This window comes from Enterobacter cloacae complex sp. 2021EL-01169 (assembly GCF_020733125.1).
Taxonomy (GTDB): Bacteria; Pseudomonadota; Gammaproteobacteria; order Enterobacterales; family Enterobacteriaceae; genus Enterobacter; species Enterobacter roggenkampii.
Genome location: NZ_JAJFTC010000014.1, coordinates 1 through 57,507, shown reverse-complemented (window position 1 = coordinate 57,507; position 57,507 = coordinate 1). Strand labels below are relative to the sequence as shown.

Sequence of the window (57,507 nt, the reverse complement as noted above, 5' to 3'; positions counted from 1 at the left end):
CAGGCACAACGCTCCTGGATGGTTCACATACCTTTACTGTCTCGTCAGTCGATCAGGCAGGCAATCCGTCAAACGGTTCAGCGTCACTGAGCGTGACGGTGGATACCCAGGACCCAACCGCCCCGGGCAATCTTAGCCTTGCTCCAGAAGGTACACCGCTGACCGGCACCGCCGAAGCAGGCGCACTCATCACCGTTAAGGATAGTGGCGGTAACGTCATTGGTACCGGGGTGGCGACCGGCGGCAGTTTCTCCATTGCGGTCAGCCCGGCCCCGCAGGATGGCGCGACCCTGACCGTGACCGCGACCGATGCTTCCGGACGTACCAGCGTTGATGCAACTTATAACGTCACCGGTACGCTTCCGAATCTTCCTGACGTGCCCGTGATCGTGGCCATCAACGATGACGTCGACCCAATCATTGGCGACGTGAAAGGCAAAACGACCAACGACACCACCCCAACCCTCACCGGTACGGCTCAGGCGGGAAGCCAGATCGCTATCTACCTGGACGGTGGCGTGACGCCCGTCTCGACGGTCACGGCCGACGGCAGCGGCAACTGGAGCTATACGCCGGCCGCGCTTGGCGAGGGGCTGCACACCTTTGAGGTGACTGCGACCCTCAACGGCCAGACCAGCGGCCGCTCTCCGGCGGCCAGCGTCACCGTTGACCTTACCGCGCCGGGCACGCCGACCATCGGCGCCGTGATTGACGACGTCGGCCCGGGCACCGGCCCGCTGACCAGCGGCCAGACCACCAACGACAACCAGCCGACGCTCACCGGCACCGGCGCGGTGGGCGATACCATCTCGATCTACAACAACGGCGTGCTGCTGGACAGTGTGGTAATCGGCAATACCGGCACCTGGAGCTACACCACGCCTGTCCTGGCAGAGGGCAATCACGTCCTGACCATCCGCGAGACCGATCCGGCGGGGAACCAGAGCGGTCCTTCGGCGGGCTTCACCGTCGTGGTGGATTCCGTTTCCGCCACGCCGGTCATCACCAACGTCACGGATAATGTGGGCAATGCCGCCACCACGGTGGTCAGCGGCGAGCTCACCAACGACGCCACGCCAACCCTTACAGGGACAGCGGACGCAAACAGCGTGGTGACTATTTTCGACGGCGGCACCCAGATTGCCGTGGTCACGGCTGACAACACGGGTACCTGGACGTTTACTCCTGATACCGCCCTCGGCGAAGGCTCGCACAGCTTCACCGTCCGGGCGACCGACCCGCAGGGCAACCTCAGCGCGGTCTCCGCGCCCTGGAGCGTGGTGATTGACCTGACGGCACCGACGGTTCCAACGCTGGATAATGTGAACGACGACGTCCCTGGCGGCGTCCTGGGTAACCTCACCAGCGGCCAGGTAACCAACGACAGCACCCCAACCATCAGCGGCACCGGGCTGGCGGGCAGCACTATCCACATCATGAATAACGGCACGCAGATTGGTACAACGACCGTTGACGGAAGCGGGAACTGGTCCTTTACGCCGACCGCGCCGCTGGGCGACGGCAGCTACGCCCTGCGCGCGTATGCAACGGATACTGCAGGCAACGCCTCGGCGAACTCATCGGTCTTCGCTTTTACCATTGATACCGCAGCCCCCGGCGTGCCGGTGGTGACCAGCGTGGTTGATGATATCGGTCCGGTCACCGGGACGCTCACGTCGGGTAACAGCACCAACGACGCGCGTCCGACCTTCAGCGGCACGGGCGAAGTGGGTTCTACCGTGCACGTGCTCGTTGATGGCAACGAAATTGGCACGGCGGTGGTCAATGCCCAGGGCAACTGGAGCTTCACCCCGGGCAGCGATCTGGCCGAAGGTCCACACGCCATCACCTTTAACGCGACCGATGCGGCAGGCAACACCGGCGCCACAACGGACCCGTTTAACCTGACGGTCGATACGGGCGTGCCGTTAGCGCCGGTCATCTCGACCGCGGGTGACAACGTGGGCAGTATTCAAACCCCGCTCTCTTCCGGGCAGAGCACCGACGACACCACGCCGACGCTGAACGGCACCGCGACCGCCAACGCCACGGTTACCGTGTATGAAAACGGACAGCCGGTCGGCACCGTGCAGGCGGACGGCACCGGCGCATGGAGCTTTACGCCATCAGCGCCGCTCACAAGCGGCAGCCATACCTGGACCGCCACGGTCACCGATGCAGCGGGCAACGTCAGCCCGACCTCGCCGGGCTTTACCCTGATTGTTGATACCGCGGCACCGAACGCGCCGGTTATCAGCCAGGCGATAGACGACGTGGGCAGCATCACCGGCCCGCTCACGTCCGGACTGACGACCGACGACACCCAGCCGCAGCTTGTTGGGACCAGCGAACCGTTTGCCACCGTGAAAATCTATGAGGGCACCACCCTGGTCGGCACGGGCACCGCGGACGGCAGCGGCAGCTGGAGCATCGTGCTCACCCCTCCGCTGACCGCGGGCGCGCACAGCTTTACCGCGCAGGCCACGGATGCGGCAGGCAATACCAGCGTGTCGTCCACCAGCTTCAGCCTCACCGTCGACACCACGCCGCCTGCGCTGCCTGTGCTGACCAGCATTCTGGATGACGTGGGCAATGCGGCGACGCCGGTTGCCAACGGTGGGTTCACCAACGACGCGCAGCCGACGCTCAGCGGTACGGCAGAAGCGGGGTCGACGGTGAAAATCTTTGATAACGGGGTCCAGATCGGCAGCGTGACGGCGACCGGCGGCGCGTGGAGCTTTACACCATCTCCGGCGCTGAGCAACGGCGCGCACACGTTGACCTTCACCGCCACCGATGCGGTGGGCAACGCCAGCGCCCCCACCGCCGGATATGTCATTAACGTCGATACCCTTCCGCCAGCCGCGCCGGTCATCAGTTCGGTCATTGATGATGTCGGCAGCGTCACCGGGCCCGTGACCGGTACGAACCCGACTAACGACACCCGTCCAACGCTGAGCGGGACCGCCGAAGCGAATGCCACGGTTCGGATCTACGACGGCATCACGCTGGTGGGCACGGTCACCGCCGATGGCAGCGGCAACTGGACCCTGCCACAAACCACCACCACGTTGACGCAGGGCACGCATAACTTTACCGCTACGGCCACCGATGCGGCGGGCAACACCAGCGTGGCGTCAGCCGTGACGACGATTATCGTCGATACGACCGCGCCAACGGCGCCGACCGGCACCTTCAACGCCGACGGTAGCATCCTGACCGGGAGCGCGGAGGCGGGCAGCACCGTCACTATCCGCCTTGCGGACGGTTCAACGGTGACCGCCATTGCGGGCAGCAACGGCACCTACAGCTACACCTTCATTAACAAACAGATCGAAGGTCAGACGCTGCAGATCACCGCGACCGACGTCGCAGGCAACACCTCCCTGCCGGGCTCTGCCCTTGCGCCGGTGGTGCCGCTCTCCGCCAGCAATAACGTTGAGGAGTTGAACCTCAGCACCACGGCGACCGTCACCAACAGCCAGTACAGCGACTACGGCTTCCTGCTGGTCGGCGCCGTGGGCAACGTCCTGACGCTGATCGGTAATGACACCGCGCAGGTGAACTTCACGGTGGGCAACGGCGGCAGCGCGGACATCGTGGTAAACGCCAATGCCACGGGAGCGGTGCTCTCTCTGCTCAATACCCTTGAGCTGGTGGTGCAGCACTACGTCAACGGTGTCTGGACAACCGTGGTGGATACCGGCCAGCCGCAGTTTGCCGATCTCCTGACCCTCGGCGCCACCGGCGTCTCGCTGAACCTGACCGGGCTGGCCGACGGCAACTACCGCGTGCTCAGCTATAACACCAACCTGCTGGCGACAGGTTCCTACACCAGCCTCGACGTGGCGGTGAAAGAGACCGGTCCGGGTACGGTCACGGGCGATACCAGCCTCAACGGCAACGTGATCCTCGATACGGACCCGACCGCCGGCAGCGACAACGCGCCGGCCGGCACCACTATCTCCACGGTCACTAACGCGCAGGGCGTGACCACCAGCGTGAACGCCGACGGCACGGTGATCCAGGGCAAATACGGTACGTTGACCATCAACCGCGACGGCAGCTATACCTACAACCTGACTGATACCAGCGCCGCGGTCGTTGGCCGGACGGAGAGCTTCACCTACACCATCACCCATAACGGCGTCAGCGCGTCGGCAAACCTGGTGCTGTCTCTGGGTGCCGGTACGGTCATCAACGGCATTGTGGCAGTGGACGACACGGCCTCGCTGACCTTTGACACCACCGTGAGTGAGGTGAATAACGGCGCCTCGTCTCAGAACGGTTTTACCCTGGTGGGCATTAATCTCGGCAGCACGCTGGGGCTTAACCTGCTGGACGACCTGACCAACCCGATTATTTACAACGTGGAGGAAGGGACGACCCGCACCATGACCATCCAGGCCTCCGTGGGCGGCGTGGCGCTGGCATCGGTGTTCGATCTGTACGTCTATAAGTTCAACAATGCGACCCAGACCTTCGAGCAGGTTCGCGTCGAGTCGGGCTGGCTGCGCGCGCCGCTGCTGGGGGGCACGTCACCGCAGCTGACGCTGAACCTGCCTGCCGGGGAGTACCTGTTCCTGCTGAATACCGCGTCCGGGATCACCGCCCTGACGGCCTACACGCTGAGCGTCCTGCAGGACCATGTCTACAGCGTGGCGAGTATCAGCGAAACGACCACCGGCGACGTGCTGGCGAATGACCCGGTTCCAGCGGGCACGCTGGTTACCGAAGTGAACGGCGTGACGGTCAACAGCAGCGGCACCACCACCATTCAGGGGGAATACGGCACGCTGACCATCAATGCGTCCGGTCAGTACACCTATACCCTGAGGAGCGGCGTAGGCGCGGACCATATCAGCACGCCGGATACGTTCGTCTACACCGTTACCGCGCCTGACGGCTCGAAGGATACGGCATCGCTCAACATCACCCCAACCGCGCAGGCAATGAATGCGGTCAACGATGTCAGCGCCACGATGGACCTTACCTCGGTGCACCACACGTCGGTCTACTCGGATACCACCGTGGGCGTCGCCAGCTGGACCACGGCCCTGCTCTCGTCAACCCAGGGCAGCGGCAGCGGAACCTTCGTGGTCGACCCGAACACCGCGCTGCACAACGCGTCGCTGCACTTTAGCGTGGCCTCGCTGCTGGCGCTGGGCGGGCTGACGGTGAACTGGACGATTAGCGATGCCAACGGCGTGATCCGCAGCGGCTCCTTCAGCGGCGGCTCGCTGCTGGGCGGCAGTATCGACGTCCCGCTGACCGGGCTGGATCTCAACGCCGGGACCTATACGCTGAGCTTTACCGGTAGCGTACCGGGGCTCAGCGTCGGGACCATCACCATCACGCCAAGCGTAAACGGCACCACCTACTCGCTGAGTAATTTCGACGTCACCGGCAGCCACACCGTCAACGGCAATATCTTTGACGGCACCGACTCTGGCGGCGTGCTGGATCAGCTCCACTCGGTGGATACCCGTCTGAGCGTGACCGGCTACAACGGCGTGACCACCACGCTGGATCCGTATACCGGCAGCGCAACGGTGAACATTGTCGGCCACTACGGCACGCTGGCGATCGGCGCTGACGGCCATTACACCTACACCCTGAACAGCGGGGTATCGCTCTCAACCATGACGTCGAAGGAGACCTTCAACTACACCCTGACCGACTCTGCCGGAAGAACGGATACCGCCACGCTGACCATCAATATGGCGCCGCAGTTCATCAGCTCTGAGCATAACGACGCCATCACCGGTACGGCCTACGGCGATACGCTGATTTACCAGGTGCTGAACAGTACGGTGGGGAATGCCACGGCGGGTAACGTCAGCAGCGCCGGAGGCGATCACTGGACCGGGTTCTCGCTGGCGCAGGGAGACAAGATCGACATCGGCGATCTGCTGGTGGGCTGGGACGGTAATACCGCCTCGTTGGGGAATTATATCCATGTTACACAAAGCGGTAGCAACACTGTGATCTCCATCGACCGTGATGGTGCAGGGTCCACCTACACTAATACTGCACTCGTTACGCTTGATAACGTGCAGACCACGTACGACGAGCTTGTTAACCAGCAACACATCATTACCTGATAGCACCTGCAACAGATGACCCGGGCGCACAGCGCCCGGGCATTAATAATAAAGCTGTACTTTTTTATTAGGGACATGAAATGGGAATGAAGATGCCTTACTGGTGGCTCTCGTGCTGCCTGATATCTGTGCCCGCTTTCTGCGCAAATCCGGCGGCAACCATCAATACCGGACAGCTTCGCGAAACGCAGGAACTCCCCTCGCTCAATGGTCGCGTGGCCCCGGTGGCTGGCAACGCCGCGCCCGGTTCATTACAGCTTGGCGAGGCCGTCAACCGTGCCGTCACCTGGCATCCGGCCATCAGCGAAGCCGTGGGCAAACTCTACCAGCAGAGCGAAGAGGTGGACGTCGCAAAATCAAAATACTATCCGCAGATTAATGCCGGCGTGGACAACGGGTATTCCCACGACGGCGACCAGAACGGCTTTACGCCGTCGCTGGTGCTTTCCCTCTCACAAATGCTCTACGACTTCGGCAAGGTTGCCAGCCAGGTGCGCGCCGAAAGCGCCGGCGTGGCCCAGCAGCAGGCTAACGTGCTGGTGAGTATCGACACCATCGCCCACGATACCGCCATCGCCATGGTACAGGTGCAAACCTGGCAGCAGATGGTCGACACCGCCAAAGAGCAGCTTGACGCCCTCTCCTCCATTGGCACGCTGACCCGCCAGCGTAACGACGAGGGGGCTACGTCGCTCTCTGACGTGGTGCAGACCGATGCCCGTATCGAAGGTGCGCGCGCCCAGCTGATGCAATACCAGGCCAGCCTGGACAGCGCCCGCGCGACGCTGATGAGCTTTCTCGGCTGGAACAGCCTGAATGCGATCAGCAATGATTTTCCGCAAAAGCTGGCCCGCAGCTGCGATGTCGCCGAGCCGGACGACCGCCTGGTTCCCGCGGTACTCGCCGCCTGGGCGCAGGCTAACGTCGCCCAGGCTAACCTCGACTACGCCGACGCGCAGATGACGCCCACCGTCTCGCTGGAGCCGGAGGTGCGCCACTACCTGAACGATCGCTACGCGGGCAGCGACACGCGAGATCGCACCCAGTATTCCGCCTGGGTGAAAGTGCAGATGCCGCTCTACCAGGGCGGCGGCCTCACCGCCCGGCGTAACGCCGCCGGACACGCGGTGGAGGCGGCACAGTCCACCATTCAGCGCACGCGCCTTGACGTTCGCCAGAAACTGCTGGAAGCCCGCAGCCAGGTGATGAGCCTGCAAAGCACGCTGCAAATTCAGGGTCGCCAGGAGGCGCTCAGCGCCCGCACCCGCGAACTGTACCAGCAGCAGTATCTGGACCTCGGCTCGCGCCCCCTGCTCGACGTGCTCAACGCCGAACAGGAGGTTTATCAGGCGCGCTTCACCCAGCAGCAGACCGTTGGTCAGCTGCACCAGCTGCAGCTCAACTGCCTGTATAACACCGGGCAATTGCGTCATGCGTTCGACCTTGATAACCGCACCATCCAGACCGTGGAGATCCAGCCATGAAGCAGCGTGATATCCCGCAAGGTGAAAACATGACGGATGCGGCCCTGGCCCAGTGGGCGCAGGCCTTTGGCTTTATCGCCACCCGCTACCGCGTCGCCTGCTCGCCCGGCGCGCTGATCGCAGGCGCACCGTGGCTGAAAGGCAAACCGATGGTGCCCGCCCTCACCCAGCTGGCGCGTGAGGCGGGGCTGTCGTTTCAGCTGCTCACCGCTGACCAGCAGTCAATCAACAGCTGGCGTCTGCCGGTGGTGGTGGCGCTGAATGACGGCCGGGTCGGGGCGATCGAGCACTTCGACGGCGACGATACGCTGGAAGTCAGCTTCTTCGACGATCAGACCTACACCAACCGGCTGTCGATGACGGCCATGCTGCCCGCCATCCGCCACGTCATTGCCCTGCGTCCTCTCGCCGCGCTGAAGGACAGCCGCGTGGATGCTTATATCTCAAAATACCGTCCGGACTGGCTCTACCGGCTGGTGATGCGCGATCTCCGCCCCTACAGCTGGGTGATGCTCGCCGCGCTGTTTATCAACGTGCTGTCGCTTTCCGGGATCGTCTTTTCCATGCAGGTCTATGACCGGGTGATCCCCGCCCAGTCCTACCCGACGCTGTACGTCCTGACCATCGGGGTGCTGATCGCCACCCTGTTTGGCTTCGTGCTGCGCGTGGCGCGCGGGCACATTATGGATCTGCTCGGCAAGCGCTCGGATATGCGCGTTTCGGATCGCGTCTTCGGCCACGCGCTGCGGCTGCGCAACAGCGCGATTCCCCGCTCCACCGGGAGCTTTATCTCACAGCTGCGCGAGCTGGAGCAGATCCGCGAGATGGTCACCTCGTCCACCATCTCGACGATTGTCGACCTGCCTTTCTTTTTACTGTTCGTGGTGGTGCTGGCGATCATCGCCCCACAGCTGGCGTGGATCGCCCCGGTCGCGGCGGTGATCATGGTCCTGCCCGGCCTGCTGCTGCAGAAAAAGCTGGCGGAGCTGGCAAAGCAGTCGGCGCATGAATCAACCCTGCGCAATGCGGTGCTGGTGGAGAGCGTGCAGGGGCTGGAGGACATCAAGCTGATGCAGGCGGAAAACCGCTTTTTGCAGCAGTGGAACAGCTATATCCAGATCACCGCCGAATCCGGCCTGCGCACCCGCGAGCTGACGCAGAACCTGATCAGCTGGGGGATGACCATCCAGAGCCTGGTTTACGCCGCCGTGATTGTGGTCGGCGCGCCGATGGTGATCGACGGCACCCTGACTACCGGCTCGGTGGTCGCCGCCTCGATGCTGGCCTCCCGCATGATCGCCCCGATGGCGACGCTGTGCGGCGTGCTGGCCCGCTGGCAGCAGGTCAAAGCGGCAAAAGAGGGGCTGGACAGCATCATGCAGCTTCCCACCGAAAACCAGCGCGAGGAGACGCCGATCCGCCAGGACGTGCTGCGCGGCCACTACCTCTTCGAGCAGGCGCAGTTCCGCTATCAGCCGGACGATCCGCGCATGGCGCTGCGCATTAACCGCCTCGAGATCGGGCCGGGTGAGAAAGTGGCGATCCTCGGGCGCAACGGCGCGGGCAAATCGACCCTGCTGCAGGCGATGGCGGGCGGGATGGACCTGGCGGCGGGCGAGCTGCGGCTCGACGGCTTCAGCCTGCCGCATCTCGACGTGGCGGACGTGCGGCGCAACGTCGGCTTTATGACCCAGAACGCGCGGCTGTTTTACGGCACCCTGCGCGAGAACATCACCCTCGGCATGCCGCGCGCCACCGACGAAGAGATCTTCGAGGCGCTGGAGCTGACCGGCGCGGCGGGCTTCGTGCAGAAGCTGGCCAAGGGGCTGGACTACCCGATCATGGAAAACGGCGTGGGACTCTCCGGCGGGCAGCGCCAGTCGATTCTGCTGGCGCGCATGCTCCTGCGCGATCCGAATATCGTGCTGATGGATGAACCCACCGCCTCGCTGGACGAACACACCGAGCGGGAATTCATCCAGCGTCTGGGCGACTGGCTCGGGCACCGCACCCTGATCGTCGCCACCCATCGCGTACCGGTGCTGGAGCTGGTGGAGCGCGTCGTGGTGTTGAAAGAGGGCATGCTGGTGATGGACGCGCCAAAAGCCCAGGCGCTGAGCAACAGCCGCATGCAGCAGCAACAGCAGCAACAGGCAGCAACCGGACGGGAGTGGAAAAATGAAAATCAGTCAGCGTGACGTGGCGGCAATGGACGATCTGGATAACGCCCTCGACTCTGAAAGCGGCTACACCGGCGCGCGTCGGATCGTGATCTTCTCGCTGCTGATGTTTGTGGTGCTGGGCGTCTGGGCGTGGTTTGGCGTGCTGGATGAGGTGTCAACCGGATCGGGGAAAGTGATCCCCAGCTCGCGCGAGCAGGTTTTACAGTCGCTGGACGGGGGGATCCTCACCGAGCTGAACGTCCACGAGGGCGATCAGGTGCAGGCCGGACAGGTGCTGGCGCGGCTTGATCCGACCCGTTCCGAGTCAAACGTCGGCGAAAGCGCGGCGCGCTACCGCGCCTCGCTGGCCTCCAGCGCCCGCCTGTACGCCGAGGTAAACGATCTGCCGCTGAAATTCCCGCCGCCCCTGGCGAAATGGCCGGATCTGATTGCCGACGAAACCCGGCTGTACAACTCGCGCCGCGCGCAGCTGGAGGATACCCAGCGGGAGCTTCGCGCCGCGTTAGATCTGGCTAACAAAGAGCTGGCCATTACCCAGCGGCTGGTAAAGACAGGGGCCGCCAGCCATGTGGAGGTGCTGCGCCTGCAGCGGCAGAAAAGCGATCTGGAGCTGAAGCTCACCGACGTGCGTTCGCAGTATTACGTCCAGGCCCGCGAGGCGCTCTCGAAAGCCAACGCGGAGGTGGATATGGTCTCGGCGATCCTGAAAGGCCGTCAGGATTCCGTCACGCGCCTGACGGTGAAATCGCCGGTGCGCGGGATCGTCAAAAACATCAAGGTCACCACCATCGGCGGGGTAATCCCGCCCAACGGCGAGCTGATGGAGATTGTGCCAGTGGACGATCACCTGCTGATCGAAACCCGCCTCTCGCCGCGTGATATCGCTTTTATCCACCCGAACCAGGAGGCGCTGGTCAAAATCACCGCCTACGACTACGCCATTTACGGCGGGCTGCACGGCGTGGTCGAGACCATTTCCCCGGACACCATTCAGGACGAGGCCAAGCCGGAGGTGTTTTACTACCGGGTGTTTATCCGCACCAGCCAGGATTACCTGGTCAATAAGGCGGGCAGGCATTTCTCGATTGTGCCGGGGATGATTGCGACAGTGGATATTAAAACCGGGGAGAAAACGGTGCTGGATTACATGATTAAACCGTTCAACCGGGCGAAAGAGGCGCTGAGGGAGCGGTAGTCAATCGCCGGGTGGCGGCTGCGCCTTACCCGGCCTACATGGTTTTCTCCCTCTCCCTGTGGGAGAGGGTTGGGGTGAGGGCATCAGACCGTAACCCGGGCGACATAGACTCCAACATAGCGCGCAAATTTCCCGATAAAGACGCCGGCAAACATGCCGCCTGAGACGATCGCCAGCGCGCTCATGGCGGGCTGCTGCATCGTCTGGGGAGAGACCGCGCTCATCACGCCCAGCACATACTTCACCCCGAACGCCAGCATCATAAACGGCAGCGCGGTGTAGTCGGCCTGGCGGTAAAGGCTGCGCGGCGCCTCTGCGCGGGTAATCACAGCCTGCTTAATCAGGACATACCCCAGCGCGGCACCGGCAAGGATCCCCGCCGTCCACAATGCAACAGTCCCGGGAGTCAGCGTGCGATAGACTATCAGATCGTAAATATCCCAGATAAGAAAGATGCCCGGAATAATGGCAAGCCGCTCCAGCGTCACGGTGGCGGGCCGTCGGGCTTTAAGGCCGCGGGAGATAAGGAAGATAAACAGCACCCACACCCAGACGGGCGTGTGCGTCACAACACCGATCAGAAATTCAAACATGGAGTTCTCCATGGACGATTGCGGCCCGTGCCGCCCTGAACGCGTATTGCGCATAACGGCAAAACCACCGTTATGCGCAGGTCTTTTACAGCGATTTTTTCAGGCGTCGAACCGCTTCTATCAGCTGCTCATCCGTTGGGGTGACGAATGACATGCGCAGCGTTGTCTGGTCCGGCTCGTTGCAGTAGAAAAATTCGCCCGGCACAAAGACCACGCCGTTACTTAAGGTTTTTTCCAGCCAGCGGGTAGTGTTCATGCCGTTGTTCATTTTCGCCCACAGGAACATGCCGCCCTTCGGCTTGTGGAACGACATCACGTCGCCCAGCTCGGCTTCCAGCTCCGTGGCGAACGTCCGGTATTTCTGGCGATAGGCCTCGCGGATCGTTTTAATCTGATCGGCCAGACGGCCGGTCTTCAGGTACTCGTATGTCATCAGCTGCGACAGCGTGCTGGTGTGCAGATCGGTGGTTTGCTTAAGGTTCACCACCGCGCGCTTCAGCCACTCCGGTACCACCACCCAGCCCACGCGGGTACCCGGCGCGAGGATTTTAGAGAAGGTGGAGGTATACACCACGTTCTCTTCGTTGCCGATATCTTTGGCATGGGCAATTAACGGGCGGAAGACGTCATCGGTATAGTTAATTTCGCTGTACGGATCGTCTTCGATAATCACGAAGTCATAGCGCTTCGAGAGTGCCACCAGCTGTTTACGGCGCGCCTCAGACAGCGTAACGCCACCTGGGTTACCAAAGGTTGGAACGATATAGACCGCTTTGATGGTTTTCTTTGCCACCAACGCCTCAAGTTCATCAACCTTCATGCCGTCACCGTCGGTGCCGACGGATTCAAAGTTGGCCTGCGCCAGGCCAAAGACCTGCAGCGCAGCAAGATAGGTTGGACGCTCAACGACAACCGTATCGCCCGGATTCATTAACGCGCGCGCCAGCACGTCCAGAGATTGTTGAGAGCCGGAGGTAATGACGACATCATCGGCCTTACAGGTGATGCCGCGCCCCTCGCAGATGCGTTTAATTTCCTCGCGCAGCCCCGGCACGCCTTCCGTCAGGCCATACTGGAATGCTTCCCCAAAATGCTGCGATAAGACGGCATCAGAGGCAATTTTCAGCCCTTCGCGATCGAACAGGTCCGGGTTTGGGATACCCCCACCCAGCGAAATCACGCCCGCCATTTTGCTATGTTTTAATAATTCACGGATGGCAGAGGATTGCAGGCCCTGCGCGCTGCGGGCGAGTTTGTTTGCAGACATTCTTTGATTACCTTCTTTTTTTATATTGTGCCCAATCTTAGCAGAATATGGGCAATAAATTCCGTCAGCTTAGGCAGCGGCCGCAAATCCTGACGCCACAGTAAATGCACCGGCCTCGGCGCGGGCGTGAACGGTTCCATTACCCGCACCAGCCTGCCGCTTGCCAGCTCTTCCGCCACCAGCACCTCCGGCTGCAGCAACAGCCCCGCCCCCGCGCGCGCCGCCATGCGTAAGCCATAGCCGTCATTGCATCGTAAAACGGCATCGCGCTTCCAGCGCACCTCCCCTTCCACGCCCGGCAGCCGCCACTCGTTGCGCGCGGTCCACACCGTGTGCGAAAGACAGAGGTGATCCACCAGATCGTCTGGCGTTTGCGGCGTGCCGTGTTGCGCTAAATAGTCCGGCGCGGCACAGATCACCATGTTGTAGGGGCACAGGTATTTCGCCACCAGATCGTCGTTGTGAATGTCGCCAATGCGAATGGCCAGATCGACGCCCTCTTCCACCAGATCGACCATCCGGTTAGTCAGATCCAGCTCGATGCGTACCTCCGGGTAGCGCTGCAAAAAGGTTGCCGTCAGCGGGGCGATCGCGCAGCCGCCAAACGACGTAGGCGCCGTGACGCGCAGGGTTCCTGCGGGCGTGGCACGCAGCCGTTCAACCGCGCTTTCGGCAATCGACACCTGCTCCAGAACCCGTCGGGCTTCTTCAAAATAGACGCGTCCGGCATCCGTCAGGCTCTGGCGGCGCGTGTTACGCTCCAGCAGTCGGGTGCCCAGCTGTGCTTCCAGCAGCGCAACGTATTTGCCCACCATCACCGCCGACATCTCCAGCCGCGCCGCCGCGCCGGTGAAGCTGCCGCTTTCCACCACGGCAATAAACGTCTCCATGCTGCGAAGCTTATCCATATTACAAACCTCTGGTTAGCAATCTTCTAACTTTAGCCCAGTTTATCCGACTTTTAATTTATTAAAGAATGAAGGCTCACAACATAAGGAGTCGGCTATGAAAATCGTCATTATTGGTGCCAGCGGTACGGTCGGTCGTGCGGTAACGGATGAGCTGAGTCGTCGCCACGAGGTCATCCGCGTGGGCCGCACGCAGGGCGACGAGCAGGTGGATATCACCTCGCAGGCGAGCGTTCAGGCGCTGTTTGAGAAAATCGGCCCGGTGGATGCCATTGTGTCCGCCAGCGGCGGCCTCTACTTCGGCCCGCTCGCGACCATGAAGGACAGCGACTTTAACCAGGGGCTGCAGGATAAGCTGCTCGGGCAGGTGCGCCTGGCGCTGACCGGCCAGCACTACCTGAACGAAGGCGGCTCGATTACGCTGATAAGCGGGATCGTGGCGCACGAGCCGATTGCGAAGGGGGTAAATGCCACCACGGTGAACGCGGCGCTGGAAGGGTTTGTTCGCGCCGCAGCCTGCGAACTGCCGCGCGGGATCCGCATCAACCTGATCAGCCCAACGGTGCTCACCGAATCGGTCGACACGTACGATGGCTTCTTCCCGGGCTTCGAAAGCGTGCCTGCCGCCACGGTGGCGCAAGCCTATCGTCGCAGCGTGGAAGGCGTGCAGACCGGGCGGGTGTACAAGGTCGGCTACTGAGCCTTGCGGGCGGCGATCAGCACCAGCATCGGGCGCTCCGCCTCTTCGGCCAGCGCGGGCCAGGCGTCAATCTGCGCCTGCGTTGGCCCCCATTCGTTGACGTTGCTTATCGTTAATCCGGCCTTAATCAGTGCGTTAAGCGTGGTGCCCAGCGTACGATGGTATTTGATCACCCCGTCCGCCAGCCAGTCGCTGACGCGCTGGCCTTCGTCCTGATAATGATTCACGCCCCAGAACCGCTCGCCGTTATCGTCGGTCAGCCAGCCCTGACGCGAGGCGCAGGTGTAAATCGGGTGCTCCATCGAAAAGACCAGGCTGCCGCCGGGCTTGAGCGCGCGCTGAACCCTGGCGAATAACGTGTCCAGTTCCGGAAGGTAGTGCAGCGCCAGCGAGCTGTAGACGAGGTCGAGGCTGCTTTCGTCGAGCTTGAGAGCGTCCAGATCGCTGCGCTGATAGTGAATCTGTGGATCCGCCGTAAGCTCCGCTGCGCGGGCGAGCATCTTTTCGGAGATATCAACGCCCGTGACCTCAGAGGCGCCCAGTTCGCGCGCGGCGCGGCAGAACCAGCCGTAGCCGCAGCCGAGATCGACAACCGATTTGCCGGTTAAATCGGGCAGCATGGCCTTAAGCGCGGGCCACTCCGGCGCACCGTCCAGCCCCTGCACCGAGCGCGGAAGCCGGGCGTAGCCTTCGAAAAACGCCGGGTTGTCGTAGATGTTTTGTGCCATGGCAGATCCCTCTTTAATAATGTGACTGCCAGTATAAAACATTGCCGGGTGGCGCTGCGCTTACCCGGCCTACGATTTGAGGGTTTCAGTAGGCCGGGTAAGGCGAAGCCGCCACCCGGCTCGCTTTTAGCCCACCGTACCCCAGACCAGATTGCCCTTATGGAACGTCGCGGTGCGCGGGGAGTTGCGCGCCACGGCTTCGGCGGAACAGGAGGCGTCCACCAGCACAAAGCTGGCGTCGTCCTGCGCTTTCGGCCACACGCGTTCACCTTTGTCGTTCAGCGGCAGCACGTCGCCGGTCGCAATTCCCAGCGCGCGGGAGAGCGTCTGCTCGTTCGGGCGGATGTAGAGCTGGGCGTAGAGATTCGCTTTTTCCAGCATGTCCCCCAGACCGTACGGCGACCAGTGGTCGATTACGCTGTCGGTGCCGGTCATCACAAACACGCCCTTGTCCCGCAGCTGCTTCAGCGGCATATGCAGGGTGCCAATCGGCACGGTGGAGGCGATAGTCACCTGCTGCGCCGCCATGCGGGTAGCAATCTCATCCACCTGCTGCTCGTTGAGCGTGGCCAGCGCGAAGGCGTGGCTGATGGTCAGCTTGCCCTTCAGTTGCGGGGTTTTCTCCACCGTTTCGACCATGTAGTTCACCGCCGCCACGCCCGCCGGGCTGGTTTCGTGCAGGTGAATGTCCACCCCTTTGTCATAGTCCAGCGCAATCTGGAACATCAGATCGAGAGATTTCTCCATCGCCCCGTCGACGCTGGTCGGGTCCAGCCCGCCCACGTAGTGCGCCCCGGCCTGCATCGCCTCGCGCATCAGCTTTTCGGAATTCGACAGCAGCAGCCCGTGCTGCGGGAAAGCGACGATTTCGCAGTCAAAACCAGGTTTGCGGCGCGCCAGGACCGCCTGCAGGTTTTCGAGATTCTTCAGGCCGGAAACCGGCTCGATATTGCAATGGCTGCGGGCGAGGGTGGAGCCTTTTGACTGGATCAGGTCGATCAGCTTTTCCGCACGCTCCTGGGTGTAGGGCTGGAGCTCAGGCAGCAGCTTCTGTTCCAGGCGGATCATATCCTGAATGGTGGTGCCCGCCGGGCGGTTGAGGGAACGCCACGGGCCGCCGTAGAAGGTTTTATCCAGGTGGATGTGCATGTCGCGCATTGCCGGGAGCATCAGCGTGTTGCCCGCGTCGTAGTGCGGCAGCGTGGCGTCGGCGTGGCGCTTGTTGTCGCGCAGGGCGACGATCTTCCCGTCTTGAATCTCCAGCGTTTTCAGCTCGGTGCGGGTGCTCGTCGCCACGTTGCCGTCAAAATTAAACCCGGCTTCGAGCAGTACGTTGTCCAGATAGTAATGTTTCGCGGTGATGGTCATCGGTTTACCCGTCTCGCAGGTTGGTTTTGCGGAGTCGGCAGCATACGCGACGGAACCGGTCGCGCCAAACAGCGCGCAGGCGGTCACCATTTTGCCGCTCTGGCTGATGAATTCACGGCGGCTTTTATTTTCACTCATCTTATCTTCCTTCATTCACAATATGGGTACCGGTTTCTCCGCGCAGCGCGGCGGGCAGGCAGTCCGGCGAGGTGATAATCACGCGCTTGCCGCCGTGGTGTAAAAATGCCAGCGAGGCGACGATTTTGGGCAGCATGCTGCCCGCCGGGAAATGGCCCTCGTCTTTGTAGCGCGTCATCTGCGCCACGCTCACCGTGTCCAGCGCCTGCTGGTTTGGCTTGCCGAAGTTGACGCACACCTTCTCCACGCCGGTGGTGATCACCAGCACGTCGGCGCGGATCTCGCGCGCCAGCAGCGCGGTGGAGAGATCTTTATCAATCACCGCGTCGACGCTCTGGTAATCGCCCTGCTCAGTGCGCACCACCGGAATACCGCCGCCGCCCGCGCCAATCACCACAAACCCTTTTTGCGTCAATGTCTTGATCGCATCGGCCTCGACAATGCGCAGCGGCTGCGGGGAGGCCACCACGCGACGATAGCCCCGGCCCGAATCCTCAACAAAGTGCCAGTCCGGATGCGCACGCTGCAGCTCGTCGCGCTGCGCCTCGCTGAAGAACGCGCCGATCGGCTTCGTGGGGTGCGTAAAGCCGGGATCGTTTTTATCCACCTCCACCTGCGTGACGACCGTGACCGCTTTTTGCTCCCCGCGCGCGGCAAGGCGGTTGTTCAGCGCCTGCTGAATGAGGTAGCCGATGCCGCCCTGGGTGTCCGCCACGCAGTTTGCCAGCGGGGTCAGCGGGAGCCCTTCCCGCTCGTGGGCGATTTCGGCGCGGCGCAGATCCAGCCCCACCTGCGGACCGTTGCCGTGGGTGAGCACGATGTCATAGTCGGAGGCCAGCATTTCGAGCACCGACTCTGCCACCGCTTTAACCGCCTGCGCCTGATGTTCAATCGACTGGCTGGCGTTGTCTTTGATAATGCTGTTGCCGCCGATGGCAACGACCATAAGCTCTTTCATACGTGCTCCTTCGCAACAGTACCCGACGCAGCGCTCGTCACTTCCCGGCTGTCGAGAAAATGCTTCACCACAAACATGCCGCCCATCATCAGATACGCGGTGACGAACATCAGCGAACTGCCTTCGGCAAAGCCCACGACCGGCGCGTGGATCACCCCGAACAGCGCCAGCAGTGCCCCGCCCGCGGCGGCCACGGCGCCGCGCAGCGGTTTATTGATGATGGCGAAAATGGCGATACAGCCCCAGAGCATACTGGCGAGCGGTGCCCCGTTCCCCAGATGGACGAGTCCTTCGTAGTAGATCCCTTTGCTGTGCAGCACGTCGGTACCGATTTTGGCGGCATTCGTGCCCGCCGCCCCCATCACGCTGTTCATCATGGTCAGCGCCCAGTTGGCGATCCACGGGAACAGGCAGATGAAGATCACCGGCACTTCCACTTTCGGCGTTTCCCTCACCACCTGGTTGGCGGTGACCACGCCGATAAACACCAGAATCGGCACGATGGCGGTCATCGGGATGATGGCGAGCATAAAGGCTCCCAGCCCGAACAGCGGCACGATGAACATGGTCACGCCGGAAGCCAGCGTGTAGCCGATGCTCGCGCCCATCGCTTTCCAGCCGGGATGGCCGACGTAGACCGTCACCGGGAACGGGTTGCCCATCAGGCAGCCGAGCATCGACGCCAGACCGTTCGCCAGCATCACCTTGCGCGTCGGGTATTCATCCCCCGCCGCGTGAGCGCTTTCGATGTTCTCCAGGTCAAAGATGTAGTTCGCCAGCCCCAGCGGCACGGCAGAGGCCAGATACGGCAGCGCATGCGGCAAGCCCTGCAGGAAACCTTCCACGTGCACCTGCGGCGGGTTAAAGCCGAACGATGACATGGAGGCTTTGATCGCTTCCGGGCTCTGCAGGCCGGAGATCCACGCCAGGGCCGTACCGGCAATCAGCAACAGCAGACCGGTCGGGATTTTGGCGAAAATCGGCTTTTTACCGAACCAGTTGATGAAGATCAGCAGCAGCACGATAAACGACACGGTAGGTGCTTCGAACGCCTGCAGCATCGGGTTCATCGCCAGCAGCAGCAGGCCCAGGCCGGAGAGGCACGACAGCAGCACGGTGCGCGGGATCATCTTGCGGATGGTTTCCCCTAAAAACGAGCCGCCCGCCAGGATCATCGCCTCCACGAAGCACCACACCAGGCCAATCTGAATCGCGAACTCCGCATCGCCCGTTTGCTGATAGACCGGCATCAGCACCAGGAAGGTCACGGTAAAAATGGACGGCGCGCTGGGGCCGGACGGCAGCGCGGTGACGTCCGTACGCCCGGTCTGGCGCGCCATCTGCATGCCGAACCACGCATAGCAAATACTCGCGGCCAATACCGCCAGCCCGAAGGCTGGCGCAATGCGTCCATAAACAATCTCCTTCGGGATGCCGACGACAAAAATGAGCAACCCCATCATGGTCAGCAGATTGGTCAGGTTGTTGGTCATCAACCCGAAATACGCCGCCCAGTCACCTCTTTTCCACTCCAGTTTCATGTTTTTCATGGATGCATGCCTTATAAAAAGTAGCGATCGCGGAAGGTCAACAGCGCCTTTTCAAAACAGCTAAACGGCGGGTGAACGATGCCCGCCCCTATCATGCCGATGCCCGCGTCTTTGTGGGCAATGGCGGTATTGATGACCGGCAGAATGCCGCTGCCCGCGACCTTCGTGATGTCGATGGCGGTCGGGATCCCCATAAAGGAGAGCAGCGGAATGGTGACGTTCGGGTTTTCGCCAAGGGTGATTTCGCGCATCTGACGGGAGAAGTCGATGGCTTCCTCCACCGTCCCGCCCACCAGGGCGACAATCGCCGGGGCCGTCGCCATCGCAAAGCCGCCGATGCCGTAGGTTTCGGTGATCGCGCTGTCGCCGATGTCCAGCCCGGAGTCTTCCGGCTTATAGCCCGCGAACATCGGGCCAATCACCTGCTGCGCCGGGCCGGTGAACCACTGCCCCGGCAGGCCGGAGACGCGCAGGCCGAACTCGTAGCCGTTGCGCGCCATGGTGGTAACGACGGTGCTGTATTCAATGCCGTGGGCAGCGTCCAGCGCGGCTTTACACATCGCCATCCACGTCGGGCCGGAGAAGTAGTCGCTGCTGGCGACAAACTCGAACACCTCGCGCTGCTGCGCTACCGGATAGCCCGCCTGGATCAGCCCCGGGGTCAGCGCCTGGATCAGCAGCGTGGTGCCCGCATTGTTGCGGTTGTGGCACTCGTCGCCCATGTGCAGCGCCTGGGCCAGCATCAGGCGCAGGTCGATTTCGCCGATAATGTTCATGGCGTCGCGCAGCATCGGGCCGAGCACGTCGCGCATCCAGTTCAGGCGGTCGATGACGCTCTGGTCGTTGGCCCCCATGCGCAGGATCTTCGCCATCTGCTCGCTGAGGTTGGTGAAGGCGCGGTTGCCGTAAGTTTTGTTCTCAACGATGTGCATAAACATCGACGCAGAGGTGACGCCCGCCATCGAGCCCACGCAGTCGTGCTCGTGGCACGGCGAGAAGGCGATCTCCCCGGAGGCGGCAAGCCGTGCCGCGTCGTCCAGATCTTTCGCCAGACCTTCAAACACCAGCGCACCGGTGACCGCGCCCTTCATCGCGCCGCACATGTTTTCCCAGGAGACTGGCGGACCGGCGTGCAGAATGGTGGTGCGGGTCATCCCCGGCACAACGTTAATCGCCTGGTCATACCCCACCAGCACCGGATGGGACTGAATAATGCGCTCAAGGGCGATTTGGTTAGCGGCGGCAATCTTCTCCGCCAGCGGTTTTTTCGCCAGCTGGTCGAGCGCTTCCACCACCTGCATATTGCCCTGCCCCGGCGGCGTCCAGTCGAGCGGGGTCACGGGTACGTGCTGCTTTTTAAGATCGTCGCTGAACATCGCAATGCCGACGTTAATGACGTTCAGCGGCTGGTTGAATAAGGTGGTCATTATGCGTTCTCCCCTTTGCAGACAAATTCGCGTGCCAGTAATCCGGTGTTGGTACTGCTGCTGGCCCAGATGACGCCTGCGTCGGTCAGCATCTGGCACTGCTGCGCCAGCGACTGCGGATCCTGGTCGGTGCCGAGCACGTAGCCGAGGATCTCAAGCGGACGGTTATCGGCCTTCGCGATGGCCTGCGCCTCTTTGATCGCCTCGATCATCACCCCTACCGGATCCTCATGCGCGCCGAAGCCCAGCACGAAGTCCATCACGATGACGCCCACTTCCGGATCGCGCGCCTCCTGCAGCAGGCGGCTGATGCGGTTGGTCGGGTCGATCATCGGGTGCGGCTTGCCGTTGGTGAACTCATCGTCGCCAAAGTCGAGGAAGGTATGGGCTTTACTGACGCTTATGTCGCTCAGGCGCTTAGCCGGATCCGGCTGGATGTTGCTGTAGACGTCGTCGAATTTCGCAAGCGCCGCAAACATCGCCTCGTCGCACAGGGTGCCGCCGCAGAACAGGCCGCGAATGTACTTCTGCTGCGGGGTCAGGCGGGCGCGCACCTCTTCGATCAATGGCCAGTTGAGCGGGTGCAGATCGAGGGACTCTTTTTTGATGCCGGTAAGCAAAACGGCCTTCAGCGCCGCCTCTTTGGTGCCGCGCGCAAACTGCAGTCCGTCCTCATCGGCGGGCGGTTCATTGCGCCCGAGGAAGCAAACAACCACCGGCTTGCGGCAGGCTCTGGCGCGGGCCAGCACCTTTTCTGCCACGGCAGGAGCCGCTGGTTTGGAGATCAGCGCAATCACCTCTGTGCCCTCGTCGGCTTCCAGCATGTCGATGGCGTCGAGCATCATCAGGCCGCCGATCTTCTCGCTAAGATCGCGCCCGCCGGTGCCAATCAGCTGCGACACGCCGCCGCCGAATTCATGGATGCGCACGCTTAACTCCTGGCTGCCGGTGCCGGACGCGCCGACGATGCCAATCGGCCCGCGACGCACCGCGTTGGCGAAGCACAATCCCGCGCCGTTGATAATGGCGGTGCCGCAGTCCGGCCCCATCATCAGCAGTCCTTTCTGGTGCGCCAGCTGCTTCAGCGCCAGCTCGTCGTCGAGCGACACGTTATCGGAGAAAAGCATCACGTTGAGATCGTTTTCCAGCGCCTGGCGCGCTTCGCGGGCAGCGAAGGTGCCGTTAACGGAAATCACCGCGAGGTTGCTCTCCGGGCGATGTTTTTTGGCGCTGGCAATCGTCGCGTAGCGTGCTTCATGGGTGCCGCTGCTCGCTTTATGGGTAAATAAAGCTTCTATTTCCGCCAGCGTTTCATCGTTCGCCGCGTCGCCTTTAATCACGATCATCAGGTCGCCATTTTTGGCTTCCGCTAATTCCGGCGTGAGCAGCCCGAGATTTTTCAGAACGCCTTTATTCATTTCCGTCGCCATTGCCACAAACGCCTGTTCGACGCCCGGCAATTTATTGGCTTTGGTGGAAACCGACATTAAGGAAACCGAATCGAAATACGTGTTCTTTTTTATGACGATTTTGGTTGGCATTGTTTTCTCCTGAATACGGATAAAAGGGGGCCGCCGTCGTGCAAAATGCACGTCGGTAAAAATGCTTTTTTAAATTAGCGGCCAGCCGGAACGGGCTGACCGGTCGTGTTACGCGCCCGCCGCCAGCAGCAGGTCGGCAATCTCAGTGAAGCCTTTCTCCCGCGCCAGTTCGAGCGGGGTTTTGCCGTATTTGTCGGTCATGTGCGGGTTCGCGCCGTGATCCAGCAGCAGCTTCACAATCTCTTGCTGTTTCGCACCGCCGTCGTTTAACACAATGGCTTCCAGCAGCGGCGTCCAGCCGACAAAGTTGGTGTGGTTAACGTTAATGTCGGTTTTTTCCAGCAGCTCGCGCACGATCTCCACGTGCCCTTTTTCACTGGCAGGGGTAATGCCCACGCCGCCGAAGCGGGTAAGGCGGTCGAGATCCGGATTCGCGGGTAATACCAGCCGCAGGAGGGTTAAATCGTTCGTCAGGCAGCTGATCAGGAAGGGGTTAAAACAGGTCTGGTCCTGTTTATCAATATCTGCCCCGGCGGCAATTAATAACGCCACGCAGGAATAGTGTTTTTTCAGGCTGGCAATCGTAACGGCGGTTCTTTTCTGGCGGTTAGTGGCGTTAATATCCACGCCTTTTTCCAGACAGGCTTTTAGCGCATCGCTATTTCCCTCTTCTGCCGCCAGCAGAAATTCCGTAACCAGTTCAGTTGCAGACATATTCAGACTCCCGATGTTTTATTGCTCTTGACCCGAGAATAGCAACAGCCTGGTCATAAAAGAATCCGCTTAAAAATGATTCATCGACAGTGAATTCATTGTTGAGATAAATTCAACAGTCGGGATAAAACGTGCGTCCGTGCAACCTTTTTCTTATGTTTAACCGCTTTTTAGCGCCTCAGGCTGCATTATCCTTATGGTTGAAAAAGCCTTGCATGACGGGGCTCTGCGTAAAGAGTCAGAACTGTGATCGGCTTCAAATGTGTTGTAAAGGCGTCGTTAAAATATGTTCAAAACTGATGACTGAGGAAGCTGTGATATGAATTCCATCTTTACCGAAGAGAACCTGCTGGCCTTCACCACCGCCGCACGCTTCGGCAGCTTCAGCAAGGCGGCTGCCGAGCTGGGCGTCACCACCTCCGCCATCAGTTACACCATCAAGCGCATGGAAACCGGGCTGGACGTGGTGCTGTTTGTGCGTAACACGCGCAGCATTGAGCTGACCGAGTCCGGGTTCTACTTTTACCGCAAAGCCACCGACCTGCTTAACGATTTCCACGCCATCAAGCGCGGGATTGATACCATTTCACAGGGCATCGAGGCGCGGGTGCGCATCTGTATCAACCAGCTGTTATATACGCCGCGCCATACCGCGCGGCTGCTCCAGGTGCTGAAAAAACAGTTTCCGACCTGCCAGATCACCGTCACCACCGAGGTCTACAACGGCGTGTGGGATTCGATCATCAATAACCAGGCCAATATCGCCATTGGCGCACCGGACACGCTGCTCGACGGCGGTGGGATTGACTACACCGAGATCGGCGCCATCCGCTGGGTGTTTGCCATTGCGCCGGCGCATCCGCTGGCGTTCGTTCCGGAACCGATAGCGGAGAGCCAGCTGCGCCTGTATCCCAACATCATGGTGGAAGATACCGCACACACCATTAATAAGAAGGTGGGCTGGCTGCTGCACGGTCAGGAGGCGATTCTGGTGCCGGACTTTAATACCAAATGCCAGTGTCAGATCCTGGGCGAAGGGATAGGTTTTTTACCGGAGTATATGGCGCGGGACGCGGTGGAAGACGGGCTGCTGGTGACGCGACGTATCAATAACCCGCGTCAGGACTCGCGCATGCTGCTCGCCACGCAGCATGCCGCGACAGGCCAGGTCACGCGCTGGATCAAACAGCAGTTTGGTCCAGCGGGTGTGCTGACCGATATCTATAGCGATTTACTGTGGCGCGCTTAGCTTTTGCTCTGTACCCAAAATGCGTGAATGAGGCCGGGGAAGTAGCCCAGCAGCGTCAGAAGAATGTTGATGATAAACGCCCAGCCAAGCCCTTTGCCCAACAGCACGCCCAGCGGCGGCAGCAGGATGGTAAAAACAATACGCCAAAAACCCATATTAACACTCCGTGCAAGCTAATCCATTGAAAATAATAGAGAGAACCCTTTCTAAGCATAGCCAGTTTACCTGTCTGCGCCAGTTCCCTGCTCCGCGTTTACCCTCTTTTACGCTTTTGACGCTGGCGTAATGCGCACAATTACTTTAGCATTACCTTAATTAAGAAAATGCTAAAGTACTATGACTGAACTCGAACAGCTTCAGGCCAGCGCAGAGCAGGCCGCAACTCTTTTAAAAGCGATGAGCAACCCGCGTCGGCTGCTGATCCTCTGCACGCTGTGCGGCGCCCCCGGCACCAGCGCGGGGGAGCTGGCCCGCGCGACGGGTCTGAGCCCTTCCGCCACGTCGCAGCATCTGGCGCGCATGCGTGAGGAAGGCCTGATCGCCAGCACCCGCGAGGCGCAGCGCATTCTCTATTTCATTAAAAACGACGCGGTGCATCAGCTTATCAGCACCCTGAAAACCCTTTATTGCCCGTAAGGAGCCGCCATGTCACTTCCCCTTCTTTCGCCGCGCGAGGCCTATGCCCGCATCGCCGATGGCGCAAAACTGATTGATATTCGTGATGCCGACGAGTACGCGCGCGAGCATATTCCCGCCGCGCAGTCCGTGCCGCTGGATACCTTACCCGGCGGACTTAAAACGCAGGCGGGTGAAACGGTGATTTTTCACTGCCAGTCTGGCGCCCGCACCTCAGGCAATGCCGATCGCCTTGCGCAGGCTGCCGCCCCCGCTCAGGCATTTGTGGTCGAAGGAGGCATTCAGGGCTGGAAGCAGGCGGGTCTGCAGACAGTCGAAGACAAAACCCAGCCGCTGCCGCTGATGCGTCAGGTGCAAATTGCTGCCGGGCTGCTCATTCTCTGCGGCGTAGTGCTGGGCTATAGCGTCTCAGACGGCTTTTTCCTGCTCAGCGGCTTCGTGGGGGCCGGGCTGCTGTTCGCCGGTGTGACCGGTTTTTGCGGCATGGCGCGGCTGCTGAAGGTGATGCCCTGGAACCGGCGTACCTCATAAGCAGTAATCGGTGAAATACGCTGTACCCGGTGTCATACGTGGGCTAAGGTGAAGATCGCTAAAACGATGAGGAGGTAATATGTTTTCTGTCGGTGATTATGTACAACCGCGTAAAGGCGGCCCGAAGCTGAAAGTGCTCGAAGTGAACGGTGAAAGCGTGGTGGCGGTACAGGCCAGCAATGAACAAGGCGAGAAATATACCCTGAAAGCCGCCGAGCTTGCGCCGTATACCGAAGACGGTGATTTCGGCGTCTGCTGAAAAGAGTGCCGGGCGGTATGTTCCGCCCGGTTCACGCATTAGATCAGAAAATCATCCAGTGATTTCCCCTCTGCCAGCGCGCTGGCAATAGGCTTTGGCGTACGGCCCTGGCCGGTCCACGTTTTCTCTTCACCGTTCTGGTCAATAAAGCGGTATTTCGCTTCACGCGGCTTACGCTTTTTCGTGGATTTACCCGTCTGCGCCAGTTCAGAGCCCAGCAGATCGGTCGGTGAAATACCATCGGCTTTCATCCGCTCCAGCAGAGCATTAATTTTCTCCTGCTGCTCGGCTCTCTGCTGCTCTAATTCCGCCAGCTCACTACGTTTCTCTTCAGCAACGACCCTGACTTTTTCCAGCATTTCCTCAAGAACGTCCAGGGATAATTCGCGTGCCATGGCGCGCAGAGTTCGGATATTATTAAGATTCTGTAACGTCAAAGACATATTATTTGAAAACCTTTTGTTTAGGGTAAATAGATAAATCACCGACAGAATAATTCATTTCCGCTGAAATATCTACCCGCGGGCTGCCCTGCCAATAGCGTAAATATGTTTAACTGTCGCCGTTAATATTATCTTATAACGTCTGAGCGATACGCAGGGATTCAATCATCACTGCAATATAAAGGGTCAACCTTAATCAAAATTTCAGCATTCTGCGCTCCCCACAAAAGCACTGACTCACCTTTCAACATCAAGATAGTTAAGCTCATGATTTAAAACCAAAAACCATCGCACGAGACAGATTATAACGAAGCGAACAAAAAACCATCAATTTTAGAGAATTTTGTGGACAAAACGCGATTAAATAAAAATTAATCACTAGTTGTTACTTCAAACGTAGAGATATACGCTATACACGTCAAACAAACCAACCTAAAGCACTAGCCGCTTCGGGAAAATCGTTTCTTTTGTGTTCTTCTCAAGGAGTTCAGACATGTTCTCACCGCAATCACGCCTTCGCCATGCTGTGGCGGATACTTTCGCGATGGTTGTTTACTGTTCCGTTGTGAACATGTTGATCGAAATATTCCTCTCCGGAATGTCCTTCGAGCAGTCACTTTCTTCTCGTCTGGTGGCGATTCCGGTCAATATTATTATTGCCTGGCCTTACGGTTTATACCGCGATGCCGTCATGCGCTTCGCGCGGCGTATCAGCCCCGCAGGCTGGGTGAAAAACCTGGCGGACGTTCTGGCTTATGTGACGTTCCAGTCGCCGGTTTACGTGGCCATTCTGCTGACGGTGGGCGCGGACTGGCACCAGATCGCGGCGGCGGTCAGTTCGAATATTGTGATTTCAATGCTGATGGGGGCGGTGTATGGCTATTTCCTCGACTACTGTCGCCGCCTGTTTAAGGTCAGCCAGTACAGCCAGGCTAAAGCGTGATGTGAAGCGACTGGCGAACGCCAGTCGCGAATTTACTGTACGTCGCCAAACAGTCCCTTCAAAAACCGTTCCAGCGCCATACGCGAGCTGAAACCGTGCGGAATACCATAATGCTCATGCGTCTCTCCGCCTAAATAGAGCGGAAATTGCTGATAATGATCGCAGGTTTTAATATCCGAGGCAGGCTCAGCAAATGACAGACTTCTGTCTTTCAGCGTCGGGTGAATAATGAGAGCGGTACGTCCCATTCTTGCTTCACGATTAACGTAAACATAATTCTCGCCACGGCGATATCCATACGCTTTTGGCGTCACCTCATCCATGGTGAATCCCTCTTTTTCAAGAACGCGTGCCACCTCGTCAGGTCGTAAATACATATCTTTTCCTCGTTATCTTTTCCTGCCCGGCAACCTTACAGTATTCAGCATTAGCAGGGCTTTCAGAATAGTCCATAAACTGGCGGATATCGCGTGATGCGCTTCAGATATTAAATTTCTGAACTAAACTGAACGGGAACACAAAATTGCGGAGGATCGTATGTTTAACAGACCGAACCGAAACGATATTAACGACGACGCTCAGGATATTCGTAATGATGTCAGCCAATTAGCAGACACGCTGGAAGAGGTGCTGAAATCCTGGGGGAGTGACGCGAAGGACGAAGCGGATGCCGCAAAACGTAAGGCTCAGTCTCTGCTCCGTGAAACCCGCGCACGACTAAATGGCCGCACGCGTACCACACAGGCTGCCTGCGATGCGGTCAGCTGCGCAACGACCTTCGTGCGCGAAAAACCGCTCTGCACGCTCGGCACGGTAGCGGCAGTCGGGATCTTCGTCGGCGCTCTGCTTAGCCTGCGTAAGTAAGCGCGAGCCACCAGCCCCGGTCGCCGCTGGCGCCGGGGCTTTTTAATGCCCGCAAGCCTGAAAAACCCGTACAACACCCCCTGCCCCGCTGTGCTCATCATCAGGGCATCATCAATCTAAATTTCCCATATCTTGTATGGTTGAAACTTAAGACAACTACATCTAGTATTCCTTTTAGCAAGATATACACAACCTGACGCGATGATTCGCGCCGCTCTCTCATTTTAAATGGAAATACGAATCATGAGCATTATTATTTACACTCGTAACGATTGTGTTCAGTGCCACGCGACCAAACGGGCGATGGAAAGCCGCGGCGTGGCGTTTGAGATGGTGAATATTGACCAGCAGCCCGAGGCCGCCGATACCCTTCGCGCGCAGGGTTTCCGTCAGCTTCCGGTGGTGGTGGCCGGGGAGACCAGCTGGTCTGGCTTCCGTCCGGACATGATCAACCGCATCGCCGCGCAGGCCGCACGGGCATGATTCGGCTGGTCTTCTTCTCCAGCAGCTCGGAAAACACGCTCCGTTTTATGGAGCGCGTCGGGCTGCCTGCGGTGCGCATTCCCCTTAACGAGCGGGAGCGCATCCGGGTAGAAGAACCGTACATTCTGGTGGTGCCCAGCTACGGCGGCGGCGGTACGGCGGGCGCAGTGCCTCGTCAGGTGATCCGCTTTCTGAACGATCCGCATAACCGCGGGCTAATCCGAGGCGTGATCGCGGCGGGCAATCGCAATTTCGGCGATGCCTTTGGCCGCGCCGGAGATGTCATCTCTCAAAAATGCGGCGTGCCGTATCTCTATCGCTTTGAGCTGATGGGGACGCAGCAGGACGTCGAAAACGTGCGTAAAGGAGTGAACGAATTTTGGCAACGACAACCGCAGAACGGGTAATACAGGCGACGCCGGATTACCACGCATTAAACGCGATGCTTAACCTCTATGACCGGGAGGGACGCATTCAGTTTGATAAAGACCGTGAGGCGGTGGACGCCTTTTTTGCCGCCCACGTGCGGCCCAACAGCGTGACCTTCGCGAGCCAGGATGAACGTCTCGACTACCTGGTTAACGAAGGTTACTACGACGCCCGCGTCCTCACCCGCTACGCACGCGCCTTCGTCGTGAAGCTGTTTGAACGCGCCCACGCCAGCGGCTTTCGTTTCCAGACGTTCCTTGGCGCGTGGAAGTTCTACACCAGCTACACCCTGAAGACCTTCGGCGGTAAGCGCTACTTAGAAAGCTTTGAAGATCGCGTGGTGATGGTCGCGCTGACCCTGGCGCAGGGCGATGAAGCGCTGGCGCAACAGCTCACCGACGAGATCCTCTCCGGCCGCTTCCAGCCTGCCACGCCGACCTTTCTCAACTGCGGCAAAGCCCAGCGCGGCGAGCTGGTCTCCTGCTTCCTGCTGCGCATTGAAGATAATATGGAGTCGATAGGCCGCGCGGTGAACTCGGCGCTGCAGCTCTCCAAACGCGGCGGCGGCGTGGCGTTTCTGCTCTCGAACCTGCGTGAAGCGGGCGCGCCGATTAAGCGCATCGAAAACCAGTCCTCCGGCGTGATCCCGGTAATGAAGATGCTGGAAGATGCCTTCTCCTACGCCAACCAGCTTGGCGCGCGTCAGGGCGCGGGCGCGGTTTATCTGCACGCGCACCACCCCGACATTCTGCGTTTCCTCGATACCAAGCGCGAAAACGCCGACGAAAAAATCCGCATCAAAACCCTGTCGCTGGGCGTGGTGATCCCGGATATCACCTTTAAACTGGCTAAAGAGAATGCCGACATGGCGCTCTTCTCGCCGTATGACGTTGAGCGAATTTACGGCAAAGCGTTTGGCGACGTAGCCATCAGCGAGCTGTACGACGAGCTGCTGGCCGACGATCGCATCCGCAAAAAAACCATCAACGCCCGCGATTTCTTCCAGACGCTTGCCGAAATTCAGTTTGAGTCAGGCTATCCGTACATCATGTACGAGGACACGGTGAACCGCGCAAACCCGATTGCCGGACGCATCAACATGAGCAACCTGTGCTCGGAGATTTTGCAGGTCAACAGCGCCTCCCGCTATGACGAGAATCTGGACTACGCGGAGATCGGCAAAGACATCTCCTGCAACCTCGGGTCGCTGAATATCGCCCACACCATGGATTCCCCCGACTTTGGCCGCACGATAGAAACCGCCATTCGCGGGCTGACGGCGGTGTCGGACATGAGCCACATCCGCAGCGTGCCGTCCATCGAGGCGGGTAACGCCGCGTCGCACGCCATTGGCCTCGGGCAGATGAACCTGCACGGCTACCTGGCGCGGGAAGGCATCGCCTACGGCAGCCCGGAAGGGCTGGACTTCACCAACCTCTATTTTTACACCGTCACCTGGCACGCGCTGCATACCTCGATGATGCTGGCGCGCGAGCGCAACCAGCGTTTCGCGGGTTTTGAGCAGTCGCGCTACGCCAGCGGAGAGTATTTCAGCCAGTATCTGGAAGGCGACTGGCAGCCGAAAACGGCGCGAGTAAGGGAGCTGTTTGCCCGCGCCGGGATCGTCCTGCCGACGCGCGAGATGTGGCAGCGGCTGCGTGATGACGTGATGCGCTACGGCATTTACAACCAGAACCTGCAGGCGGTGCCGCCAACCGGCTCTATCTCCTACATCAATCACGCCACGTCGAGCATTCACCCGATCGTGTCGAAGATTGAAATTCGCAAAGAAGGCAAAACCGGACGCGTTTACTACCCTGCGCCGTTTATGACCAATGAGAACCTGGCTTTGTACCAGGACGCATACGAGATTGGCCCGGAAAAAATCATCGATACCTACGCCGAGGCGACGAAACACGTGGATCAGGGGCTGTCGCTGACGCTGTTCTTCCCGGATACCGCCACCACGCGGGACATCAACAAAGCGCAAATCTACGCCTGGAAGAAAGGTATCAAGACGCTCTACTACATTCGCCTGCGCCAGCTTGCGCTGGAAGGCACCGAAATCGAAGGCTGCGTGTCCTGCGCGCTGTAAGGAGAAAGGATGAAACTGTCACGCGTGAGCGCCGTTAACTGGAACAAGATCCAGGACGAGAAAGATCTGGAAGTGTGGAACCGCCTGACCAGCAACTTCTGGCTGCCGGAAAAGGTCCCGCTCTCCAACGATATTTCGGCCTGGCAAACCCTGAGCCACACCGAGCAGCAGCTAACGATCCGCGTCTTTACCGGCCTGACGCTGCTGGACACCATTCAGAATACCGTTGGCGCACCGGCTCTGATGGGTGACGCGCTGACGCCGCACGAAGAGGCGGTGATGTCGAACATCAGCTTTATGGAGGCGGTGCACGCCCGCTCCTACAGCTCGATTTTCTCCACGCTGTGCCAGACCAAAGACGTGGACGCGGCCTACGCCTGGAGCGAAGCGAGCGAGTCGCTACAAAGAAAGGCGGAGCTGGTACTGACGTATTATCGGGCCGACGAGCCGCTGAAGAAAAAGATCGCCAGCGTGTTTCTGGAATCATTCCTCTTCTATTCTGGCTTCTGGCTGCCCATGTACTGGTCAAGCCGCGGCAAGCTCACCAACACCGCCGATTTGATTCGCCTCATCATCCGGGATGAAGCGGTGCACGGGTATTACATCGGCTATAAATATCAGAAAGGGCTGGAAAAGGTCAGCGACGCGGAGCGCGAGGAGCTTAAAGGGTTTGCGCTCGATTTGCTGATGGATCTGTACGACAACGAGCTGAGCTATACCGAGGAACTCTATGCCGGCACCGGCTGGGAGGAGGACGTGAAAGCTTTCCTCTGCTACAACGCCAACAAGGCGCTGATGAATCTCGGCTACGACGCGCTGTTCCCGCCGGAAATGGCGGAGGTTAACCCGGCGATTCTCTCCGCGCTGTCGCCCAACGCCGACGAAAACCACGATTTCTTCTCCGGGTCGGGTTCGTCGTACGTGATGGGCAAAGCGGTGGAAACCGAGGATGAGGACTGGGATTTTTAATGAACGTTAACGTTCGTTAATTTAATATAAACCCAACAATTTCCTCTCCAATATTTACAAAGCAACTACACTGTCATTTCCGTGCCCTATTCGCCTGAATCACCCGATTCAGGCGAAATTCCCCGATGCCGCAGCAAAAAATTGAGAAAAATTCAAATCCCGCTCAGCCCTTTACTCATGGGAAATTCAGCCGTTTCGCCTCCCTGAAAATTTACGTCATAAGCAAACCCAGGGTTGTCTCAGATTCTCAGTATGTTAGGGTTATGCCCGTTAACAATTTACCATGGTAATCATATCGACATAAACAAATAACAGGACACTCTCTATTGCATGGCAATTAAATTAGAAGTAAAAAATCTTTATAAAGTATTTGGCGAGCATCCTCAGCGCGCATTCAAATATATTGAGAAAGGCCTTTCGAAAGAGCAAATTCTGGAAAAAACCGGGCTATCGCTTGGCGTTAAAGACGCCAGTCTGGCCATTGAAGAAGGCGAGATTTTTGTCATCATGGGATTATCCGGTTCGGGTAAATCCACTATGGTTCGCCTTCTCAATCGCCTGATTGAACCCACCCGCGGACAGGTGCTGATTGACGGCGTGGATATCGCCAGAATATCAGACGCCGAGCTTCGCGAGGTGCGCAGAAAGAAGATTGCGATGGTATTCCAGTCATTCGCGCTGATGCCACATATGACGGTGCTGGATAATACCGCTTTCGGCATGGAATTAGCCGGCACACCCGCGCAGGAACGTCAGGAAAAAGCCCTTGACGCCCTGCGTCAGGTTGGGCTGGAAAATTATGCGCATGCGTACCCGGATGAACTTTCCGGCGGCATGCGTCAGCGCGTGGGATTAGCCCGCGCATTAGCCATTAATCCAGACATTTTATTAATGGACGAAGCCTTCTCTGCCCTCGATCCGTTAATTCGCACCGAGATGCAGGATGAGCTGGTAAAATTACAGGCGAAACATCAGCGGACCATTGTCTTTATTTCCCACGATTTGGATGAAGCCATGCGTATTGGCGACCGTATTGCCATTATGCAAAATGGTGAAGTGGTGCAGGTCGGCACGCCGGATGAAATTCTCAATAATCCGGCAAATGATTATGTGCGCACCTTCTTCCGCGGCGTGGATATTAGCCAGGTCTTTAGCGCCAAAGATATTGCCCGTCGAACGCCAAACGGCATTATCCGTAAAACGCCTGGCTTCGGCCCGCGCTCCGCGCTGAAGCTGCTGCAGGACGAAGACCGTGAATATGGTTATCTGGTTGAACGCGGCAATAAATTTGTCGGCGTTGTCTCCATCGATTCTCTGAAAACCGCGCTCAGCGAAAACCAGGGCATCGATGCGGCGTTAATTGACGCTCCGCTTGCCGTGGACGCCGAAACGCCGCTCAGCGAGTTGCTCTCTCACGTGGGGCAGGCGCCTTGCGCCGTACCGGTCGTGGGTGAGGAACAACAGTACGTCGGCATCATCTCCAAACGGATGCTGCTGCAGGCTTTAGATCGCGAGGGGGCAAATAATGGCTGATCAAACTAACCCGTGGGGCACCACTGAAGCGGCGGACAACGCTGCGCAATCCGCCGACGCGTGGGGTTCCACGCCAGCACCCGCCGACGGTGGCGGTGCGGCGGACTGGCTGAACAGCGCACCCGCGCCTGCGCCAGAGCACTTCAATATTATGGATCCGTTTCACAAGACGCTGATCCCGCTGGACAGCTGGGTCACGGAGGGGATCGACTGGGTGGTCACGCACTTCCGCCCGGTTTTCCAGGGGATCCGCATCCCGGTGGATTACATCCTGAACGGCTTCCAGCAGCTGATGCTGGGCATGCCGGCACCGGTGGCGATTATCCTGTTCTCCCTGATCGCCTGGCAGTTTGGCAGCGCCGGGATGGGTGTCGCCACGCTGATTTCGCTGATTGCCATCGGCGCGATTGGGGCCTGGTCGCAGGCGATGATCACCCTGGCGCTGGTGCTGACCGCCCTGCTCTTCTGCATCGTCATCGGCCTGCCGATGGGGATCTGGCTGGCGCGCAGCCCGCGGGCCGCGAAGATTATCCGCCCGCTGCTGGATGCAATGCAGACCACCCCGGCATTCGTCTATCTGGTGCCGATTGTGATGCTGTTCGGCATCGGCAACGTGCCGGGCGTGGTGGTCACCATTATCTTTGCCCTGCCGCCGATTATTCGTCTGACCATTCTCGGGATCAATCAGGTGCCTGCGGACCTGATCGAAGCGTCACGCTCGTTCGGCGCCAGCCCGCGCCAGATGCTGTTTAAGGTTCAGCTCCCGCTGGCGATGCCGACCATCATGGCGGGCGTGAACCAGACGCTGATGCTGGCCCTGTCGATGGTGGTGATTGCCTCGATGATCGCCGTTGGCGGTCTCGGTCAGATGGTGCTGCGCGGCATTGGCCGTCTCGACATGGGGCTGGCTACCGTCGGCGGCGTCGGGATTGTGATCCTCGCCATTATTCTTGACCGCCTGACCCAGGCCGTCGGTCGCGATTCACGCAGTCGCGGCAACCGTCGCTGGTATTCCACCGGCCCTGTTGGGTTACTCACCCGCCCCTTTAGAAAATAAGGAACAACGATGCGACATAACGTACTTTTTGCCACAGCGTTTGCCACCCTTGTCTCCACCAGCACGTTCGCGGCTGACCTGCCGGGCAAAGGCATTACCGTGCAGCCGGTGCAGAGCACTATTTCGGAAGAGAGCTTCCAGACCCTGCTGGTCAGCCGCGCGCTGGAAAAACTGGGCTATACGGTTAACACGCCGAGCGAAGTGGATTACAACGTGGGCTACACCTCGATTGCCTCCGGTGACGCCACCTTTACCGCCGTAAACTGGCAGCCGCTGCATGACGATATGTATGCCGCCGCCGGTGGCGATAAGAAATTCTACCGTGAAGGCACCTTTGTCACCGGCGCGGCGCAGGGGTACCTGATCGACAAGAAAACCGCCGACCAGTACCACATCACCAACATCGAACAGCTGAAGGATCCGAAGATCGCCAGACTGTTTGACACCAACGGTGACGGCAAGGCCGACATGATGGGCTGCTCGCCGGGCTGGGGCTGCGAAGCGGTGATTAACCACCAGAACAAGGCGTTCGATCTGGCAAAAACGGTCGACGTGAGCCACGGCAACTATTCAGCGATGATGGCCGACACCATTGCCCGCTTCAAAGAGGGTAAACCGGTGATCTACTACACCTGGACGCCGTACTGGGTGAGCGACGTGCTGAAGCCGGGTAAAGACGTGGTGTGGCTGCAGGTGCCGTTCTCCTCCCTGCCGGGCGAGCAGAAAGATATCGACACCAAACTGCCGAACGGCATGAACTACGGCTTCCCGGTGAACACCATGCATATCGTGGCGAACAAAGCCTGGGCGGAGAAAAACCCGGCCGCGGCGAAGCTGTTCTCGGTGATGAAGCTGCCGCTGGCGGACATCAACGCCCAGAACGCGATGATGCACGCGGGCAAATCGTCTGAGGCGGATGTTAAAGGCCACGTCGACGGCTGGATCAAGGCTCACCAGCAGCAGTTTGACGGCTGGGTGAAAGAGGCGCTGGCGGCGCAGAAGTAAAACCTTTTCCCTCACCCTAACCCTCTCCCCGGACCGTACACTGGGAGAGGACCGGGGTGAGGGGATCAGACCGCACCCAACCTAAACCGCACAATCCAGCACGTAACAATCCCCCCACATTCACAATCATTGGCTATTATGGTTTCCGGAAAAATAATCACTTCACTAACGATTCCTGAAACTAATGACAAAAACCACTCAAGGGCTTAGCCCCGCACTCATCCTTTTAATGTCCGTGGCAACGGGTCTGGCCGTCGCCAGCAACTATTACGCGCAGCCTCTTCTCGACACCATCGCCCGCGCGTTCAATCTCTCCGCCAGCTCCGCAGGCTTTATCGTTACCGCCGCCCAGCTCGGCTATGCCGCCGGGCTGCTGTTCCTGGTGCCGCTTGGCGATATGTTTGAACGCCGGATGCTGATCGTCTCCATGACGCTTCTGGCCGCCGGCGGGATGCTGATCACCGCCAGCAGCCAGTCGCTGACGATGATGATTATCGGTACCGCGCTGACGGGGCTGTTCTCCGTGGTGGCGCAAATCCTGGTGCCGCTCGCCGCGACCCTCGCCTCACCGGAAAAACGTGGCAAGGTGGTGGGCACCATCATGAGCGGCCTGCTGCTGGGGATTTTGCTGGCGCGTACCGTCGCCGGGCTGCTGGCAAGCCTCGGCGGCTGGCGCACCGTATACTGGGTGGCGAGCGTATTGATGGTCGTCATGGCGCTGGCGCTGTGGCGCGGGCTGCCAAAAGTGAAGCAGGAAAATCACCTGAATTACCCGCAGCTGCTGGCCTCCGTTTTCAGCCTGTTCACCCAGGATAAACTTCTGCGCACCCGCGCCCTGCTGGGCTGCTTCACCTTCGCCAACTTCAGCATTCTCTGGACGTCGATGGCGTTTCTGCTTGCCGCGCCGCCGTTTAATTATTCCGAAGGGGTGATTGGCCTGTTCGGCCTGGCCGGTGCCGCAGGCGCACTGGGCGCGCGTCCCGCAGGCGGGCTGGCCGACAAGGGCAAATCCCACCTGACCACCTCCGCGGGGCTGGTGTTACTTCTGCTCTCCTGGGCAGCAATCTGGTATGGGCACGTCTCGGTGCTGGCGCTGATCGTCGGTATCCTGGTACTCGATCTCACCGTGCAGGGCGTTCACATTACCAATCAGACCGTCATCTATCGCGTGAAGCCGGAGGCGCGTAACCGCCTGACGGCCGGGTACATGACCAGCTACTTTATTGGCGGCGCGGCGGGCTCGCTCATTTCCGCCTCGGCGTGGCAGCATGCTGGCTGGTCAGGGGTATGTGCAATTGGCGCCATCGTCGCCACGATTAACCTGCTTGTATGGTGGCGCGGCTACCATCGCCAGGAGGCAATTCACTAAGTTTTACATTGCTTTGGGCCTCTTAGGGTGTAAAGGGGCCCCTCACTCTGTTAATGTAAACGTAATCATTTATCCCAGAAATTTTAATGTGGGTGACATATTTACAATCGGCATGAATAGTTCAGACCCCCGTCCTCACATCCTCTCTTCAGCGGGTTCATCCCCTACGCTTTCTGTGCTCACCGGGTCACGGACTTACCCGGCGCTTTCTGATGGTGACATTAATTTGGCGGATATAACCGCACAAATAATTCATTTACATTATTTGTCACTATCGTTACTATATCGGCTGTAATTAATGAGGTTATGCCCAAATGGATAGTTCGTTTACGCCCATTGAACAAATGCTTAAATTCCGCGCCAGTCGCCATGAGGACTTCCCGTATCAGGAAATTCTGCTGACTCGCCTGTGCATGCACATGCAGGGTAAGCTACTGGAAAACCGCAATAAAATGCTGAAAGCTCAAGGGATTAACGAGACATTGTTTATGGCGTTGATCACGCTGGAGTCTCAGGAAAACCACAGCATTCAGCCTTCTGAGCTGAGCTGCGCGCTGGGCTCCTCCCGCACCAACGCCACCCGAATTGCCGATGAGCTGGAAAAGCGCGGCTGGATTGAGCGCCGTGAAAGCGATAACGATCGCCGCTGCCTGCATCTGCAACTGACCGATAAAGGTCACGAATTCCTGCGCGAGGTGCTGCCACCTCAGCACAATTGCCTGCACAAACTCTGGTCCGCTCTCAGCACCGCCGAGCGCGACCAGCTTGAGCACATCACTCGCAAGCTGCTCACCCGTCTTGACCAGATGGATGAAGAAGGCGCCGTTCTTGAGGCGCTGCGCTAACGCGACGACACGCTCAACAATCCAGATTTATAAGAAAACCGACAGGCCAGCACGTCACACTGCTGGCCTTTCTGACAACAGGTCGGCTCAGCCGATGTGAAAATAAGAAGATCGTGGAGAACAACAATGAGCGCAAATGCGGAGAGCACTACCCCGCAGCAACCGGCCAACAAGAAAGGCAAACGTAAGAGCGCCCTTCTTCTGTTGACCTTGCTCTTTATCATTATTGCCGTGGCATATGGGATCTATTGGTTTTTAGTACTGCGTCATGCTGAAGAGACTGACGACGCGTACGTGGCAGGGAACCAGGTACAAATTATGGCGCAGGTGTCGGGCAGCGTGACGAAAGTCTGGGCTGACAATACCGACTTTGTGCAAAAAGGCGATGTGCTGGTGACGCTCGATCCAACCGACGCCCAGCAGGCGTTTGAAAAAGCACAGACCGCGCTGGCCTCCAGCGTCCGTCAGACCCGCCAGCTGATGATCAACAGCAAACAGCTGCAGGCCAACATCGACGTGCAGAAGACCGCACTCGCGCAGGCGCAGAGCGATCTGAACCGTCGCGTGCCGCTCGGCACCGCCAATCTGATTGGCCGTGAAGAGCTGCAGCACGCCCGCGACGCCGTCGCCAGCGCTCAGGCACAGCTGGACGTGGCCATTCAGCAGTACAACGCCAACCAGGCGATGGTGCTGGGCACCAGCCTGGAAAACCAGCCTGCCGTTCAGCAGGCGGCGACTGAAGTGCGCAACGCGTGGCTTGCCCTGCAGCGTACTAAAATCGTCAGCCCAATGACCGGCTATGTCTCCCGTCGTTCCGTCCAGCCAGGGGCGCAGATCAGCCCAACCACGCCGCTGATGGCGGTTGTGCCGGCGGACAACCTGTGGGTCGACGCCAACTTTAAAGAGACGCAGCTTGCGCATATGCGTATCGGCCAGACCGCAACGGTTGTCAGCGACATCTACGGCGATGACGTGAAGTACACCGGCAAAGTGGTGGGTCTGGATATGGGGACCGGCAGCGCCTTCTCCCTGCTGCCTGCGCAGAACGCCACCGGTAACTGGATCAAAGTCGTACAGCGTCTGCCCGTGCGTATCGAACTGGATGCCAAACAGCTGGCGGATCACCCGCTGCGTATCGGCCTCTCCACGCTGGTGACGGTTGACACCGCCAACCGCGACGGTCAGATCCTGGCAAGCCAGGTGCGTAGCAGCCCGGTTTATGAAAGTAACGCCCGTGAAATTAGCCTCGATCCGGTCAACAAGCTGATCGATGACATCGTGAAGGCAAACGCCGGTTAATCCGAAGGTGAGCGTTATGCAACAGCAAAAGCCGCAAAAACCGCTGGAAGGCGCGCAGCTGGTCATTATGACCATCGCGCTGTCGCTGGCGACATTCATGCAGGTGCTGGACTCCACCATCGCAAACGTGGCGATCCCGACCATCGCCGGTAACCTTGGCTCGTCGCTGAGCCAGGGGACCTGGGTCATTACCTCGTTTGGGGTGGCAAACGCCATCTCCATTCCGATCACCGGCTGGCTGGCAAAGCGCGTCGGTGAGGTGAAGCTGTTCCTCTGGTCCACGGTGGCGTTTGTTCTGGCCTCGTGGGCGTGCGGCATGTCCAGCAGCCTGACGATGCTGATTTTCTTCCGCGTCATTCAGGGGATTGTCGCGGGGCCGCTGATCCCGCTCTCCCAGAGTTTGCTGCTGAGCAACTACCCTCCCGCAAAACGTTCCGTCGCGCTGGCGCTCTGGTCGATGACCGTTATCGTCGCGCCTATCTGCGGACCGATTCTGGGCGGGTACATCAGCGATAACTACCACTGGGGTTGGATCTTCTTCATCAACGTACCGATTGGCGCCGTCGTGGTATTGATGACGCTGCAGTCGCTGCGGGGACGAGAGACGCGCACCGAACAGCGCCGTATCGACAGCATCGGGCTAGCGCTGCTGATCCTGGGTATCGGCAGTCTGCAGATCATGCTCGACCGCGGTAAAGAGCTCGACTGGTTCAACTCGCAGGAGATCATCATCCTGACCATTGTCGCGGTGGTGTCGATCAGCTTCCTGATCGTCTGGGAGCTGACGGACGACAACCCGATCGTCGATCTCTCGCTCTTTAAGTCGCGAAACTTCACCATCGGCTGCCTGTGTATCAGCCTCGCCTATATGCTCTACTTCGGCGCGATTGTTCTGCTGCCGCAGCTGTTGCAGGAGGTGTATGGCTATACCGCCACCTGGGCGGGTCTGGCGTCGGCACCTGTCGGGGTGATCCCGGTCCTGCTGTCGCCGATTATTGGCCGCTTCGCCCATAAGCTCGACATGCGTCGGCTGGTGACGTTCAGCTTCATCATGTACGCGGTGTGCTTCTACTGGCGTGCGTATACCTTTGAGCCGGGAATGGACTTTGGCGCCTCGGCGTGGCCGCAGTTCATTCAGGGCTTTGCGGTGGCGTGCTTCTTTATGCCGCTGACCACCATCACGCTCTCTGGCCTGCCGCCCGAGCGTCTGGCGGCCGCGTCGAGCCTGTCGAACTTCACCCGTACGCTGGCGGGCTCTATCGGGACGTCGATCACCACTACCCTGTGGACAAACCGCGAATCAATGCACCACGCGCAGCTGACCGAAGCGGTGAACCCGTTCAACCCTAACGCACAGCAGATGTACAGTCAGCTGCAGGGAATGGGGATGACGGAGCAGCAGGCGTCCGGCTGGATCGCCCAGCAGATCACCAACCAGGGGCTGATTATCTCGGCCAACGAGATTTTCTGGATATCGGCAGGGATCTTTATCGTCCTGCTGGGGCTGGTGTGGTTTGCCAGACCGCCGTTTGGTGCCGGTGGCGGCGGTGGCGGCGCGCACTAGTCTTATGCGCGGGTTGCCGGGTGGCGGCTACGCCTTACCCGGCCTACGATAAGTGACACATCCGTAGGCCCGGTAAGCGCAGCGCCACCGGGCAACCATTGCCACCGTGTCCAGAACGCGACAGCCATTGTCAGTGCCGATAAAGCAGCGCGCCTGAAATCGATTCACGATAGTGAAAAGACAACAGGAGCGCATCATGCTGAACACACCCGCCGACAAGTACCAACCCTTTCCCACCCTTTCCCTGCCCGACCGTCGCTGGCCGGAACAACGCATCACCCGCGCGCCGCGCTGGCTCTCGACCGACCTGCGCGACGGCAACCAGGCTCTGGCCGAACCGATGGACAGCACGCGCAAGCTGCAGTTCTGGGACCTGCTGTTAAGCTGCGGGTTTAAAGAGATTGAAGTTGCCTTTCCTTCCGCCTCGCAGACTGATTTCAATTTCGTTCGCCAGCTGATTGAAGAGAACCGCATCCCGGATGACGTGACGATTCAGGTGCTCACTCAGGCACGGGAAGATCTCATCCATCGCACTTTTGAATCCCTGCGCGGCGCGAAGCAGGCGACCGTGCATCTGTATAACGCCACCGCTCCGCTGTTCCGCCGCCTGGTATTCGGCATGGAGAAAGCACAAATCGTTGAGCTGGCGACGCGTGCCACGCGGCTTATTCGTCAGCTGTGTGAAGAAAATCCGGACACCCGCTGGCAGTACGAATACTCTCCGGAAACCTTCTGCTTTACCGAGCCGGAATTTGCGCTGGAGATTTGTGAAGCCGTGGCGGAGATCTGGCAGCCTTGCGACGAACGCCCGATGGTGATCAACTTACCCGCCACCGTCGAAGTGAGCACGCCGAACGTCTATGCCGACCAGATCGAGTACTTCTGTCGCCACTTCAGCCGCCGCCGCGATGTCTGCATCAGCGTGCATCCGCATAACGACCGCGGTACCGGCGTCGCCTGCGCGGAGCTGGCCGTAATGGCGGGGGCTGACCGCGTGGAGGGCTGTCTGTTCGGTAACGGCGAGCGCACGGGCAACGTCTGCCTGGTGACGCTGGCGATGAACCTCTACAGCCAGGGTATCAGCCCGACTCTGGACTTTAGCGATATGAACCGGGTGGTGGAAGTGGTGGAAACCTGCAATCAGCTGCCGGTGCACCCGCGCCATCCGTGGGCAGGACGGCTGGCCTATACCGCCTTCTCCGGCTCGCACCAGGACGCAATCAAAAAAGGCTTTGATGCCCGCAGGCCTGGCGATCGCTGGGAGATGCCTTACCTGCCCGTCGATCCCCAGGATATCGGCTGCACCTACGAAGCGGTGATCCGCGTGAACAGCCAGTCAGGGAAAAGCGGCAGCGCGTGGCTGATCGAACAGAATCATGGTCTGAAACTGCCCCGCGCCCTGCAGCAGGATTTCAGCCAGCACGTGCAGCAGGAAACCGACCGTCACGGAAAAGAGATGACGCAGAACGCGCTGTGGCAGCTGTTTCGCACCCGCTACGGTCTGGTGGCCACGCCGCATTATGCGCTGCAATCCTACCGCAGCGACAGCCAGCAGGACGGCCAGCTGCGTTTGACGGCCAGCGTCGCCACACAGGGAGGAACGCGCCAGCTGGAAGGTCACGGCAACGGTCTGCTCTCCGCCGCCGCTCACGGCCTGAGCCGATGGGTCAACGCCCCGTTCTTGATTAAGGATTATCACGAGCATACGTTAGGCGAACGTAGCGACAGCCGCTCGGTGGCCTACATCCGCTGCCTGTTCCAGGACGGCAGCAGCCGCTGGGGCGTGGGCATTGATAGCGACGTGGCGCGCGCGTCGCTTCAGGCGCTCTTTAACGCCGTCAGTCGTTCTTAAAGTAATCGCTGGGGGAGACGCCCATCACCCGACGGAACATTGCCGTAAAGGCGCTGTGGCTGCCGTACCCCAGATCCAGCGCCACGCGCAATAACGGCTGGCCCTGCGCCAGCCGCACTAAGGCTTCCAGCAGACGCGCCCTTCTCAACCACTCGCCGTAGCTTAAACCCGTCTGCTGTTGAAAATGACGGTTCAGCGTGCGCTCGCTCATGTTCATCATGCTCGCAGCCTGCGCGCTGCTCCAGCTTTCCCCCGGGTTTTGCCGGATTTGCAGGCACAGGCGACGTAACGCCTCGCTTTCCGGCTCCGGCAGGTGAAACGGCAGCACCGGCATAGTGCGGATTTCATCGAGAATCAGTTCATAGACGCGCTCATCCCGGCTTCCGGGTGAGTACGATTCAGGCAACGCAAGGGAGACGAGGATCAGCTCGCGCAGCAGCGGCGCGATCTGGACGATCTGGCAGGTGGCGGGAAGATCGGCCCGCGCCAGCGGATCGATAAACAGCGTTCGCGCCGCCACGTTGCCGGTAATGCGCAGGGAATGCTGCGTGCCCGCAGGCAGCCAGACGCCGCGACCGGGAGGCACAACCCAACAGCCCGATGCGGTATCCACCCGTACCACGCCGCTCAGAGTATGCAGCAGCTGCGCGCAGTCGTGCTTGTGCCAGGGTTCGCTGTCACCATGAACGTAATCATGGGCAAACGGAACGAGGGGTCGGTGGGTAAAAGAGAAGGTTAAGGTTGTGGTCAAAGGAGGCACCAGCACAATGTAGGCCCGGTCAGCGAAGCGCCACCGGGCATCCACAGGCACAATATTAGATGTGCAGTTCCTGCAGTTTTTCTTTCGGCAGGGCCAGCTCTTCGTTGCTGTTCACGCGAACGTCGCGTTCGATGATGTGGCGCGCGATCTCCTGCGCTTCTTCCAGAGAGTGCATCTGGTAGGTGCCGCACTGGTAAACGTTCAGCTCAGGGATCTGGTTCTGCTCTTTCACCTTCAGCACGTCTTCCATGGCCGCTTTCCAGGCATCTGCAACACGTTTCTCTTCAGGCTGACCAATCAGGCTCATGTAGAAACCGGTACGGCAGCCCATCGGAGAGATATCGATGATCTCAACGCCGTTGCCGTTCAGGTGGTCACGCATGAAGCCAGCGAACAGGTGTTCCAGCGTATGAATGCCTTTCTCCGGCATCACTTCTTTGTTTGGCACGCAGAAACGCAGATCGAAGACGGTGATCGTGTCGCCGTGCGGGGTGTGCATGGTCTTCGCCACGCGGACTGCAGGTGCTTCCATACGGGTATGGTCGACAGTAAAGCTATCTAATAACGGCATACGTCACCTCCGATAGTGATTTTTTTTAAAATAAACTGAACTCTTCTACAGAATGCGCGTCTGAGTATATGAAAGACGCGCATTTGTTATCATCATCCCTGAATTCAGAGATGTATATTTTGGCCACAGCGATGTGGCCTTTTTCTTTTCTGCTTAAGCCTGCTTCGCCAGAAACGCCTCAAACGACTCGGTATCCGCCGCTTCAACCTCTTTCTGACGCACTACGGACGCTTCGCGTTCCGCGACAAAATCTGATTCGCTCAGGATTTCTAACGGCTCCTGGATCAGCATTTCACGGTACTCCGCCGAGAGTGAGCGCCCCGTACCACCAATGCCCTGATCAATCATAGAACGCAGAATGCGCGCTGAGAACGTCAGTTCCGGGTTATCAAAGCACGCCACTAGCTGGTCGCAAATCTGTTGATACGCGTCGCCGCCGTCAATGCTATCCATCGTCCGGGCAACACGCTTCAGGTCACGGAACAGATCTTTGCCGACTTTCGTCAGCGGGAACTGTGCCGTTTCGCAGCCGATACCCAGCGTCAGGCCCGGTTTACGCCCTTCCAGAATCACGCGGTTCCAGTTTGTACGGGTGCAGAGCAATTCGTCTGAACTCATTTCCGGCGCATTCGCCAGCACGCACCAGACCATAAACAGATCCAGGAAGCGAATCTGCTGTTCATCAACGCCAATCGGTGAGAACGGGTTGATATCCAGCGAGCGCACTTCAATGTATTCGATCCCGCCGCGCTGCAGCGCATCCGACGGGGTTTCGCCGCTGCGCGTCACGCGCTTAGGACGAATTGGCGCATACAGCTCGTTTTCAATCTGCAGGACATTGCTGTTGATCTGCAGGCGCTTACCGTCTTTTTCGAGGCCGATTTTTTCGTACTCTTCCGACGGGGTTTTGATCGCCCGCTTCAATCCTGCCACATATTCGTGCAATTCGTTAAACGTAATACCGAGATTGCTTTGCGATTTATTGGTATAGCCGAGATCGCTCAGACGCAGAGAGGTGGCGTACGGAAGATAGTACATTCCGCAGTCGGTCTTCTCGAACGGCAGCGTCGTCGGTTTCCCCTGCAGGAACGAAGAACAGATCGCCGGGGAGGCACCAAACAGATACGGGATCACCCAGCCGAAACGGTAGTAGTTGCGGATCAGGCGGAAGTAGCCTTCAGAGATCGCGTCTTTATCCGTTTCACCGCATTTCGCCTGCCAGAACGCCATTGGCAGCGAGAAGTTGTAGTGCACGCCAGAGATGGTCTGCATCAACGCGCCGTAGCGATTCTTCAGCCCCTCACGGTAGAGCGTTTTCAGCCGACCAATGTTTGACGTGCCGTACTGCGCCAGCTCAATCTCCTGGCCCTGCTCGATATAGCACGGCATGCTGAGGGGCCACATACGCTCATCGCCGAGATTGCGCGCGGTGTAGCGATGGATATCGCGCATAATCGTCAGCATATGATCAATATCACCCTCTACTGGGGTGATGAACTCCAGCAGCGCTTCAGCAAAATCGGTTGTGATCCATTTATGTGTCAGCGCCGAGCCTAACGCCTTCGGGTGACCCGTCGTCGCTAAACTGCCGTCCGCGTTAACGCGCAGCGTTTCACGCTCAAGACCACGCTGAATACCCTTCAATGCCTGAGGGTGGTTTTCCAGCCAGGCCAGCGCCTGAGATACGTCCGGGATCAAATTGACCTCCCGCCTGTCAAAGTAATGTTACTCAGCATAATTGTAATGGTTGACGATTGAAGGTCGCGTATTCATTCCACCAATTAGTGCCACCACGTCATACCCTGTAGTGTTGCCCACGCCACGAGAACATAGCGCAACGCCTTGCCAAGGCACAAAAAAAAGAGCACCGGTCCCCAGGAGATGCGCATCCATCCCGCCAGCAGACACAGTAAATCGCCTATTACAGGCATCCAGCTTAATAACAGCGTGGCAGCGCCATAGCGTTTTAGCCAGCCGACTGCCTTTTCCTGCCAGCGCGATTTTTCACGCAGCGGAAAGAAACGCCCAAGAATAACGTTAGTCAGCCCTCCAAGGCTATTACCCATTGTTGCTATTACTACAAGCAGCCAGGGCTGACTCACGCCGGACAACAGCATCGCCACCAGCACCACTTCCGAATTGCCCGGTAACAGCGTTGCGCTGAGAAAACTGCTGGCGAATAATGAGGCAAGTGACAGCGCGTCACTCACAGTAAGCGTACATCCACCGCATCCATTCCGGCATCACGCGCGGCCTGGATCCCAAAATCGGCATCTTCAAACACGACGCACTTTGCCGCCGGGACGCCCATTAATTCTGCGCAAAGCAGGAAGGTGTCCGGTGCGGGCTTGTGACGTTTAACATGATCGGCGGCGACCACGGCAGAAAAATAGTGGCGCAGGCCAAGATGATTGAGCAAGGCTTCTGCAATCGCGCTTTCGCTGCCCGTCCCCACCGACATCGGGCGACGCCCGTGCCACTCTTTTACCACATCAATCAGTGGTAACGGACGTACCGTATCTAAAAGCATGGCTTTTACCGCATCGGTTTTTTCGCGCGCGAGCAGGTGCGGGTCGAGATCGGCCTGATTCAGTTCAATCACGGCCTGCGCAATACGCCAGGTGGGGGAGCCGTTGAGGGCGATCATCGCCTGAAGGTCGAAACGCATGCCGTAGCGGCCCAGGACGTCGGTCCAGGCTTGACGATGCGTGGGTTCGGTGTCCAGGAGGGTACCATCCATATCGAAGATCAAACCGTCATACTGTGCGTACATCGTGCTCTCGCTAACCGATTAACAAAGCATTACTTTATCGTAAATGGTGGTTTTTGTCGCTGACAGAGAGAGTGATTGCTGACGGAACGTCGAAGGAATAAACAAAGAAGGAGAAGATGGTGCATCCGGGAGGATTCGAACCTCCGACCGCTCGGTTCGTAGCCGAGTACTCTATCCAGCTGAGCTACGGATGCATCGGGAAATGCTTTTAGAAACAGTAATGGTGCATCCGGGAGGATTCGAACCTCCGACCGCTCGGTTCGTAGCCGAGTACTCTATCCAGCTGAGCTACGGATGCATCAGGGTACTGCTTTCAGAAATAGTAAATGGTGCATCCGGGAGGATTCGAACCTCCGACCGCTCGGTTCGTAGCCGAGTACTCTATCCAGCTGAGCTACGGATGCATCGGGATTTACTACTGTACTGCTCGATATTCATATCACTTCTAAAGCAATATGAAGTAATAGATGGTGCATCCGGGAGGATTCGAACCTCCGACCGCTCGGTTCGTAGCCGAGTACTCTATCCAGCTGAGCTACGGATGCAAAATGGCGGTGAGGCGGGGATTCGAACCCCGGATGCAGCTTTTGACCGCATACTCCCTTAGCAGGGGAGCGCCTTCAGCCTCTCGGCCACCTCACCACACAACGCCTCTTTCGAGTGCTTCGAGTAACTCGTTAAGAGCTTCTCGTCGCTGCGTGGCGCATATATTACTTTCTGGGACTTATAAGTCAAACAATTTTCCAAAAGCTTTTATCGTTTGCACAAATCACACGCAATTCGCATGTAAAAGCCGCAAAGAGGGTGTTTTATAAGCGGATTTTGCAGGCATCTTCGCAGAAAACTGATGCGGAAAGAACAGTGTTGGGACGAGATAAGGGTAGCGGAGTGGTCAAAAAGAGAGCGATTGAAATTAAACGGTAACTTTGCGCAGGAAAAATAGCGGGAGGGTTGCGTCTCGCCCGACAGCGAGACGCGACAATATCAGTAACTGGACTGCTGGGATTTTTCAGCCTGGATACGCTGGTAGATCTCTTCACGGTGGACAGATACTTCTTTAGGAGCGTTAACACCAATACGTACCTGGTTACCCTTTACCCCTAAAACTGTCACGGTGACCTCATCCCCAATCATGAGGGTCTCACCAACTCGACGAGTCAGAATCAGCATTCTTTGCTCCTTGAAAGATTAAAAGAGTCGGGTCTCTTGTATCCCGGCATTATCCATCATATAACGCCAAAAAGTAAGCGATGACAAACACGTAAAGTGTAAGCAGTCACGGCATCACATTCTGTTAAACGTAAGTTTAGCCGATATACACAAACTCAACCTGACTTTATCGTTATCGATAGCACAGTGAACAAGACGCCATAACGTTACCGCTATGGCGTCTGCTTGTGCTTTGTAGTTATTACAGTTTCGCGCTTACCCAGCTTTCAACGCTGGCTAATGCCGCAGGAAGTGCCGCCGCATCCGTACCACCGGCTTGCGCCATGTCCGGACGACCGCCACCCTTGCCGCCCACCTGCTGAGCGACCATACCAATCAGTTCCCCTGCTTTTACGCGGTCAGTCACATCCTTAGAGACGCCCGCAATCAGAGAAACCTTACCTTCTGCTACTGTCGCCAGCACGATAACGGTAGAACCGAGCTGGTTCTTGAGATCGTCGACCATAGTACGCAGCATCTTAGGCTCAACGCCCGCCAGATCGCTGACAAGCAGTTTGACGCCCTTAATGTCTACAGCCTTGCTGGAGAGGTTTGCACTCTCCTGCGCCGCAGCCTGCTCTTTCAGCTGCTGCAGCTCTTTTTCCAGCTGACGCGTGCGTTCCAGCGCAACGCGCACTTTCTCGCCCAGGTTCTGGCTATCGCCTTTCAGCAGTTGCGCGATGTCGTGCAGCTGATCGCTCTGCGCATGCAGGCTGGCTACCGCACCTTCACCGGTCACCGCTTCAATACGACGCACGCCTGCCGCCGTACCCGACTCGGAAACGATGCGGAACAGGCCGATGTCACCGGTGCGCGAGGCGTGTGTACCGCCGCACAGTTCGGTAGAGAAGTCGCCCATGCTCAACACGCGAACACGTTCGTCGTATTTCTCGCCAAACAGCGCCATCGCACCTTTTTTCTTCGCGTCCTCGAGATCCATGATGTGGGTCTCGATTGGCAGGTTACGACGGATCTGCGCGTTCACCAGATCTTCCACCGCGCGGATTTCAGACGGCTTCATCGCTTCAAAATGCGAGAAGTCGAAGCGCAGCACTTTATCGTTAACCAGAGAACCTTTCTGTGCAACGTGGGTACCGAGTACGTCGCGCAGGGCAGCGTGCATCAGGTGGGTTGCAGAGTGGTTCAGACGAATGCGCGCGCGGCGAGCTTCATCAACGTTAGCCCGGACGCCCTCGCCCACTTTCAGAGAACCGGAAACCAGTTTGCCCTGGTGGCCAATTGCCTGACCGTATTTCTGGGTGTCGGTCACGCTGAAGCTGAAACCATTGCCCTTCAGTTCGCCTTTATCGCCAACCTGGCCGCCGGATTCGGCGTAGAACGGCGTTTTGTCCAGAATGACTACGGCTTCCTGACCTGCGCTGATGCTGTCCACGGCTTTGCCGTCAACAAACAGGGCGGTCACTTTGCCGGTCAGTTCCAGCGCCTCATAGCCTTTGAATTCAGACGCACTATCAACGCGGATCATCGCGTTGTAGTCTGCACCGAAACCGCTGGACTCGCGCGCACGACGGCGCTGCTCTTCCATCGCGGCTTCGAAGCCCGCTTCGTCAACTTTAATGTTACGCTCGCGGCAAACGTCCGCCGTCAGGTCAACCGGGAAGCCGTAGGTGTCGTACAGGCGGAAAGCGGTTTCGCCGTCCAGGGTATCGCCCTTAAGCTTCGCCAGCTCTTCGTCCAGCAGCGCCAGACCGCGCTCCAGCGTACGGGCAAACTGCTCTTCTTCGGTTTTCAAAACCTGCTCAACCTGCGCCTGCTGGCGTTTCAGCTCGTCACCCGCTGACCCCATCACGCCAATCAGTGGCCCAACGAGTTTATAGAAGAAGGTGTCCTTCGCGCCCAGCATGTTGCCGTGACGAATAGCACGACGAATGATACGACGCAGCACGTAGCCACGGTTTTCATTCGACGGGATAACGCCGTCGGCAATCAGGAACGCGCAGGAACGAATGTGGTCTGCGATAACGCGCAGCGATTTGTTGTTCAGATCGGTCGCGCCGGTGACTTCGGCAACGGCTTTGATCAGGGTGCTGAACAAGTCAATCTCATAGTTGGAGTTAACGTGCTGCAGTACCGCGGCAATACGCTCCAGACCCATACCGGTATCAACGGAAGGCTTCGGCAGCGGCTCCATGGTACCGTCGGCCTGACGGTTGAACTGCATGAAGACGATATTCCAGATCTCAATGTAGCGATCGCCGTCTTCTTCCGGGCTGCCTGGAGGGCCACCCCAGATGTGGTCGCCGTGATCGTAGAAGATCTCGGTGCACGGACCGCAAGGACCGGTGTCACCCATCTGCCAGAAGTTGTCAGACGCGTATGGCGCGCCTTTGTTATCACCGATGCGAATGATACGCTCGCGCGGGATACCGACCTCTTTTTCCCAGATTTCGTAGGCTTCGTCATCGGTTTCATAGACGGTAACCCACAGACGCTCTTTCGGCAGGTTGAACCAGTTTTCACCGGTCAGCAGTTCCCACGCGTATTGAATGGCATCGTGTTTGAAGTAGTCGCCGAAGCTGAAGTTACCCAGCATTTCGAAGAAGGTGTGGTGACGCGCGGTGTAACCGACGTTTTCCAGGTCGTTGTGTTTACCGCCCGCACGCACGCAACGCTGTGAGGTTGTGGCGCGGGAATAATTACGCTTGTCGAGACCAAGGAACACATCCTTGAACTGGTTCATCCCGGCGTTGGTAAACAGCAGAGTCGGATCGTTGTTCGGTACCAGGGAGCTGCTGGCAACAACCTGGTGTCCCTTACTATGGAAAAAATCGAGAAACGCCTGACGGATCTCAGCGGTGCTCTTGCTCATAATTATCCTGAAATCAAGCTAACGAAATGTCGTAGCCAGCCTGTATCGGTAAACCGTTGGACAGACCAGCTACTGGAAAAAGTGGGAATAAGATAAGTTTTCTTTAGTGGGAAGTAAAATCCCGCATGCGTTCAATCGGCAAAATTACGCCAGATATCCTGAATATCTTCCATCAGGAAGCCGCGGTAGAGCAAAAAGCGCTGGATTTTGACTTTTTCTGAAAATTCACGCGGCAGCGGTTCGCCGTACTTACGAATTGCCTGCTCTTTTGCCAGCTCGCACCAGTCAATCTCGCACTCGCGCATCGCTTTTTCGATGGACTCCCGGGCCACCCCTTTCTGGTTCAGCTCCTGCCGGATGCGCGCAGGGCCGTACCCCTTGCGGCCGCGGCTGGCGAGAAAGCGGGAAGCAAAGCGATCGTCGTCCAGGTAATGATGCTCATAGCACCAGGCCACCACGCGGTCGTAGTCTTCCGCCGCGGCATCAATCTCTTCCGGCCCGTTTTTACTCATCACCGGAGCCGACAGCTTCCGCCGCAGCTCCTGCTCACTGTGGTCACGCACGGCCAGGATGCGCACCGCACGATCCAGCAAGCGCGCGTAGGCGGGTCGGCGTGATGTCGGTTCACTCATAAAAAACCTGTAGAATCAGAAATGCAAAAAGGGCCGCATCAGCAGCCCTTCATCTTTACACGAGAGACTTAAAAGTCTTCGTTGGTTTCTTCAGCATCCGCAGCATCGACTACGAAATCAGGTTTGGAGTCCTGGTTGTTCAGCAGAAGCTCGCGCACCTTCTTCTCAATCTCTTTCGCCGCAGCCGGGTTCTCTTTCAGCCAGGAGATAGCATTCGCTTTACCCTGACCAATCTTGTCACCGTTGTAGCTGTACCAGGCGCCCGCTTTTTCAATCAGCTTCTCTTTCACGCCCAGGTCAACCAGTTCACCGTAGAAGTTGATCCCTTCACCGTAGAGGATCTGGAACTCAGCCTGTTTGAACGGTGCAGCGATTTTGTTCTTCACAACCTTCACGCGGGTTTCGCTACCGACGACGTTTTCACCCTCTTTCACCGCACCGATACGGCGGATATCCAGACGGACAGACGCGTAGAATTTCAGGGCGTTACCACCGGTTGTGGTTTCCGGGTTACCGAACATCACACCAATTTTCATACGGATCTGGTTGATGAAGATCAGCAGCGTGTTGGACTGCTTCAGGTTACCGGCCAGCTTACGCATCGCCTGGCTCATCATACGTGCCGCGAGGCCCATGTGAGAGTCGCCGATTTCACCTTCGATTTCCGCTTTTGGCGTCAGTGCGGCAACGGAGTCAACAACGATAACGTCAACCGCACCGGAGCGCGCCAGCGCGTCACAAATTTCCAGCGCCTGCTCACCGGTGTCCGGCTGAGAACAGAGCAGGTTGTCGATGTCCACGCCCAGCTTACGCGCATAAACAGGATCCAGCGCGTGCTCGGCATCGATGAACGCACAGGTTTTACCTTCGCGCTGTGCCGCAGCAATCACCTGCAGCGTCAGGGTAGTTTTACCGGAGGATTCTGGCCCGTAGATCTCTACGATACGGCCCATTGGCAGGCCGCCCGCGCCCAGCGCGATATCCAGAGAAAGCGAACCGGTGGAGATCGTTTCCACATCCATGGTACGGTCTTCACCCAGGCGCATGATGGAGCCTTTACCGAATTGCTTTTCGATCTGGCCCAGTGCTGCCGCCAACGCTTTCTGTTTGTTTTCGTCGATAGCCATTATTACTCCTGTCATGCCGGGAGAAGCGACTGTGCTTCACCGTGGATTTCTGTTCTGTTGGTGCAATTATACTGTATGGTCATACAGTATCAAGTGTTTTGTAGAAATTGTTGCCAGAGCGTTTTTAACGCATATTCCGTTGCCTGACGGCGCACGCTTTCGCGATCGCCGCTGAAGCACTCCCGGCGGGTGATCCCTTCCCCTTTAGACGTGGCAAACCCAAACCAGACGGTGCCAACAGGCTTCACGTCGCTGCCGCCGTCCGGCCCCGCAATGCCGCTAATGGAAATCGCGTAATCTGCCCGCGCCGCCTTGAGCGCGCCAATGGCCATTTCAATGACCACCGGTTCGCTGACCGCGCCATGCTGTTCCAGCGTAGCTTCACGCACGCCAATCATTTGTGCCTTAGCTTCGTTACTGTAGGTCACAAAACCGCGTTCAAACCAGGCGGAACTGCCGGCAATATCGGTAATCACTTTCGCCACCCAGCCGCCGGTGCAGGATTCCGCGGTGGTCATTGTCGCCCCACGCTGCTTAAGCGCCAGGCCAACGATCTCGCTAAGCTGCATCAATTCATGGTCAGTCATTCTCGCTCCAGGCATCAGAAAAACGTGCTGCACAAGATAGCACTTTCTCGTCAGATGTGGGGATGCGCTTCAGGTTTTACGAGGGGGCTTCAGAAAAAAGCCGGTGCAAACGCACCGGCCGTGGAAGAGGTTATTTCATGCTGTCGGCGAGGGTATTCACGTTGTGGCGGAACGCCTTGACGTAGGTGTCTGCCACGCCGCCTTTTGCCGACAAGGCCTCCGGATAAAGTTCTCCCCCTGGCTGCGCGCCCGTCGCCGAGGCAATCTGCTTCACCAGACGCGGATCGAGCTGGTTTTCCATAAACCAGGTTTTTACGCCGTCGGCTTTAATCTGATTGATGATCTCAGCAACCTGCGCCGCGCTGGCCTCGCTCTCTGAAGAGAGTCCTTGAGGTGCCATGAAGGTTACGCCATAAGCGCGGCTGAAATAGCCGAAGGCGTCATGGCTGGTCAGCACCTTGCGCTTCGCCTGCGGGATCTGGCTAAAGCGCGTTTTGGCCCAGCTATCCAGCTGGTTGAGCTGCGTGATATAGGGTTTACCGGAGGCTTCCAGCGCGGCTTTGTCCTGCGGATCGGCTTTCACCAGCCCGTTCAGAATATTTTGTGCATATAACGCCCCGTACGCCGCGCTGTTCCACGCGTGCGGATCGGTCACGGTCTTTCCATCTTCCTCAAGCGTGTGCGTTTTCACGCCTGTTGAGGCGACGACCAGTTGCCCTTTGAACCCGGAGGCTTTCACCAGGCGGTCAAGCCAGCCCTCCAGCCCCAGACCGTTCACCACCACCACATCGGCCTTGCTCAGCGCCGCGCTGTCCTTCGGCGACGGTTCGAAGGTATGCGGATCGCCGTCCGGCCCCACCAGCGTCGTCACCTTCACATGATCGCCGCCCACCTCCTGGGTGATGTCCCCCAGTATCGAGAAGCTGGTGACCACATTCAGCGTTTTCGCCATCACGCCCTGCGACATCATCCCCAGCGCGAGCGCCACTGCCACTACTAGTCCTGTACGTTTCATCGTTTCCCCTTGCGTTAAAAATACGCCCGCAGACTGCCAGCGAGCCTGCTTCGCGTACCCAATAAAATGGAAATAAAGAACAGCGCGCTGGCGGTGAGCACAATGGATGGCCCGGCCGGGAGACTCATCGCCCAGGAGAGGCTCAACCCCAGCCATGCGCAGACAATACCGCTGATGCCCGCCATCAGGAGTAACGCCGGTAGCGTGCGTACCCAGCAGCGTGCCGCCACGGCCGGCAGCATCATCAGACCGACGGCCATCAGCGTGCCGAGCACCTGAAAACCGGCCACCAGGTTAAGAACCAGCAGCGCCAGAAACAGTCCGTGCAGCAGGCCGGGCAGCCAGCGGGCGTTCACCTGTAGCCAGGCGGTGTCAAACGCTTCGGTAACCAGGCCGCGATAAAACATCGCCAGCACGATGAGAGTGAACATGCACACGCCTGTGACAAACAGCGCGGCGTCGTTGTCCACGGCGAGGATGGAGCCAAACAGCAGATGCAGCAGATCGACATTCGACCCACGAAGCGATACCAGCGTGACCCCCAGCGCCAGTGAGCCAAGATAAAATCCGGCAAAGCTGGCATCTTCCTTAAGCGGCGTGCGTCGGCTGACCAGACCGGCCAGCAGCGCCACGGTAATGCCCGCGACAAAACCGCCGATACTCATTGCCAGCAGCGACAGGCCGCTGAGCAGGTATCCCACGGCGACGCCCGGCAAAATAGCGTGAGAAAGGGCATCGCCCATCAGGCTCATCCGGCGCAGCTGGAGGAATACGCCGAGCGCGGTGGTGCTGATAGAAAGCGCCAGGCAAACCACCAGCGCGCGGCGCATAAAGCCGTACTCGATGAACGGCTGGAAGAATGTGTGCCAGATCATGCCACCCTCACCCGCTCGGTTTTCCACTGAGGCACATCAGCATCCAGCCGCAACGTCTGCGGGAAGTGGCGCGACACGCGCTCGCTGTCGTGCAGTACCGCGAGCAGCGTTTGCCCCTGCATATACATCTCCAGCATCACATCCATCAGCACGTTACAGGTGGCTTCATCGATGCCGGTAAAGGGCTCGTCCAGCATCACCAGCGGCGCCTGCTGTACCAGGACGCGGGCAAACAGCATGCGCTGGAACTGGCCGCCGGAGAGCTCATCAATGGTGGATGATGCCATGGATTCCAGCCCGACCCGCTCAAGCGCGCTGGCAATGCGCAACCGCGTTTCGCGACGAAACCCGGAAAGCAGCGAAATGCCCGGCCAGCAGCCCATGCTGACGACATCGCGAACGGTCAGCGGAAACTGCGCCTCCAGCGCGTGACGCTGTGCCAGCCAGCCAATCACCGGACGCTTCCCCTGCCAGCGAAAACCGCCGCTTACGGGTGGGATAAAACCGGCGAGCGTTTTCAGCAGCGTGGATTTGCCGCAGCCGTTGGCCCCAACAATGGCGGTCATGCTGCCGCGTTCAATGACGCCCGAAAGCGCGCGCGTGACGGGCTGGTGGTCGTAACCCGCAACCAGTTCATTCATCACGATCATGGCAATGCCACCGCCCAGCGCACGGCCAGGCCGAGAAAGACGATAAGCACCAGCGCCAGCAAAAGCCGAACCGGCGCAGAAAGAGAGAAAAGGGACGTTGACATCTCGGCACCAATTTAAATGTTATAACGTAACAATAATGAAAGGTGATTAGGATGTAAATGGCAGGGTTGAAAAGGGAGTGTGGCGAAATGTTTCTGCAAAACGCCCTCTCCCGTGGGAGAGGGCAACAGGCCGCACCGTGCGCGCAGCCATGCCGGGTGGCGGCGTTGCCTTACCCGGCCTACCCGTCGGGGTAACTTACTGACTAAACGGTGACGCCGCCGGCACGCGGGCCTGCGATACCGCCAGCCCCAGCTGCCACACGGCCATCGCATAGTGGGTGCTGTGGTTATAGCGGGTGATGGTGTAGAAGTTCGGCAGCCCGTACCAGTACTGATAGCCCGTTCCGACATCGAGACGCAGCAGACTCGCCTGCTGTGCATTGCCCAGCGGCTGCGTTGGCGTTAGGCCTGCCGCGGACAGCTGCGAAATGCTGTAGTTGGTTTTGAAGCCGTTTTCCAGCCCCGGCGCCTGACCGTTCGCCTGCACCGCCACCTGGCCACCCGGCACCCAGCCGTGCGCTTTGAAGTAGTTCGCCACGCTGCCGATGGCATCCACCGGATCCCACAGGTTGATATGGCCATCTCCGTTAAAGTCGACGGCATACTGCTTATAGGAGGACGGCATAAACTGGCCGTAGCCCATCGCGCCGGCAAACGACCCTTTCAGATCGAGCGGATCGTCCTGTTCGTTACGCGCCATCAGCAGGAAGGTTTCCAGCTCGGAAGAGAAATACTCCGCGCGGCGCGGGTAGTTAAAGGAGAGCGTCGCCAGCGCATCCAGAATGCGGGTTTTGCCCATCACGCGGCCCCAGCGGGTTTCCACGCCGATAATTCCGACGATAATTTCAGGCGGCACGCCGTACACCTGCCACGCACGGTTAAGCGCATCTTCATACTGATTCCAGAACGCCACGCCGTTTTGCACGTTGTCCGGGGTAATGAACTGTTTGCGATAGCGCAGCCACGCCCCGTTTGGCCCGCTCGGCACCTGGGCCGTCGGCGCCTGTCTGTCCATCAGGCGCAGCACGTAGTCCAGACGCTTGGCCTGAGACAAAATTTCGTGCAGCTGCTGTCTGTCAAAGCCGTGCTTAGTCACCATTTTATCGATGAACTGCTCGGCCGCCGGGTTATTCGCGAAGTCGCCGCCCATCTGCATCATATTGTGCTGCGGCTCCAGCAGGAATCCTCCGGAAGGCGCGCCCGCCGTTTGCTGAACGGCTTCGGTCTTAGGTTTGCTACTACAGGCAGACAGCAGAATAAGCGCAGGCAACAGCGCTGCATAACGACGCTTGAACATGAGACATCCATTTAACGGGTTCGATAAGAACCCAGTATGGTAAAGCATCCGCAACACCTCAAGGAAGCGGTACGCACCTCCCCAACGCAAATCCGTGCTTTTTTCCCCCGAAAATCATTCACCACGTCAATTATCTTTCAAAATAATCCATTTTTCTTTCATTGTGAGATCCAACTAACACTTTAAAACCTTTCAAAGTGATTATTATTAGCCACAGATAGACAAAAACAAACGCCCTACAGGAGAGAAGAATGATAGAAACCATCACCCACGGCGCCGAGTGGTTCATCGGGCTGTTTCAGAAAGGCGGAGAAGTGTTCACCGGCATGGTGACCGGGATCCTGCCCCTGCTGATCAGCCTGCTGGTGATCATGAACGCGCTGATTAACTTTATCGGCCAGCAGCGCATCGAGCGCTTCGCCCAGCGCTGCGCCGGAAACCCGCTGTCCCGCTACCTGATACTGCCCTTTATCGGCACCTTCGTGTTCTGCAACCCGATGACCTTAAGCCTCGGCCGCTTTATGCCGGAAAAGTACAAGCCGAGCTATTACGCCGCCGCCTCCTACAGCTGCCATTCGATGAACGGCCTGTTCCCACACATCAACCCCGGCGAACTGTTCGTTTATCTCGGGATCGCCAGCGGCCTGACCACGCTTGGCCTGCCGCTCGGCCCGCTGGCGGTGAGCTACCTGCTGGTCGGTCTGGTCACCAACTTCTTCCGCGGCTGGGTGACCGACCTCACCACCGCTATTTTCGAGAAAAAAATGGGCATCCAGCTTGAACAGAAAGTCCAT

At 58.6% G+C, this 57,507-nt stretch carries 51 protein-coding genes and 5 tRNA genes (1 of these 56 only partly in view); 24 read left to right on the top strand and 32 right to left on the bottom strand.

Annotated features, from left to right (window positions below):
• The 4 genes from LLF79_RS22590 to LLF79_RS22575 all read left to right on the top strand — a co-directional run.
• Positions 1–6,104, top strand: the 3' portion of a protein-coding gene (locus LLF79_RS22590; protein ID WP_227880460.1) for a BapA/Bap/LapF family large adhesin. It extends 3,961 nt beyond the left edge of the window; the window shows 6,104 of its 10,065 coding nt (coding positions 3,962–10,065); the start codon falls outside the window, past its left edge; the stop codon is at positions 6,102–6,104.
• A gap of 80 nt (positions 6,105–6,184) precedes the next feature.
• Positions 6,185–7,588: a TolC family outer membrane protein gene (locus tag LLF79_RS22585; RefSeq protein WP_227880458.1), complete on the top strand. Its 1,404-nt coding sequence runs from the start codon at positions 6,185–6,187 to the stop codon at positions 7,586–7,588.
• Positions 7,585–9,786 (top strand): type I secretion system permease/ATPase, encoded by a 2,202-nt coding sequence (locus tag LLF79_RS22580; RefSeq protein WP_227880456.1) that lies wholly within the window; start codon positions 7,585–7,587, stop codon positions 9,784–9,786. The genes LLF79_RS22585 and LLF79_RS22580 overlap by 4 nt, the downstream gene beginning before the upstream one ends.
• Positions 9,787–9,796: 10 nt before the next feature.
• Positions 9,797–10,966: an HlyD family efflux transporter periplasmic adaptor subunit gene (locus tag LLF79_RS22575; protein ID WP_206805205.1), complete on the top strand. Its 1,170-nt coding sequence runs from the start codon at positions 9,797–9,799 to the stop codon at positions 10,964–10,966.
• A gap of 83 nt (positions 10,967–11,049) precedes the next feature.
• On the opposite strand, the gene LLF79_RS22570 is transcribed toward LLF79_RS22575, so the two are convergent.
• The 3 genes from LLF79_RS22570 to LLF79_RS22560 all read right to left on the bottom strand — a co-directional run bounded on the left by LLF79_RS22570 (position 11,050) and on the right by LLF79_RS22560 (position 13,734).
• The gene (locus tag LLF79_RS22570) at positions 11,050–11,559 is read right to left on the bottom strand and encodes a DUF6622 family protein (protein WP_227880454.1); all 510 of its coding nucleotides are present in this window, start codon (positions 11,557–11,559) and stop codon (positions 11,050–11,052) included.
• A gap of 85 nt (positions 11,560–11,644) precedes the next feature.
• Complete coding sequence (locus LLF79_RS22565; RefSeq protein ID WP_008502551.1) at positions 11,645–12,826, bottom strand: PLP-dependent aminotransferase family protein; 1,182 nt, start codon at positions 12,824–12,826, stop codon at positions 11,645–11,647.
• Between the two features lie 20 nt (positions 12,827–12,846).
• Positions 12,847–13,734 carry a LysR family transcriptional regulator gene (locus LLF79_RS22560; RefSeq protein ID WP_023294388.1) on the bottom strand — a complete coding sequence of 296 codons (888 nt, stop codon included), beginning with the start codon at positions 13,732–13,734 and terminating at the stop codon, positions 12,847–12,849.
• A gap of 97 nt (positions 13,735–13,831) precedes the next feature.
• Between LLF79_RS22560 and LLF79_RS22555 the strand changes: the two genes are divergently transcribed.
• Positions 13,832–14,434: a short chain dehydrogenase gene (locus LLF79_RS22555; RefSeq protein ID WP_227880452.1), complete on the top strand. Its 603-nt coding sequence runs from the start codon at positions 13,832–13,834 to the stop codon at positions 14,432–14,434.
• Here the strand turns inward: LLF79_RS22555 and LLF79_RS22550 are convergent.
• The 7 genes from LLF79_RS22550 to LLF79_RS22520 all read right to left on the bottom strand — a co-directional run bounded on the left by LLF79_RS22550 (position 14,428) and on the right by LLF79_RS22520 (position 22,858).
• Complete coding sequence (locus LLF79_RS22550) at positions 14,428–15,162, bottom strand: bifunctional 2-polyprenyl-6-hydroxyphenol methylase/3-demethylubiquinol 3-O-methyltransferase UbiG (RefSeq protein ID WP_227880448.1); 735 nt, start codon at positions 15,160–15,162, stop codon at positions 14,428–14,430. The genes LLF79_RS22555 and LLF79_RS22550 overlap by 7 nt on opposite strands.
• Positions 15,163–15,288: 126 nt before the next feature.
• On the bottom strand, positions 15,289–16,668 hold the full coding sequence (locus LLF79_RS22545) for an amidohydrolase family protein (RefSeq protein ID WP_227880445.1): 1,380 nt from the start codon (positions 16,666–16,668) through the stop codon (positions 15,289–15,291).
• A 1-nt stretch (position 16,669) separates the two neighbouring features.
• The gene (locus LLF79_RS22540) at positions 16,670–17,626 is read right to left on the bottom strand and encodes a carbamate kinase family protein (protein ID WP_032675377.1); all 957 of its coding nucleotides are present in this window, start codon (positions 17,624–17,626) and stop codon (positions 16,670–16,672) included.
• A complete protein-coding gene (locus LLF79_RS22535) occupies positions 17,623–19,176 on the bottom strand; it encodes a hypothetical protein (protein WP_008502557.1) in 1,554 nt (517 codons plus the stop codon). The genes LLF79_RS22540 and LLF79_RS22535 overlap by 4 nt, the downstream gene beginning before the upstream one ends.
• 11 nt (positions 19,177–19,187) lie before the next feature.
• Positions 19,188–20,603 (bottom strand): DUF1116 domain-containing protein, encoded by a 1,416-nt coding sequence (locus tag LLF79_RS22530; protein WP_045353535.1) that lies wholly within the window; start codon positions 20,601–20,603, stop codon positions 19,188–19,190.
• Positions 20,603–22,144 (bottom strand): acyl-CoA synthetase FdrA, encoded by a 1,542-nt coding sequence (gene fdrA, locus LLF79_RS22525; RefSeq protein WP_227880442.1) that lies wholly within the window; start codon positions 22,142–22,144, stop codon positions 20,603–20,605. The genes LLF79_RS22530 and fdrA overlap by 1 nt, the downstream gene beginning before the upstream one ends.
• Before the next feature lie 108 nt (positions 22,145–22,252).
• Entirely contained in the window at positions 22,253–22,858 is a 606-nt protein-coding gene (locus LLF79_RS22520; protein ID WP_008502560.1) for an ankyrin repeat domain-containing protein, read from the bottom strand.
• A gap of 319 nt (positions 22,859–23,177) precedes the next feature.
• Between LLF79_RS22520 and LLF79_RS22515 the strand changes: the two genes are divergently transcribed.
• Positions 23,178–24,107: a LysR substrate-binding domain-containing protein gene (locus LLF79_RS22515; RefSeq protein WP_008502561.1), complete on the top strand. Its 930-nt coding sequence runs from the start codon at positions 23,178–23,180 to the stop codon at positions 24,105–24,107.
• Here LLF79_RS22515 and LLF79_RS22510 read toward each other — a convergent pair.
• Complete coding sequence (locus LLF79_RS22510; RefSeq protein WP_008502562.1) at positions 24,104–24,262, bottom strand: YqaE/Pmp3 family membrane protein; 159 nt, start codon at positions 24,260–24,262, stop codon at positions 24,104–24,106. The two genes, LLF79_RS22515 and LLF79_RS22510, sit on opposite strands and share 4 nt — an antisense overlap.
• A gap of 181 nt (positions 24,263–24,443) precedes the next feature.
• Here LLF79_RS22510 and LLF79_RS22505 point away from each other — a divergent pair, with 181 nt between their 5' ends.
• The 3 genes from LLF79_RS22505 (at position 24,444) to LLF79_RS22495 (ending at position 25,533) form a co-directional block, all read left to right on the top strand.
• A complete protein-coding gene (locus LLF79_RS22505; RefSeq protein ID WP_008502563.1) occupies positions 24,444–24,743 on the top strand; it encodes a helix-turn-helix transcriptional regulator in 300 nt (99 codons plus the stop codon).
• 9 nt (positions 24,744–24,752) lie between these two features.
• Complete coding sequence (locus LLF79_RS22500) at positions 24,753–25,274, top strand: rhodanese family protein (RefSeq protein ID WP_039025228.1); 522 nt, start codon at positions 24,753–24,755, stop codon at positions 25,272–25,274.
• Between the two features lie 79 nt (positions 25,275–25,353).
• Entirely contained in the window at positions 25,354–25,533 is a 180-nt protein-coding gene (locus tag LLF79_RS22495; protein ID WP_008502565.1) for a hypothetical protein, read from the top strand.
• 38 nt (positions 25,534–25,571) lie between these two features.
• On the opposite strand, the gene stpA is transcribed toward LLF79_RS22495, so the two are convergent.
• Positions 25,572–25,976: a DNA-binding protein StpA gene (stpA, locus tag LLF79_RS22490; RefSeq protein ID WP_008502566.1), complete on the bottom strand. Its 405-nt coding sequence runs from the start codon at positions 25,974–25,976 to the stop codon at positions 25,572–25,574.
• A gap of 493 nt (positions 25,977–26,469) precedes the next feature.
• Here stpA and alaE point away from each other — a divergent pair, with 493 nt between their 5' ends.
• Positions 26,470–26,919 (top strand): L-alanine exporter AlaE, encoded by a 450-nt coding sequence (gene alaE, locus LLF79_RS22485; RefSeq protein ID WP_008502567.1) that lies wholly within the window; start codon positions 26,470–26,472, stop codon positions 26,917–26,919.
• A gap of 32 nt (positions 26,920–26,951) precedes the next feature.
• On the opposite strand, the gene LLF79_RS22480 is transcribed toward alaE, so the two are convergent.
• Entirely contained in the window at positions 26,952–27,296 is a 345-nt protein-coding gene (locus LLF79_RS22480; protein ID WP_008502568.1) for a DUF2002 family protein, read from the bottom strand.
• Between the two features lie 160 nt (positions 27,297–27,456).
• Between LLF79_RS22480 and LLF79_RS22475 the strand changes: the two genes are divergently transcribed.
• The 13 genes from LLF79_RS22475 to leuA all read left to right on the top strand — a co-directional run bounded on the left by LLF79_RS22475 (position 27,457) and on the right by leuA (position 42,283).
• Positions 27,457–27,783, top strand: coding sequence for a DUF883 domain-containing protein (locus tag LLF79_RS22475; protein WP_008502569.1), 327 nt, complete (start codon positions 27,457–27,459; stop codon positions 27,781–27,783).
• Positions 27,784–28,026: 243 nt separating this feature from the next.
• Positions 28,027–28,266: a glutaredoxin-like protein NrdH gene (gene nrdH / locus LLF79_RS22470; RefSeq protein ID WP_008502570.1), complete on the top strand. Its 240-nt coding sequence runs from the start codon at positions 28,027–28,029 to the stop codon at positions 28,264–28,266.
• Positions 28,263–28,673, top strand: coding sequence for a class Ib ribonucleoside-diphosphate reductase assembly flavoprotein NrdI (gene nrdI / locus LLF79_RS22465; protein WP_008502571.1), 411 nt, complete (start codon positions 28,263–28,265; stop codon positions 28,671–28,673). The genes nrdH and nrdI overlap by 4 nt, the downstream gene beginning before the upstream one ends.
• On the top strand, positions 28,646–30,790 hold the full coding sequence (gene nrdE / locus LLF79_RS22460) for a class 1b ribonucleoside-diphosphate reductase subunit alpha (protein ID WP_227880441.1): 2,145 nt from the start codon (positions 28,646–28,648) through the stop codon (positions 30,788–30,790). Before nrdI ends, nrdE begins: the two co-directional genes overlap by 28 nt.
• A 9-nt stretch (positions 30,791–30,799) precedes the next feature.
• Complete coding sequence (gene nrdF, locus LLF79_RS22455; protein WP_227880440.1) at positions 30,800–31,759, top strand: class 1b ribonucleoside-diphosphate reductase subunit beta; 960 nt, start codon at positions 30,800–30,802, stop codon at positions 31,757–31,759.
• A gap of 330 nt (positions 31,760–32,089) precedes the next feature.
• Positions 32,090–33,292, top strand: a complete 1,203-nt coding sequence (gene proV, locus LLF79_RS22450) for a glycine betaine/L-proline ABC transporter ATP-binding protein ProV (RefSeq protein ID WP_008502574.1) — start codon at positions 32,090–32,092, stop codon at positions 33,290–33,292.
• A complete protein-coding gene (gene proW / locus LLF79_RS22445) occupies positions 33,285–34,349 on the top strand; it encodes a glycine betaine/L-proline ABC transporter permease ProW (RefSeq protein WP_008502575.1) in 1,065 nt (354 codons plus the stop codon). The genes proV and proW overlap by 8 nt, the downstream gene beginning before the upstream one ends.
• 9 nt (positions 34,350–34,358) lie before the next feature.
• Positions 34,359–35,354: a glycine betaine/L-proline ABC transporter substrate-binding protein ProX gene (gene proX, locus LLF79_RS22440; RefSeq protein WP_023325946.1), complete on the top strand. Its 996-nt coding sequence runs from the start codon at positions 34,359–34,361 to the stop codon at positions 35,352–35,354.
• Between the two features lie 184 nt (positions 35,355–35,538).
• A complete protein-coding gene (locus LLF79_RS22435) occupies positions 35,539–36,723 on the top strand; it encodes an MFS transporter (RefSeq protein ID WP_008502577.1) in 1,185 nt (394 codons plus the stop codon).
• 314 nt (positions 36,724–37,037) lie between these two features.
• Complete coding sequence (gene mprA / locus LLF79_RS22430; protein WP_008502578.1) at positions 37,038–37,568, top strand: transcriptional repressor MprA; 531 nt, start codon at positions 37,038–37,040, stop codon at positions 37,566–37,568.
• 126 nt (positions 37,569–37,694) lie between these two features.
• Positions 37,695–38,867: a multidrug efflux MFS transporter periplasmic adaptor subunit EmrA gene (gene emrA, locus LLF79_RS22425; protein WP_021241959.1), complete on the top strand. Its 1,173-nt coding sequence runs from the start codon at positions 37,695–37,697 to the stop codon at positions 38,865–38,867.
• Positions 38,868–38,883: 16 nt separating this feature from the next.
• Positions 38,884–40,431 carry a multidrug efflux MFS transporter permease subunit EmrB gene (gene emrB / locus LLF79_RS22420; protein WP_008502580.1) on the top strand — a complete coding sequence of 516 codons (1,548 nt, stop codon included), beginning with the start codon at positions 38,884–38,886 and terminating at the stop codon, positions 40,429–40,431.
• A 196-nt stretch (positions 40,432–40,627) separates the two neighbouring features.
• Complete coding sequence (leuA, locus tag LLF79_RS22415) at positions 40,628–42,283, top strand: 2-isopropylmalate synthase (protein WP_227880437.1); 1,656 nt, start codon at positions 40,628–40,630, stop codon at positions 42,281–42,283.
• Here the strand turns inward: leuA and LLF79_RS22410 are convergent.
• From LLF79_RS22410 to mltB, 19 genes are all read right to left on the bottom strand, one after another.
• A complete protein-coding gene (locus LLF79_RS22410; protein ID WP_063616798.1) occupies positions 42,270–43,034 on the bottom strand; it encodes a helix-turn-helix domain-containing protein in 765 nt (254 codons plus the stop codon). The two genes, leuA and LLF79_RS22410, sit on opposite strands and share 14 nt — an antisense overlap.
• A gap of 64 nt (positions 43,035–43,098) precedes the next feature.
• Positions 43,099–43,614: an S-ribosylhomocysteine lyase gene (gene luxS / locus LLF79_RS22405; RefSeq protein ID WP_008499539.1), complete on the bottom strand. Its 516-nt coding sequence runs from the start codon at positions 43,612–43,614 to the stop codon at positions 43,099–43,101.
• A gap of 153 nt (positions 43,615–43,767) precedes the next feature.
• Positions 43,768–45,312 (bottom strand): glutamate--cysteine ligase, encoded by a 1,545-nt coding sequence (gene gshA / locus LLF79_RS22400; RefSeq protein WP_227880435.1) that lies wholly within the window; start codon positions 45,310–45,312, stop codon positions 43,768–43,770.
• Between the two features lie 83 nt (positions 45,313–45,395).
• Positions 45,396–45,824, bottom strand: coding sequence for a YqaA family protein (locus tag LLF79_RS22395; RefSeq protein WP_021241956.1), 429 nt, complete (start codon positions 45,822–45,824; stop codon positions 45,396–45,398).
• Positions 45,821–46,387: a fructose-1-phosphate/6-phosphogluconate phosphatase gene (gene yqaB / locus LLF79_RS22390; RefSeq protein ID WP_008499542.1), complete on the bottom strand. Its 567-nt coding sequence runs from the start codon at positions 46,385–46,387 to the stop codon at positions 45,821–45,823. The genes LLF79_RS22395 and yqaB overlap by 4 nt, the downstream gene beginning before the upstream one ends.
• Positions 46,388–46,504: 117 nt before the next feature.
• Positions 46,505–46,581 (bottom strand) — tRNA-Arg (locus tag LLF79_RS22385).
• Between the two features lie 27 nt (positions 46,582–46,608).
• A tRNA-Arg gene (locus LLF79_RS22380) sits at positions 46,609–46,685 on the bottom strand.
• Positions 46,686–46,714: 29 nt separating this feature from the next.
• Positions 46,715–46,791, bottom strand: a tRNA-Arg gene (locus LLF79_RS22375).
• Between the two features lie 64 nt (positions 46,792–46,855).
• A tRNA-Arg gene (locus LLF79_RS22370) sits at positions 46,856–46,932 on the bottom strand.
• Between the two features lie 4 nt (positions 46,933–46,936).
• Positions 46,937–47,029 (bottom strand) — tRNA-Ser (locus LLF79_RS22365).
• A gap of 342 nt (positions 47,030–47,371) precedes the next feature.
• Positions 47,372–47,557, bottom strand: coding sequence for a carbon storage regulator CsrA (gene csrA / locus LLF79_RS22360; protein ID WP_000906486.1), 186 nt, complete (start codon positions 47,555–47,557; stop codon positions 47,372–47,374).
• Between the two features lie 241 nt (positions 47,558–47,798).
• Positions 47,799–50,426, bottom strand: a complete 2,628-nt coding sequence (gene alaS, locus LLF79_RS22355; protein ID WP_227880432.1) for an alanine--tRNA ligase — start codon at positions 50,424–50,426, stop codon at positions 47,799–47,801.
• Positions 50,427–50,557: 131 nt separating this feature from the next.
• Entirely contained in the window at positions 50,558–51,058 is a 501-nt protein-coding gene (gene recX / locus LLF79_RS22350; RefSeq protein WP_023325951.1) for a recombination regulator RecX, read from the bottom strand.
• 68 nt (positions 51,059–51,126) lie between these two features.
• A complete protein-coding gene (gene recA / locus LLF79_RS22345; RefSeq protein ID WP_008499546.1) occupies positions 51,127–52,185 on the bottom strand; it encodes a recombinase RecA in 1,059 nt (352 codons plus the stop codon).
• 89 nt (positions 52,186–52,274) lie between these two features.
• A complete protein-coding gene (pncC, locus tag LLF79_RS22340; protein WP_008499547.1) occupies positions 52,275–52,772 on the bottom strand; it encodes a nicotinamide-nucleotide amidase in 498 nt (165 codons plus the stop codon).
• A 130-nt stretch (positions 52,773–52,902) separates the two neighbouring features.
• A complete protein-coding gene (locus LLF79_RS22335; protein WP_063616795.1) occupies positions 52,903–53,787 on the bottom strand; it encodes a metal ABC transporter substrate-binding protein in 885 nt (294 codons plus the stop codon).
• Positions 53,788–53,801: 14 nt separating this feature from the next.
• Positions 53,802–54,662: a metal ABC transporter permease gene (locus LLF79_RS22330; protein WP_021241951.1), complete on the bottom strand. Its 861-nt coding sequence runs from the start codon at positions 54,660–54,662 to the stop codon at positions 53,802–53,804.
• The gene (locus LLF79_RS22325) at positions 54,659–55,312 is read right to left on the bottom strand and encodes a metal ABC transporter ATP-binding protein (protein WP_023294409.1); all 654 of its coding nucleotides are present in this window, start codon (positions 55,310–55,312) and stop codon (positions 54,659–54,661) included. The genes LLF79_RS22330 and LLF79_RS22325 overlap by 4 nt, the downstream gene beginning before the upstream one ends.
• A 300-nt stretch (positions 55,313–55,612) precedes the next feature.
• Positions 55,613–56,713 (bottom strand): lytic murein transglycosylase B, encoded by a 1,101-nt coding sequence (mltB, locus tag LLF79_RS22320; RefSeq protein WP_032635345.1) that lies wholly within the window; start codon positions 56,711–56,713, stop codon positions 55,613–55,615.
• 251 nt (positions 56,714–56,964) lie between these two features.
• Between mltB and srlA the strand changes: the two genes are divergently transcribed.
• Positions 56,965–57,507: PTS glucitol/sorbitol transporter subunit IIC (gene srlA, locus LLF79_RS22315; RefSeq protein WP_227880431.1), on the top strand; the 543-nt coding region annotated here is incomplete at its 3' end.

Excerpts from the sequence above, each read along its gene's own strand:
- proW (WP_008502575.1), top strand. The coding sequence starts at position 33,285 with ATGGCTGATCAAACTAACCCGTGGGGCACCACTGAAGCGGCGGACAAC.
- recA (WP_008499546.1), bottom strand. The coding sequence starts at position 52,185 with ATGGCTATCGACGAAAACAAACAGAAAGCGTTGGCGGCAGCACTGGGC.
- LLF79_RS22330 (WP_021241951.1), bottom strand. The coding sequence starts at position 54,662 with ATGATCTGGCACACATTCTTCCAGCCGTTCATCGAGTACGGCTTTATG.
- emrB (WP_008502580.1), top strand. The coding sequence starts at position 38,884 with ATGCAACAGCAAAAGCCGCAAAAACCGCTGGAAGGCGCGCAGCTGGTC.
- LLF79_RS22335 (WP_063616795.1), bottom strand. The coding sequence starts at position 53,787 with ATGAAACGTACAGGACTAGTAGTGGCAGTGGCGCTCGCGCTGGGGATG.
- yqaB (WP_008499542.1), bottom strand. The coding sequence starts at position 46,387 with ATGTACGCACAGTATGACGGTTTGATCTTCGATATGGATGGTACCCTC.
- LLF79_RS22560 (WP_023294388.1), bottom strand. The coding sequence starts at position 13,734 with ATGGATAAGCTTCGCAGCATGGAGACGTTTATTGCCGTGGTGGAAAGC.
- pncC (WP_008499547.1), bottom strand. The coding sequence starts at position 52,772 with ATGACTGACCATGAATTGATGCAGCTTAGCGAGATCGTTGGCCTGGCG.
- LLF79_RS22520 (WP_008502560.1), bottom strand. The coding sequence starts at position 22,858 with ATGTCTGCAACTGAACTGGTTACGGAATTTCTGCTGGCGGCAGAAGAG.
- LLF79_RS22570 (WP_227880454.1), bottom strand. The coding sequence starts at position 11,559 with ATGTTTGAATTTCTGATCGGTGTTGTGACGCACACGCCCGTCTGGGTG.
- alaS (WP_227880432.1), bottom strand. The coding sequence starts at position 50,426 with ATGAGCAAGAGCACCGCTGAGATCCGTCAGGCGTTTCTCGATTTTTTC.
- LLF79_RS22580 (WP_227880456.1), top strand. The coding sequence starts at position 7,585 with ATGAAGCAGCGTGATATCCCGCAAGGTGAAAACATGACGGATGCGGCC.
- LLF79_RS22555 (WP_227880452.1), top strand. The coding sequence starts at position 13,832 with ATGAAAATCGTCATTATTGGTGCCAGCGGTACGGTCGGTCGTGCGGTA.
- LLF79_RS22510 (WP_008502562.1), bottom strand. The coding sequence starts at position 24,262 with ATGGGTTTTTGGCGTATTGTTTTTACCATCCTGCTGCCGCCGCTGGGC.
- LLF79_RS22325 (WP_023294409.1), bottom strand. The coding sequence starts at position 55,312 with ATGATCGTGATGAATGAACTGGTTGCGGGTTACGACCACCAGCCCGTC.
- LLF79_RS22515 (WP_008502561.1), top strand. The coding sequence starts at position 23,178 with ATGAATTCCATCTTTACCGAAGAGAACCTGCTGGCCTTCACCACCGCC.
- LLF79_RS22495 (WP_008502565.1), top strand. The coding sequence starts at position 25,354 with ATGTTTTCTGTCGGTGATTATGTACAACCGCGTAAAGGCGGCCCGAAG.
- LLF79_RS22475 (WP_008502569.1), top strand. The coding sequence starts at position 27,457 with ATGTTTAACAGACCGAACCGAAACGATATTAACGACGACGCTCAGGAT.
- LLF79_RS22435 (WP_008502577.1), top strand. The coding sequence starts at position 35,539 with ATGACAAAAACCACTCAAGGGCTTAGCCCCGCACTCATCCTTTTAATG.
- mltB (WP_032635345.1), bottom strand. The coding sequence starts at position 56,713 with ATGTTCAAGCGTCGTTATGCAGCGCTGTTGCCTGCGCTTATTCTGCTG.
- LLF79_RS22535 (WP_008502557.1), bottom strand. The coding sequence starts at position 19,176 with ATGAAAAACATGAAACTGGAGTGGAAAAGAGGTGACTGGGCGGCGTAT.
- csrA (WP_000906486.1), bottom strand. The coding sequence starts at position 47,557 with ATGCTGATTCTGACTCGTCGAGTTGGTGAGACCCTCATGATTGGGGAT.
- LLF79_RS22540 (WP_032675377.1), bottom strand. The coding sequence starts at position 17,626 with ATGAAAGAGCTTATGGTCGTTGCCATCGGCGGCAACAGCATTATCAAA.
- alaE (WP_008502567.1), top strand. The coding sequence starts at position 26,470 with ATGTTCTCACCGCAATCACGCCTTCGCCATGCTGTGGCGGATACTTTC.
- fdrA (WP_227880442.1), bottom strand. The coding sequence starts at position 22,144 with ATGCCAACCAAAATCGTCATAAAAAAGAACACGTATTTCGATTCGGTT.
- LLF79_RS22565 (WP_008502551.1), bottom strand. The coding sequence starts at position 12,826 with ATGTCTGCAAACAAACTCGCCCGCAGCGCGCAGGGCCTGCAATCCTCT.
- LLF79_RS22500 (WP_039025228.1), top strand. The coding sequence starts at position 24,753 with ATGTCACTTCCCCTTCTTTCGCCGCGCGAGGCCTATGCCCGCATCGCC.
- proV (WP_008502574.1), top strand. The coding sequence starts at position 32,090 with ATGGCAATTAAATTAGAAGTAAAAAATCTTTATAAAGTATTTGGCGAG.
- nrdI (WP_008502571.1), top strand. The coding sequence starts at position 28,263 with ATGATTCGGCTGGTCTTCTTCTCCAGCAGCTCGGAAAACACGCTCCGT.
- LLF79_RS22530 (WP_045353535.1), bottom strand. The coding sequence starts at position 20,603 with ATGACCACCTTATTCAACCAGCCGCTGAACGTCATTAACGTCGGCATT.
- mprA (WP_008502578.1), top strand. The coding sequence starts at position 37,038 with ATGGATAGTTCGTTTACGCCCATTGAACAAATGCTTAAATTCCGCGCC.
- recX (WP_023325951.1), bottom strand. The coding sequence starts at position 51,058 with ATGAGTGAACCGACATCACGCCGACCCGCCTACGCGCGCTTGCTGGAT.
- LLF79_RS22505 (WP_008502563.1), top strand. The coding sequence starts at position 24,444 with ATGACTGAACTCGAACAGCTTCAGGCCAGCGCAGAGCAGGCCGCAACT.
- stpA (WP_008502566.1), bottom strand. The coding sequence starts at position 25,976 with ATGTCTTTGACGTTACAGAATCTTAATAATATCCGAACTCTGCGCGCC.
- leuA (WP_227880437.1), top strand. The coding sequence starts at position 40,628 with ATGCTGAACACACCCGCCGACAAGTACCAACCCTTTCCCACCCTTTCC.
- nrdH (WP_008502570.1), top strand. The coding sequence starts at position 28,027 with ATGAGCATTATTATTTACACTCGTAACGATTGTGTTCAGTGCCACGCG.
- nrdF (WP_227880440.1), top strand. The coding sequence starts at position 30,800 with ATGAAACTGTCACGCGTGAGCGCCGTTAACTGGAACAAGATCCAGGAC.
- LLF79_RS22550 (WP_227880448.1), bottom strand. The coding sequence starts at position 15,162 with ATGGCACAAAACATCTACGACAACCCGGCGTTTTTCGAAGGCTACGCC.
- LLF79_RS22575 (WP_206805205.1), top strand. The coding sequence starts at position 9,797 with ATGGACGATCTGGATAACGCCCTCGACTCTGAAAGCGGCTACACCGGC.
- proX (WP_023325946.1), top strand. The coding sequence starts at position 34,359 with ATGCGACATAACGTACTTTTTGCCACAGCGTTTGCCACCCTTGTCTCC.
- LLF79_RS22480 (WP_008502568.1), bottom strand. The coding sequence starts at position 27,296 with ATGTATTTACGACCTGACGAGGTGGCACGCGTTCTTGAAAAAGAGGGA.
- LLF79_RS22585 (WP_227880458.1), top strand. The coding sequence starts at position 6,185 with ATGGGAATGAAGATGCCTTACTGGTGGCTCTCGTGCTGCCTGATATCT.
- luxS (WP_008499539.1), bottom strand. The coding sequence starts at position 43,614 with ATGCCGTTATTAGATAGCTTTACTGTCGACCATACCCGTATGGAAGCA.
- emrA (WP_021241959.1), top strand. The coding sequence starts at position 37,695 with ATGAGCGCAAATGCGGAGAGCACTACCCCGCAGCAACCGGCCAACAAG.
- LLF79_RS22545 (WP_227880445.1), bottom strand. The coding sequence starts at position 16,668 with ATGAGTGAAAATAAAAGCCGCCGTGAATTCATCAGCCAGAGCGGCAAA.